Genomic DNA, 56,953 nt, shown 5'->3' on the forward strand with positions numbered 1-56,953 from the left:
GCGTATTCGAGCCGTGCACTCTGAGGAGTTGCCCGCCCTCCAGGACATCGAGCGAGCCGCAGGGCAGTGCTTCCACGACGTCGGTATGCCGGAGACCGCCGACGACGAGCCGCCCTCGCGAACTGCGCCAGATCAGGGAAGTCGAGGCGGCACACGGCTTGGACCGCTGGCCGCGTGTGTGCATGCGCAGGGCGTTGCGTCCGAAGCCGGCGGCCGGATGATCCGCAGCGGGGGCGGCAGCTCCACTGCCCGCAAGGCCGAAGCCTCTCCAGTGAGCACCAACTGCCCTTCTCCCTGACCTGGTTGCCGATGAACCGGCCCGCCGGGCGCGCCGCCGATCCGGTTGGCTGTCCGCAGGAGTACGTGCCGGCGTATGACCGGCGTAGGCAGCCACGGGAACCACGAATGCGATGTTCAAACGTCTGATGTTTGTGTACGGTGTGTTCATGAAACGCATCAACGCACCGCGCCGGACTGCGAGTCTGTCCGCCCAGCTCGTCGACAGCCTTCGTTCCCACATCGCGTCGGGAGGCTGGCCGGTCGGTACGAGGATTCCGTCGGAGCAGGCCCTCATCGAGGAGCTCGGAGTCGGGCGCAGCACGCTGCGGGAGGCGATCGGTGCCCTCGTACATCTTGGGCTGCTGGAGCCCCGGGCCGGGGACGGCACGTATGTCCGATCGTCCAGCGAGCTCCAGTCCGTCATGGTGCGTCGGGCGAGCTCCGCTCAGCGGAACAAGGTGCTGGAGCTGCGGTCCGTGCTGGAGGAGTACGCCTCGGGAGCGGCAGCCCTGCGCCGCGACGAGGAGCAGTTGCAGGAGATGCGGGAGCTGCTGGCGGATGCCGACGCGGCGGCTGCCGGGGAGGACGGGGCCGCAGCGACGAGCGTCGACGCACTGTTCCACCGTGCCGTGGTCCGGGCGGCCGGAAACGAGCTGCTGATCGAGGTGTACGACTACCTCGGTACGGCACTCACGTCCTCTCTGGGCGGTCTGGGCTGGGATGCCGAGCACGCAGAGGATCATGCCCGTCTGCACCGGCGGCTGGTCGACGCGATCGAGGCCCAGCAGGCGGGTGACGCGCGTGAAGCCGCGGCTGCGATCGTCCGGCTCACCCGCGACCACGATGCCGGCACGCCAAGTGCGGGAGAGGAGCGGTGAGTACACGGCCCGACGCGACGTCCCGTAGACGCTCCTCCCACAGCGCCCCCGCCATTGGCCGCTCCGTGGCCGGCCCTTCGCGGTCTGCCGTGTCGGTCGGTCTCATCATCGCGATCTGCCTCGTGGCTGCGAATCTGCGCATTACCCTGACCGGTGTCGGCGCCCTGCTGCCGGAGATCGAGCGGGGCAGCGGCCTGACCTCGATCTGGGGCGGGCTCCTGAGTGCCCTCCCGTTGCTGACCTTCGCGGTGACATCTCCGGTGGTCGGCCGGGCTTCCCACCGGCTGGGCAGCGCCCGCCTGTTGGTGACGGCCCTCGTCGTGCTGGCCATCGGCACGGTGGTCCGTTCCCTTCCGTCCGTGATCTGCCTGTTCGCCGGAACGGTGATCCTTTCCGCTGCCATCGCGTTCGGGAACGTGCTGCTGCCCGCGCTGATCAGGCGGAGTGTGCCCGCCGACCGCATCCAGAGCATCAGTGCGCTCTACGTGACGGTCATGGGTCTCATGGCGGCGGTCTCCTCCGGAATCTCCACGCCCTTGGCCCGCAGCCTGCCGGGCTCCTGGCGTACGGCGCTGGCCTGGGGGGTTTTCTTCACGTTCGCGGCGTTGCTGACCTGGCTGCCGCGGATGCGGGGCGACAAGCCGCAGGCGGCGCCCGGCAGTTCGCACAGTCCTGTGCCCTGGAGGTCTCCGCTCGCCTGGCAGGTCACCATCTTCATGGGTCTGCAATCCCTGGCCTTCTACACGGCCGTCACGTGGTTGCCCAGCATCCTCATGGGCCATGGCACCAGCGGCACCAGCGCCGGCTGGATGCTGTTCTACTACCAGGTGGTGTCTCTGGCGGCCAGCAGTCTGCTGCCTCTGCTCACACGAGGGCGGCACGACCAGCGTTGGCCGGCGGCGGGGGCCTCGCTGCTCGTGGCGGCTGGCTTTGCCGTGCTGGCCATCGATCCAGGTCTGGCCGTCCTGGCGTGCACCCTGCTCGGCATCGGTGGCGGCGCGTGCCTGGTCCTGGCACTGACGTTCCAGAGTCAGCGCGTCGGCAGCTCCGGCGAGGCCGCCGCGCTGGCGGGCATGGCGCAATCCATCGGCTACCTCGTGGCAGCGGCGGGGCCCCTGCTCCTCGGCATCCTGCATGACGCCACGCAGAGCTGGACCATTCCGCTGACCGTTCTGGCTGTCCTGGGGGTCACCACGGCGATCGCCGGGCACGGTGCGGGACAGGACCGCCAGATAGGACGACCGGCGATCCGCCCGGTCGGCAGCGAAGTACAGCGTCGCCCACACGAATAGTTCCTCCAGTGCGGAACAGGCCCGGTTGTCTCCCGCTCTGTACTCGTTCGCCCAGGAGGTGTTCGTCAACAGTGGAGCCGAAACACCGGACACCGGACACCGGGGTGCGGGGTGCGAGGCGCTGGGAGCCGGTGCCGGGACTGCGACCAGGCGTCCGGGTGCTGCGGTCCGGCCGCTGGCAGTGCCTGGGGCCAGAGTGACTCGCATGACACCGTTGCTTCCCACCGACATCGAGCGGGCCCTACGCAGTAACTGGAGTGCCTAGATCGCACGTCGCACGTTGGATGGCGGTGGATGGCAGTCGGCCCTGGCGGCGCTACCAAAGTTCCGCGCTGCTGTGTGCCAAGCATGTGGGGTTGCGCGCAGTTCGTGGCTCGGCTGGCGTGCCGCTGATCGGGCCAACACCAGCTGAAACAAGCAGAGTTGAGGAGGCTCTGCGCGAGCGGGCCGCCGATACTGGGACAGGCGGCGACGGTCTTGACAGTGGGCGTGGCCGACGTCAGGGCGCCAGGTTGCGATCGCGGCGAACAGGTAGGCGCAGCCACGGGTGGGACCCATCAAGGAGGAGTCCTGTCCGTCTGCCTTCCAGTGCTCGGTTCCGGCGCTCCCGTGCGGTCGGACGGCCGGCATGTCGTGCTGCCGTAGTCCGGATTCCGCGCGGGCCTCCGAACCGTTCGGGCCAGGTGCCGGGGCATCGGCTGCTCCCCTGGACGCTGGCGCTACCCGAGACGGAGGACCGTCTCAAGTGGGCTGATGCCATCCGATAGGTGAGGTCATGCCAAGCCCGGGCCTATCAGGGCGGCCACATCCCCCCCCGCATCGTCCGACGGACTTCGGTACCTGGGGCGAGCGCGAGGAGGACTGCCCGGAACCAAGCAGTGCCAACGTAACTACTGTGCTTTCAGAAGCGGTTGGCTGTCGCGACGAGACCGTGGAACGAAGCTCGGGCAGAGCGTCGAGGGTACCTGCTGGTTCGTCCAACGTTGCCTTCCGCCGCTCTCCCGCGCACCGTCGCTCCTGCCCGGTTGTGTGATGTGATACGGGGTGATGGGCCGTTGGGGCCGCAGGAACGCGGGATGAGGGCGGCGAACGGAGAAGGGGGAGAGGGTGACCATCGAGCCGGGCGCTTCACCGGCGGTCTCCAGTTCCCAAGGGCTGTGGATTCGTGCGCTGGTCCGCGAGTCGGAACGAGCCCGACGTCTGCTGACAGCCGGGGACTGGCAACCTGCCGCCGCGGACAACGAAGCGATGGCCAAGATCTTTGCCCGGCTGGCTGCCCCGCTCCCCGCACGCGGGTCCGGCAATGCACGGACGCGGGCTGAGGATCGGGACCGGCGGCTCCAACGGATCTGGCGCAGCGCTGTTCACCATCTCGACGCCGGAGCGGTCAGCTCGCCGGCTGCCGCACTTCTGGCAGCTGTCGCTCGCGCCTTCCTCCCGTGGTACGCCACTCCGAACCCGCGAGCCGCTGCGGCGGCAGCGCACTACCCGACTCCCGACGGCACAAGGGACGGTTCGCCGCTTCCGCAGACCGAGGCGGGCGAAGCCCTCCTCCCCGATCTGATCGCGCTGTTCGCCGCGCTGGCGGCCCCGACTCCGTCCGGAACCAGTGCACGCACGCCCGCAGCCGCCTCTTGGCAGATCCAGCACGAAGGTCGGTTCCGGCACTTCACGAGACCCGGCCGCGGCGTGTGGACGGCCGAGACCTTCCGCTGCCCCGGCTGCGCGAACGCGGACGGCCCCTGGACGGTGGCCTGCGACTGGCATCAAGTGACCCTCGGTTGCCTGTGCGGCCTGGTGACCGACCGGCACGGGCTCACGTTCTCGGAGGTCTTCCTCGCCGTGCGAGACACCTGAGTTGTCGCAGCCGCTCCACCGCTGGGCAGCTCGATCGTTCCCCGGGGCTGGTTGTGCTGGTCAGGAGGGAGCGGGGTACGGGACGTGTGGCTCAGGTGGCACGGCGGTTGCCGTCCACGTCACATGGAAGGTCGGTGCCGGGATGGTTGGCCGTGAAGTCGCGCTCCGCCTGATGCTGGACGTCGGTGATGGCGGTGGGCGCCACATCGATGACGCCGCCGAAGGGCCGGTCGACGTCGCGGATGATGAGCAGGGCTGTGGTCATCAGCGCGGTGATGACGATGAGCGTGATGAGCTGGCCGCGGTTGTTCTTCCTTGGCAGGCAGACTCCCAGGGCGGCGACCGTGATGACGAGGGTGGCGAGCAGGAACCAGAAGATGGTGCTGGGGATGCTGGAGCTTGCCTGGGTGAGCCGTTCGTCGCGCTCGTCGGAGCGCTTGTTGTCGGCGGCCACCAACATGCCGAAGACCGGCTGGCCGACCACGTTCTTGAACGATTTACGCAGGTCGGTCGACCACACGCTGGGCGCCGTCGAGCCGTTGCCATCCGACATCGCCGGCCACTCCTGGGCGACCACGGCGCGGGCGTAGCAGGCGGCGTCGGCTTGGACGACGGCTTGTTCGGCCTTGGGGGCGTAGTCGGCCGTCTCGACGAGCTGGTCCAGAGCACGGGCTTCGCCCCGGGCGGCGTTCTCGGCTCTCCCGTAGGAGCCGTTGGCGGTGACCAGGACGAAGGACAGCAGCAGGATTGTCATCGTCAACAGCGGGCCGACGAGGTCCTTCACCGCCATGCCCTCGGTGTCGTCGACGTTCAGCAGACGTGGTCGGAGCCAGCGGTTCGCGGCGAGGCCGGCGAGCAGGGCGAGTACGGCGACCACGATGACGAGGACCACGAGGGCCACCTCCAGGAGCGCGGGAGACCCGGTGGATGGGCCGGGGCACCTGATCTCTTCCGTACCAGCGTGTTGCTCGGAGAAACGGAACGTTCCCTCGCCCTCGCACGAGGGACATTTCATCCGCCACTCAGACCAGGTGCCACCGGGGTAGGGGCAGACCCGGGGAGGAGTTGGCCTGGTCTTTGTCTGCCCGGTTGGGCGTTCCGTGGCCGTCAGCGGGTGTCCGCGCGATGGCCGGGGGAACGGGCTCGGCCGCCGGGGTGCAGCAGGCCCGCCAGAGCTCTGGTGATCGCGTCGAGTAGGAGGTGACTGGTCGGCGAGGTACGTCAAGTGACGACTGTGCCCATGTGTCGTGCGGCCTGGGCCCTGCACTGTGGGGGTACGCCATCCGAACGTGGTCAGCGGCTGCCTCGGGAGCGCACGGGAGACGTGTGAGCCGGTTGCGGACGAGGACCGCATCAATCCCGGCCTGGTCGAAGTGGGAAGGCACCCAGACCGTGCTGTGGGGCGCAGAGGTCCGTGAGCGGTTCGATGCGCCCGAACTCCACCTCGCCCGGTAGATCAAGGACGGCACCGTCACCGGCGCCGACAACGGCGAGTAGGAGAAGGCGACCCCAGGGGCACGGCGCCGGTGATGCCCGGATGCGGGAAATGGCCGCCGGAGCACTCAAAGACGTTCACTTCCAGGACAGCGCCACCGCGCCTGCAGCTTCGAAGAGCCCCGCTTCACCGACGTGGAACACCTCGGCCTGTAGAGCCCGAGTGCCGAGTGTCGGGAGACCGAACCGCCCACCGCGTCGTGTCCGGATTTCCGCAGCTCGCGGATGATGTCTGCCCGATGACGGGGATAACTGGGATGACCGGGCTGAGGCGGACCGCGCGGTCGCCGCTCCCACGATCCGGTCCGGATTGGGGATGCCGTACACGGCCTCGTGCTGTCGGCGGCATCCGGGCACGAGCGCGAAGTCGACCAGCGCGCGGAGGGGTTCGTCCGTGCACGGCGGTGCTTCGCGCAACTCGAGCAGCGGGTCGCCCCGCGCGGTCATGTCGACAAGGGGTAGCCGAGGGTGTCGGTGCGCTTCGGCGAAGGCGATTCCGCAGCCGAGGGGCGGCCGTGCCCAGCCCAGCCCGGCCCCGCCTGCCGGTGCTCCGCTGCCGCGGGCCGCACCCCGCAGTGGCCTGCGGCCGCTGCGGCCCGAGGTACGAGGACGCCCTGCGATGGCCTCGCACCGGCCGCGCCCGCTGGATGCCGCTCCTGCGCTGTGCTGATACCCACCCGGTATCGGGGTCGCGGAACGGGTCTTGGACAGCCGCGGCGGCCGGGCGGTGGAATCGGGACGGGACAGACGTGCGACTGCCGTGAGGCCCCGCACTGTCCGCCCCCTTTGATTCCCGTTGGACTTGACAATGGTAGGAACGATGAACATTGCCTATTGGATCCTCGCGGGCCTGCTCGCCCTCTTCTACCTCTACGCGGGTGCGATGAAGGTCTCGCGGACCCGCGAGCAGTTGCGCCCGATGATGGCCTGGGTGGACCGCCTAGCGATGCCGGCCGTCCGCAGCATCGGCGCGGTCGAATTCCTCGGCGCCCTCGGGCTGGTCCTGCCCCCGCTGACGGGTGTCGCCCCCGCACTGGCCCTGGCCGCCGCCCTCGGCTTGGCAACGCTGCAGATCGGCGCGATCCTCGTTCACCTCAACACGGACCGCCGGATCGGCATCAACATTCCGCTGCTCATCGGCGCGGCCGGGACTGTCTGGCTCGCGACGACATGGCTGTGATTCCGACGAGGCAGGCAGCCCCTCGGCCTTGAGGCGTGTCCCACCGGTCGGGTGTCCCAGCCCGGCCGACCGGGGACGCGGGTACGACCGTGACACGTGCTGCCGCCCGGTCCGAGGGCTCGAAGTGAAACCGCTGGGCGCCCAGGGGAGTCGGCCACGGTTGAGGGGCGGGCACTCGACGCTGGTTCGTCGTCGCGTGTGCATCCACCTGTACGGTTCGTACCGCCTGCGGATCCGGTGGGAGATTCGCCAGGTCATCCACGAGTACATCGCCCGGGGAGTCGCCGACGTGGGTGCACGCACTCGGGCGGAATCCCCGAACCGCTTCCGCCCCCGACCGCGTGGACCGAGACCCGCTGCCGACCTCGCGGTCGGTCGGGGGTGCGCTCCGGACGATGGTCGCCTTGTCGTAAGGGTCCACCGAGCGAACTTCCTGACGGCCGGTCATGATCTCGTCACCGCGCCGCGTTCGACGGCGGGTGTGCCGTGTCGATCACCACCACGCGTGGACCAAGGGGGCCACCACCCACCACGCGAAGGCCGAGGGTCCGGTGGCTCATCACGCGCAGCCAAGGCCCGGTCAGCTGGTGCACCCCGGTCTGCCGGGCGGCCCGGGTGTCTCCAATTCGGCTGGACGGGACGTCCCAAACCGTAGCTCAGGGGCTGGGACGGCGACGGGACGACCTGCCCGGTCCTCGGCCGTGACCGGGCTGCATACGGCTGTGCGGGGCGCCGGCCGACCACCGGCGACCAACCCTTGGCGCCAACGCCAGGTCGCCTGCTGAACAGCGGCGCGTCACGGCCGAGCGGGAACACCACACAGGAGAAAAACGGGAGTTGTCATGTCACGTCTGCGTTTCGTGGGGACCGCGTCCGCCGCCTTGGCCGTAGTGGCGGGAGCGATGCTCTTTGCGGCGCCGTTGGCCAGTGCCGCGTCCAACTGCCCTGCCTGGACCGACACCAACGGAAACGGCATCGGCCAGGAGCAGCGCCAGGAGGGCTCCGTGGCCGCTCGTCAGCCTGCGGATGTTCTTCTCGAGGGTGCGCTCCAGTCCCTCGTTCCGGGCGCCGGTGGCGGGGTCCGTTGTGCACGACTGGGAGTGCGGGTCGTTGATGTGGTCCGACTTCGCCTTCACATCGAGCGACGCCTTGAGGATGTAGAGCGATCCGCCGTCGTCGCGCACCTCGACTTTGCCGGGCGCGATCCACATCCGGCCGGAGGAGCAGAGTGTGCCGTCCGCACCGGACTGGATCCGCTGCCGGTACTTTGACCCCGTCGCCAAGTCAGGTTGCGGGATCTTCGCTTCGGTGCGCCTCATCTGCTCATCTGGAGGTCTGGCTCCAGCATGGCCTTGCCGGCGTTGCTCTGTCCGAGGGCGGGATCGACGATCGGGTCCGACTCCGACGTCGCCCGCGCCCACGCACCCGCCCGTACGCGACCGCCCGCCACGCGCCAGGCCCGGCGCGTCGTCACGGCAGGTGCCACCATCCGCGACAAGGCCGCCGTGGTCTTGGCCCTCAACAGGGCCGCCCAGGGCGTCGGCGTCGAAGCCAGTCCCCTGGCCAAGGCGGCATCGGGTGGCCACGGCGGCGGCTTGGCCGAGATCGCGCAGGGGGCATGCCGGCAGCCGACCTCGCCGGGGCGCTCGCGGCGCCGCCTGGCCTTGTCGCGGCCCGGCGGTAGGACTGCCGCCCCGTTCGGCCTGTGTCCACTCGGCCGTGCTGGGGCACAGGGACACAGGCGTCGGCCTCGAAGGCGGTGGTGGCGGTCGAGGCTCCCGTTTGTGTCAGATCACCGCGCCGACAGACGCGGCGTGCGCTGCGGCTCCGCGCGGCGGCTGCCGGTCTTCTCAAAGGCCGCGGCGAGGGCGAGCAGGCTGTTGTCGTCGTAGGCGCGGCCCGCGAAGGTCAGCCCGACCGGCATGCCGGTGTCGGTCATGGTGCCCATCGGTACGGTCACGGTCGGGATGCCGAGGTGGCGGGGGACCAGGTTGCCGTTGGCGACCCAGACGCCGTTGCGCCAGCCGAGATCGGCGGAGTCCACGGACACGTCCATGTCGGCGGGCCCCACGTCCGCGACCGCGGGGAAGACCACCGCGTCCAGGCCCAGTCCGTCCATCCACGCCTCCAGGTCGACCCGGCGCGTCTCCTCCAGCCCGCGCAGCCCCTGTTCGAGGTGCGGCATGCCGGTGAGGGACGCGTACGGGCGCTCGCGCACCATACGGGGGTAATCGCCGATCGTGTCGTCGAAACCCTCGTACCGGTCGGGCAGTTCGCCCGCCTGCTTGGGCCAGATGCGGGCGCCGTCGACCTCGGTCAGGGTGGAGAGCGCCGGGTCTCCGTTGGCCCGGAGGAAGTCGTCCCACGCCCAGGCGGACAGGTCCTCGATCTCGAAGGTGAGGTAGTCGCGGCCGACCAGCCCACGGGTGAGCAGCGAGGGCGCGCCGGGGCGGTCGGACTCGTAGTTCGACACGACCGGGAAGTCGACTTCGACGACCTCGGCGCCGGCGGCCTCCAAGTCGCGGCGGGCGGCCTCCCACAGGGCGATGACCGAAGGACGCGTCTCGATCCGCCGACCGGTCTGGCCGCCGATGCCGCCGTCGGGGTTCGTGCCCGCGTCGGGGTCGCAGTTGATGTACATCCGGGGCACCCCGACGTGCCGGTCGGCGAGCGCAGCGGCTGCCGCTTCGGCGTCGGCGGGGGCGAGGGCCGGATACGAGGCGGGCCGCACCTGCGAGGCCGTGGGCAGCGCCAGCCAGGGCTGTGCGCGCCACAGGTCACCGCGCGTGTGCGGGTCGTCGGCCACGATGACGTCGAGGAGTTCGAAGAGGTCGGCCATGGTCCGGGTGTGCGGGACGACGACGTCCATGGTCGGCACCAGTGGCCAGTTCCCGCGCACCGAGATCACCCCGCGGCTGGGCGTGTAGGCGCACAGTGCGTTGTTCGACGCTGGAGCCCGGCCGGAGGACCAGGTCTCCTCACCCAGGCCGAACGCCCCGAACGACGCCGCGATCGCGGTGCCGGAGCCGTTGGAGGACCCGGAGCCGTAGGCTCTGGTCAGCCAGTCCGGGCTGTACGGGCTCTCCGCACGCCCGTACACACCCCGCTGCATACCGCCGTTCGCCATCGGCGGCATGTTCGTCAGACCGATCAGGACGGCCCCGCCCGCGCGCAGCCGCTCTATCGCGAAGGCGTCGTGCTGGGCGACTAGGTGCTCGAAGGCGGGGGAGCCGGCAGCGGCCGTCAGCCCCTTCGCGAGGTAGCTGTCCTTCGCCGTGTAAGGGATGCCGTCAAGCGGCCCGAGCGTCGCACCGCGCGCACGGCGCGCGTCGGAGGCTTCCGCGTCCGCGCGTGCCTCCGGGTTCATCACGACCACCGCGTTGAGCGCGGTGGCCGTACCCGGCCGGTCGTACGTCTCGATCCGCGCGAGGTAGGCGTCGAGCAGACCCACGGCCGTGGTCTCACCCTTTTCCAGCGCCGTGCGCAGATCCGCGATACAGGTCTCCACAACATCGAATCCGCGTGCCATACGGCTATCTCCTGGATGGACGGATCGGGCAGGTGAAGCGCCGGCGCAGGGCAGCTTGGCCGGCGGGCACCACACCCTCAGGCTGACTAGATTTTCAGTCTAGACTAAGGGTCTAACCCGGATGCGAGGAGGACTCATGCGGACGTCGAAGGATGCGAGCGAGGCGAGGGGTGTCGAAGCCGGCACGGCCCGCCGGTCCGCGGCCCGGGTCCCGGTCGACAGGAAGCGTCAGCGCAGCGGGGACGAAGCTCGGGGGCGGGCGATGCGGGCAGCCGTCAGCGTCATCGCCGAGAAGGGCACTGCGGCCCTGCGGATGTCGGACATCGCCGAGCGAGCAGGCATGAGCACCGGCCACATCCTCTACCACTTCGGCAAGAAGGACCGGCTTCTGCTCGAAGTGCTCGCCTGGAGCCAGGAAGACCTCTGGGCCCGGTTCCAGCAGGCCGCTGACCAAGCTGCCTCACCCGCCGAGAAACTGGACCTGTTCGTCCGCTCCTACCTGCCCCGCCACCCTGGCGACGAGCGCTACGCCCTGTGGACACAGGTACTGGCCCAGCGCCACGACGAAGCGGGCCGGGCAGTGCTCACCTCGCTCCTGGACGGCTGGGACGAGCGCCTGGAAGCCATCGTGCGTGAGGGTTGGGAGGTGGGGCAGTTCGCCGATGTGGAGCTCCCCGAGTTCACCATCCGGGCCGTGGCGATGCTGAGCGGCCTCTCCGAGGACGTCATGTTCGGACGAACTCGCTGGCAGCACACCTCCGCGCACGCCTTCGCCCTGTCCGCCCTCGAACGCGAACTGCGCCCCATTGCCCAGGCGTAGCGACACAACGCCCCGACCTCACGGGGCTGCGGCGTGAAGGCTGGGCTTGTCGCCCCGTTGCCCCGACGGGTCACGGCACACGGGTTGGTTCGGCGGCGGGGTTTCGATTCCCGCGGTCTGCAGGTGTGCTGGGCTGCGGCCCGTTACGGTCGGCGCGAGCCTGTGGCCACCACGACGAGGGAAGGAGCGTACGGCGGAGGAAGCGGTGAGCGGCGGGCTGTTCGGGGTGGTGTCCTCGCGGAGCCTGGACGTGTTCTTCAAGGCGCTGGGAGTTCGGGAGAAGCAGGCGGTCCAGGAAGTGGTTGATGTGCGCTGGGAGTTCGGTCGGGATGACCCGCAGGTCACGATGAAGGATGTGTACGCGCAGCGGGCCGTTCCTCGGCGCCGTGAGCCTTTCGGTGAACTCGACAATCCAGTCGCGGAGTTCCTGCACCTCGCGCGGGCCGCCGCTTCCCGCTGCCGGATTTCTTCGATCAACGAGCCCATCGCCGCCTTCACCACCCTCCCGAGGCGAAAAGGACTTGCCCGGGCAGTAGGGCTCGGGCCGCTGCCGCGCGAGCCTGAACGCCGTTACCGTGCAGGGATGATCGGTTCTACGCTGCCCCTGCTCTTTCTCGATGTCGATGGCCCACTCATTCCATTCGGGGCAACCCGGCAACAGCTTCCAGACGGATACCCGATCTACCGGACCAGGCGCCACGTACCGGGAGCCGGCGCCAATCCGCTGATCACCAGGGTCAACCCGGCGTACGGACCCCGGCTCATGGCACTGCCGTGCCAGCTGGTGTGGGCTACCACGTGGATGTCCGACGCGAACGAATGCCTCGCCCCGTGGCTCGGCCTGCCGGAACTGCCCCTGGTGACCTGGCCCGATCCATCCGACGCAGACGACCTGGACGGCCTCCACTGGAAGACCCGTGACCTCCTGCGCTGGGCCGCCGGACGCCCCTTCGCCTGGCTCGATGACGAAATCACAGACACCGACCGGACCTGGATGGAAGCACACCACCCAGGCCAAGCCCTCCTCCATCGCGTCGATGCCCGGCACGGCATAACAGACGAAGACTTCGCCACACTTGAGCACTGGTTGCGGCTGCATCAGGACTAAGACTTGTCCCGTAACGATCTTGAGGTCAGGGCCGCGCGCTCGGTCGAGGTGCCGCCCCTTCGCTTATCCGGCGAGGGTGAGGTTGTGCAGTCGGGCGATGTCGAGCATGGCGTGATGGACGCCGTCGCCTTTGAGGCGGCAGTCGCGCAGGATCTTCCACCCCTTCATGCGCGCGAAAGTGTGCTCGACGCGGGCCCGAACCTGCTTGTGGGAGCGGTTGTGTTCCTCCTTCCAGTCCGGGAGTTCTTCGCCTTTGCGGCGGCGGTGCGGGATGACCAGTCCGGTGCCCTGGTATCCGCCGTCAGCGATCGTCATGGTGCTGCCGACGGCGGCCTTGGCGCCGGATTCTTCCCAGCCGCGGGAGTCGTGCCGGTTGCCGGGCAAATGCCGTCCGACCACGACGACCAGGCGGGTGTCCGCGTCGATGACCACCTGATGGGCCGTGGAGTAGCGGTAGTTCTTCGACCGCTCGGCCACCGTGTGATCGCGGGTGGGCACCAGGGTGCCGTCCACGATGAGCACGGTGTCCTTGCGGAACCGCTTGCGGGGCTGGAGCGCGAGCAGCGGCCCGAGGTGGTCGATGATCCGGTCCGCCGCGGACTTCGAAATGCCGAACAGTGGGGCGATCTGGCGCATCGTCAAGTTCGTTCGCCAGTACGCCGTGACGAGCAGGATGCGATCCTCCAGTGGGAGGCCCCAGGGCCGCCCACGCGGGAGCTCGGTAGCGATCTCGCGGCGCACGGCGGTCACAAGCTTGCCGAAGCAGCGCGGGCTCAGCCCGGTGAAGGGGATTATCCAGGACGGCACCGACGCCGTGATCACTGCAGTCACGTCAAGATCGTTCCACCAGCGGCCGGCCGGGATTGCCACGGGTCAAGTACGGAGCTCGAGGTGCCGGTCCAGCTGACTGCGCAGACGGGCAGAAGCACCGCGGAGAGTCCCGAGTTGTCGCACTTCTGTCGCCGCCAGTTCCATCCGTCCTGCCAGCGCGAGTACAGCGGCATAGGGTCGTGCGCCTTCGGCGAGCTTCGCCGCCACGGCATCACGGACGGCTCGCAGCACCGTGCGGTCCGCGCTCGGATGCTCCGCCAGCAGGCGAAGGAGCCTGTTGTCGTTCCAGGCGCTGTCTTGGGCCGTGCTCAGTTCCAGCAGAGTGCCGGGCGCCGTGGCGGGATTGGCGGCAAGCGCCTGCCAGACGAAGGGGTACGGGCACCGCGCGAGTCGATGCAGGACGGCGCTGTCGCTCTCGGTACGCGCCAGTTCGAGGTAGTCGGCAGGCGTGTGCACGGACATGGCCCTTCAGGATCGTCGGGGCGATCATCCTGCCATCAAGGTACGGGCGCCGTGTGCAGGGCCCTGATCTGACCGACTCGGAGATCAATTACGGGACAGCCCTTAATTGACCCATGTCCTGGGCCTGCCGACCGGAAACACCGCCGGGGTCGCGGACGCGATCGAAGCCCGGGCCAGCCGAGCCCAGTTGAGCGACGAGCAGCGCCGCGGCGCCGACCGCTACGTCAACTTGCGCACGCCAACGCCGCGTTCATGCACTACGACCAGGCTCTGGCCGCCGGCTGGCCGATTGCCACCGGCGTGATCGATGGAGCAGTACGCCACTTGATTGCCGACCGCCTCGATCCCGGCGGATCCAGGTGGGGTCCCGAAGGTGCTGAAGCCATCCTGAAACTCCGTGCCGTGGCTGCCGACGAGCACCTCGAAACGTACTGGCGGTTCCATGTCGCTCAGGGACATCGACGCCTCTACCCCACCCCCGGCCAAGACCGATACGCCCTCACCGCCTGACCGGCGAGCTCACCCGAGGAGAGCCGCACCCGTTGAGCACGAAGCAGCCGCTGGCCACGGGGCAGGCCGGGACTCAGGGCCGCCCGGAGGCGCGCACCTTCAGCGCTCCCGAGCGGGTGAGCAGCGCGGCGATCGCCATGAACACCAGCCCGTTGGTGACGATCGAGGCGATGTCCTGAGGCAGGGCGCCGTGCCGGAGGAAGAAGCGGCCCAGCTCGGACTCGTACCAATAGGTGGCGCCGATGGAGAACACCGAGCGGGCGACAATCAGGCCGATCCAAAGCGCCGCGTAGCCGCGGCCGGCCCGGGCGACGACCTGGCCGTCCGGCTCCCGGAAAACCTGGACCTGGCTGACGGCGACCAGCCCGAACAACACACCGGCCGCGAGGCCGCAGATCTCGATGGCCAGGCCGATCCCGTTGTCGAAGAAGGTGTGGACGAACACGGGGACGATGATCACCGCGACGATCAGCGGGCGGAGCAGGCGTCCGCGGCTCACCGCCTTGGTGCCGAGGTCGGCGTGCAGGGTCGTGAGCAGCACGACGACGTTGATGAGGAGAGCGCTCTGCAAGGTGGACATGGTTTCCGCCGATAGGTGAAGGGGGGTTCTTGTCCACACAGCGTCGGACCAGCGCCACGGTCCGGGCGTCGACCGAGGAGCCGAGGAGGGTGGAGCGCGGATACCTCCACCCTCCTCCACCCTCCTCCACCCGTCTCCACCTGCCGGCGGACCCCGACCCGGCTGCGGGGCAGAGGTGCATGCCAAGCTGAAACCATGGTCATTACCACCGAAGTCAAGCCGCCGCCGGCGCACCCCGTGCCACCGCGACCGATCCTGGCGCGTGCTGACCTCTGGCAGCATGTGCTGCCCCGGGGGCTCGGGTTGGCTCTGGTGCTGGTCGGCCTGCCGTTCACGGACGGGCTTGTCTGGTCCGCCACCACCTGGGCGCTGGTGGTGCTGATGAGCGGCGCCTGGGCTCTGTGGTGCGCGGCCGGATTCCGGGCGGGATCTCCGGTGCCCGAGACGTTGGCAGTGCCTATCCTCAGCGTCGCGATGATCAGCGGGAACCTACTGGTCACCCTCGAACCCGAGGCCATGCTGGCCACGGCAATCGTCGGCATGGCGGCGGTGTCGTCCGGAGCGATCCTGTCCACGCTGGTCAGCGCGGCCGTGCTGGCGGCCAACGTCCTGGCGCTGGCGATCGGCGGGATCGTGGCCGGCTTCCCCGGGCAGGCATGGGCGCGCGTCGCCGCCTGGATCGCCGCCCTGCTGGCTTGTCAGCTCGCCGGCGCGACCCGGCGCAGCATCGGGACTCAGCACGCGCAGGCGGAGCAACTGCTGCTGCAGACCCGGCGCGTTCACGAGGAGGAACAGCGGGCCGCGGCGCTGGCCGAGCGGACCCGGGTCGCTCGGGAGATCCACGACGTCTTGGCTCAGTCGCTTGGTGCCCTGGCGGTGCAGTTGGACGTGACCGACTCGCTGCTCACTGCGGATCCGCCGCGCACCGAAGAGGCGGTGGAACGGGTCCACAAAGCCCGCCGGATCGCCGTCGACGGACTGACCGAGACCCGCCGCGCGATCACAGTTCTGCGTGCGGACACGCCGCCCCTGCCGGAGGCCCTCGCCGCGCTGGTCCACGACCACCGCACCGACTCCGGCGCGCCCGCGACCTTCACACCGGTCGGCACCCCCCGCGCTCTGGAACCGGACGTCGGGCTAGCGTTGCTGAGAGTCGCCCAGGAGTCCCTGGCGAACGCCGCCAAGCACGCCCGCGGACAGGAGTTGACCGTCACTTTGGACTACGAGAAGGACCAGGTGAGGCTGACCGTGCTGTCCGGGCCCGCCGGCTCCGGTGGCGGCGAGGCCGGCCCGTGGCCCCGTGTAGCGGGGATGGACGGCGGTTACGGCCTGGCCGGCATGCGCGAGCGGTTGCTGCTGGTCGGCGGCGGCTTGACGGCCGGCCCCACCCCGCAGGGGTGGCGCGTGCAGGCGAAGGTGCCCGCATGAGTACTCGGATCGTGGTCGTCGACGATCAGCAGGTGGTCCGCGAAGGCCTCATGACGCTGATGGACATGATGCACGGCATCGACGTCGTCGCCGGGTGCGCGAACGGCGAGGAGGCCGTCGCCCAGGTCGCCGAAACGCACCCGGACGCGGTGCTGATGGACCTGAGCATGCCGGGGATGGGAGGCGTGGAGGCCACCCGCCGGATCGTGGCGGCGCACCCGGACGTGGCCGTCGTGGTGCTGACGACCATGGCGGACGATCAGCTGATTCTCGACGCCCTGCAGGCCGGCGCCCGCGCCTACCTGACCAAGGACGCCGGCAAGGCCGAGATCGTCCGCGCTATCGAGGCCGCGCTCGCCCGGCACACCACCTTGGACCCGATCGTCCAGGAGCGGCTGCTGGCCGCCGCCATGCGCGGCACCGACTATGCGACCGAACGGCGGCAGGCCAAACCGTCGCAGGACCTGCTGACCCCGCGCGAGTCCGACGTACTGCGGCTGCTCGCCCAAGGGTTGTCGAACAGCGCGATCGGCCGCCGCCTACTGGTGGGGGAGGCCACCGTCAAGACCCACATCAACCACCTGTTCGCCAAGCTCCAGGTCCGCACCCGCGCGGAAGCCGTCGCCTGGGCCCATGCCCACGGTTTCGGGCCCAGTGCGGACGGCGTGCGCTCTGGCCGGCCCGCCGGGTGAGCCGCGCTCGGGCACGTAGCTCAGCAGGGCCGCCTGGCACGACGGACCCGGATGCGACACCCGGGACATCTGGCTGGCGGTCCGTACGCGGCCGCCACCATGTGCGGAAGCGGCAATGGCGTATCTCGCTGATGTGGGCCGACGGCGGCTACAGCGGGCGTGTGGTCCACCTCGCCGCAGTGTCCTGCGTACCGCACTGACGGTGGTCAAACGCAGCGACGTTGCTTCGAGCAGGAAGGCTGAACCGCAAGGGCATGCGGGGTGACCTCGATGAGCAAGGCCGGAAGCATGGTTGTCCGTTGCGTTGGGTCTCGTGAGTACCAGCGATGCGGGCAGCCTGAAGACGCCCCACCGGGACAGACGATCTCCCTCGATGGGGGCAGGCTATCGATATCGACGGCTTCTACTGCGCGCTAGGGGAGGCCGTCAACGTACTTGGGAATGAATCTCGCTGCCGTGGATGACTGCCTCCGAGGAGGCTTTGGCGCCCCTTCTCCCGTTCACCCGGGAACCGCTGCACTCGGATGCCACTGAGGCAAAGCTGATCGCCCCTTACGACGGGCAGTCACACCGCCGATCGCCAGGTCCTTCTTGAGATCTTTGCCGACCGTGACGTCAGCATCCTCATGCGGTGAAGTGGCTGTTTTCGATCCCAAATGAGTGTACTTCGTCTGGGTGGGGAGGCTCGGGGTGCGAGGTTGGTGGGAGCGCGTTCTTGTGGCCAGGAGGTTCGTGCGTCGTGTCACTCTCGGTGGGTGAGGACGGCATCCATGTGGGTCTGCGCCCACTGCCTGAGATCGCGTGTCAGTTGGTGAAGTGAGTGGCCGAGGTCGGTCAGTTCGTAGGTGAAGGTGACGGAGACCGTGGGGGTCACGGTGCGGGTGAGCAGGCCGTCGCGTTCCAGGGCGCGCAGGGTCTGGGTCAGCATCTTCTGGCTGACGCCGGTCAGCAGCCAGGCCAGTTCGGAGTAGCGCAGCGCCTTCGGGGTGTGCGGCGCGCCGGGAGTTCGGGTGTGTCGCAGCCCAGTGCGCACAGGATCAGGACGACCCACTTGTCCGAGCTCCGGTCGAGGAGCTGATGGCTGGGGCACACCGCGAGGAATGCGTTGTACTCGGCCTTGGCCTGGGCTTTTCCGTCCGCTTTCGTCGTCGCCAGCGGGGCCACCCGTTCCCACAAGTCATCAGACACAAGGTCAGCAGGCACTCCACCAACCCTGCCCCTACATCACCCAACTGCCAAGCCCCACAGCAGACTTCACTCTGAAACCATCAGTAAGTGACGTTCCAGGGCTCGCAACCTGATCAAGAGGGCCCGTGCACGGGAGTTGTGGACACCAGATCCCGTTGATCTGGCTGGGAGAGGACGTTGCGCCTCGCGGGACATCCGCTGGCGGAGTGCCTGGACGGTGAGCCTCGAAGTCACGGGGGTTCCCTTTCGAGCCTCACCGTCCACACCAGATGCGTCAGGTGATCAGGCCGGCGCTGATCAGCCAGATGTGTTCGCAGGTCGAAGATGCCTTCTGCAACTCCTCCCGGGACTCTTGCGAGGCGTGGTAGAAAGTCCGCTCGATCATCCAGCACAGGGCGCGCGCCATCGCCGACGCTTGTTCCGGTTCGCTGCCCGCCTGAATGCCGGCTCGTTCCAAGACAGCAGTGATGGCTGTGATGAACAAGTCGGCTGTGTGGCTCCACAGCTCGCCGATCTCCGACACGGTCAACGACAGGTCGATCGCCGTGCGCATGACCAGACCGTGCTTGTTCCACAGCTCGACCGTGCGCCGCATGGCTGCTGCGATCGCCTGGCGTGGCTCGTCGGTCTGCGCGGTGGCCCGGGACCGCTCCCACAGGTGCTCAACGGTCCGGGCCACGAGCGCCGTGACCACTTCTTGCTTGGACCCGAAGTAGAAGTACAGGGCGCCACGTGTGATGCCGGCGCCCTGCGCAATGTCGCCAACGGTCATGGCGTCATAGCCCTGTTGCGCCAGCAGAGCTTCGCACGTGTCGAGGATGGCCCGCTCCCGGACGTCACCCTTGCGTTCGGTGGTGCGTCGGCTCCGCGCGGGGTGGTGGCCGGGCATCAGAGCTGAGCGCCCTCGGCGAAGTCGGTGCTACGGGAGAGCGTCTCCCACGCGCTGATGTCCTTGTCCACGGCCGTGCGCGCGGCCGTGACCAGTCGCAGCGCGTCCGAGCCCAGGACGAGGTGGGCCGGGGGCTGGTCGACCGACGCGATGTGCACGACGGCGGTCCCGGCCTGGGCCGGATTGCCCAGCTGGTTCCCGCTGGCCTGGTGCCGCGCTTCACGGATGGGGGTGAACAGCTCGTCGTAGTCGTCGATGGACCGCGCGGTGCGTGTCATGGACCGTCCGGCCCAGTCGGTGCGGAAGGACCCGGGCTCGATCGCCGTCACATGGATCCCGAACTGCGCGACCTCCTTGCCGAGTGCCTCGAGGATGCCTTCCAGGGCGAACTTGCTGCCACAGTAGGCGGACATGCCGGGCACGGCCATCAGCCCGCCCATGGAGGTGACGGCCATCAGGTGTCCGCGGCGGCGTCGGCGCATGTGGGGCAGGGCCGCCCGCAGCGTGGCCACTGCCCCGAATACGTTCACCTCGAACTGCCGCCGCACGTCGGCCAGCGGCGTCTCCTCGAAGGTGCCCTCCAGGCCATAGCCCGCGTTGGCGACGACGACATCCAGGGGACCGACGCTCTGCTCCACCTCGGTGATCACACTCGAGACGGCGGCATCGTCGGTCACATCCAGGATGCGGCCGTGAGCGTACCCGGGGTTGAGCCCTTCGAAGGCCCGCAGGTCCTCCTTGGAGCGGACCGTACCGACGACGGTGTGCCCGGCGGTCAGGGCGGCTTGGGCAAAGGCACGTCCAAGGCCCGTGCTGACGCCGGTGATGAGCCACTTCTGCTGCTGCACTGCTCCTCCAGAGAGGTCTCGTGAAGAGCTGGACTGCCCCTCATTCGAAAAGTCTACACAGTGTCGATTTTTATCATCGTGATGCCGATTCTGTCGCCCCCCAACGGCAGACCGCCAACGTCGGCCCGATGCGTCTCGAGGCGAAGCCGCAGCCCCTTCGATCGCGCAAGCGACCGCGGCCGGGACGCGATTGCCGCCGGGGCTGAGGTTCATCGCGTGACGAGTCCGTCGGGAACTGCGCCGCGGTCGCACTTGGAAACCAGCGGGTTCGAGGGATCGGGACGGTGCTCAGGCGAGAACCCGCTGGGGGTGTGGTGGTCCTGGAGGGGACACCGCGCAGGTGCGCCTTCGCCGTCTGGGACAAGATGAGACCTCCGATCTTGAGGGGGCGTTGAAATGGGTTACGACCTGCAAGCAGTGATCGCTGAAGGAGAGGCGCTACGTGGTGCGGCGCGGGACCTGCCTGCCGCCCGGCTGGCGTCGATCGGACAGGGCCTGTCGCTGATGCCGATGACAGCCGCCGTGTTCGATTCCGTCGCTGACGGCAGCGGCGTAGGCGCATTGGGCTTCTGGCGGTTGCCAGAAGGGTTCGAGAAAGTCCTCGCTGCCTGGTCAGCCGGTGGGCCAGTGGCCTACGTGGAAGCTGAGTACTTCGGCGGCGTGGGCGAACAGCGGGCTGCCGTGTGGGATGGCGGCACCATCGTGCTGGGCCCGCTCCACGTGGAGGAGGGCCAGCCCTTCCCGCCAGCGGGCAGTCCGATCTCTCAGGCGCTGCGGCGGCTCGGCGTAGTGGCAAGCGCCGGCGAGGACGAGTTCTCAGCTGTGGGGTTGGACCGGCACCGACACGGCGAGGCGTGGATTGACTGATGCGCGACTTCCGAATTCCAACGCTCCAGGGGAAGTTCCGGGCTCAGTTCGCGGAAGCTGCTCGTAAGTGCGAGAACCTCGTGCGTTCGCTGCTTCGCCCGGTGCAGGTGGCTCCCCTGCGAACCTGCAGGGATGCGACACTTCGGAACTCCCTGCGTCCATGAGCACGCTTGCATCAGATGCCCCGTCCTATGACCAGATCCCGAGCAGAGGCCCCGCCTGGGAGAGATCCACGCGAACCTGCTCGACCGGCTCCAGGAAGCCAAGGAACAAGGCTGGCTCGGCGAGGTCACCGCGATCGAGGCCGACCTCGCCGCCGCCGAGCAGAAGCTCGACGCCATGCGAAACCTCGCAGCCCGGCACACCACAGTCCACCTCGGTATGCCCGACTTCCGCACCAGCGCCGGCCGACTCACCGGCAGCTCTGACAGCGGCTGACAGCCGTCCGACCACGGGCCCTTCGCCCCTGGCTGGCCTGGTCTCAGGCGCGAGGCGGCAGGACCTCGATGATTTCGGCGATGCCGGCGGCCGGTTGGGCCTCGTGCATGGTGATCACGTCACCAGGCTTCAGATGCTGCCATTGCTCGGGGTGCAGGGGAGCCAGACGAACGTCGGCGGTCTCTCCAGGGCCAAGCTGCGGCTCGAACTCCACCCAGAGCCGCGCGATGTTCAGATCTTGCTGTCCGTCTGCGGTGCGTTGACCGATGTCCCACAGCGGTCTGAGCTGGCCGTCCCCTGAGAAGGCACTCTGGCGTCCGCCCTCGTCGGCTCGCAGAAGGGTCAAGGTGGCACGGATCGTGCCGTGTTCGGCTTCCCAGCCCCGCCACTCGCACCAACGGCGGCTGCGGTCGAGCATCATCTGCCGGGCAGCCTCGGAGAGCATCTCCCAGAAGGTGATGGATACCGGATGGACATCCGCGATCTCGATGAGCACATCGAGCGCCATCTCCCACTCTTGGAGCTCGATCTCCTTGCGGACATCTCCAACCGTCTGGCCGTTCTCAACCCAGCGGTCTGACCGCCCGCCCCGTGATCGTCGGCGGTCCAGCCGAGCAGCCTCCCCCGGGACCGAGCCCCCGTAGGGACGTTCCGGGCTTGCGGGCCAAGAGGCAGGCGTGGGGTCTGTTCACGAGTCCGCCGGGCTCCTGTTCCAGTCTCGCGGTGACGACGAGTCCGGCCTGGTCCAGCAGGTCGACTATGCGGTCCAGGGGCAGGAGGTACGACTCGTAGGACACCGGACGGCCATAGCCGTGGGTCGGCTGCAGCCGCTCATTGCCGACATAGTCTCCCCAGAGCAGGTAGCCGCCGGGCGCGAGCGTGCGGTGGAACTCGGCGAACACATCCGGCAGCCACTCCGTGGGCGTGTGATGGGTGGAGTACCAGGCCAGGATGCCGCCGAGCTCGTCGTCCCTCATCTGCAGCGCGGTCATCGAGCCCTCAGTGAACCGCAAGTTCGGATAGGCGTGCCGGGCCAGCCCGACCATCTTCGGCGACAGATCGACGCCAAAGACGGACACCCCCAGCCCTGCCAGGTGCTCCGTCACCCGTCCGGGGCCGCACCCCAGGTCCGCGACCGGCCCCAGACCGGCGGTCCGCACCAGTTCGGCAAACCCCGCCAGCATCGCGCGTGACAGCGGGTCCATCTCCGCTGGCGGCGGGACGCGTTCGACGTAGTCAGCGGCGACCGTGTCGTACGACTCACGGACGGCGGTCAGAAAGGAAGGCTCAGCCATGCGGGCGACCCTAGACCAGGCAACTGACAGACCATGGAACGACCTTCAGCTGACCTGCGCGACAATCCGCCGCTGCCGACACCCAGCAGTCACACCACGCCTGTGATCGTTTGAGGTCACGGCACTACGCACTGTCCGGCGGACCATGTGATTACTAGGATCCAGGGGAGTCTGTTCTCTGCTGGTCAGTGCCGGGGGACGGAAGTCGCGGTAGTAATGAGCAGTTCGGATCCGGTGTTTCCGCGGCGGACGGCGAACGGGGGGCCTGTGGGGAGTCGACGGTTGCATGGGTGTCACGGGGTGGCGGTGGCTCTGCTTCTCGCGGTGTCCGCTGCCATGCTTCTGGGCAGGTCCTGGACCGCCTGCGACGTGGGAGTGAACAACGCGGCCAACAGCGGTTTCCTGCTGTGGCTTTTCATCCCGGGCCTCTGGACGGTCCTGCTTCTGGTCTGGGTCGCGGTGGGAGCCCTTCTCGGGAACCGTCCCCTCCTCCATGCCTTTGCCCTCTCGGTAACGCTCCTCGGGGTTGTCTGGTGCGTCATCTCGATCTTCTGGGAGGGCGCCGCCACTCCTCCGTGCCCCGGCGGCGTGCCCCCGTGGTGGCCGGGCTTCATTCCCGCCCCGGGATTCTGAGAGGCCGGCCCCGGTAGTTCACGGCCGGAGCCAAAGGCGGACTGCTGCTGCGGTGACGGTGCCGTGGAAGACATAGGCTCGCTTGTCGTAACGGGTCGCGACAGCGCGGGTGTTCTTGAGGCGGTTGATGGTCCAACTCGACCTCGTTGCGGCGCCGGTAGCGGTCGGGACAGCACCTGGATTCTCGTCCACCTCTCCAGTCACGTTGAGGCCACGGACAACGCTCGCCATCAACCTCCTGTAGCAGGCCAGCACAGTACCTCCTGACTGAGGGGTGTGATCCGGTCACCGCTACCGGCCCCCTGGCAACGATGACCGTCAGCTGCCTTTTCCTGATCTCACCGCGCTCCGCTTGGGAAGTGCGGCCGATCTTTCACGCCGAGGCGTGTGCGCTGTGGCCGTCGCGGATGTGTGAAGTTCCGTGTTTGGTCACGCGTTGCATTTCGCCACTTGTAGCGAGTGTTCCGGGGCCATGGTGTAGGTGTCCGGCCGAACCAGTGCCGGACTCTCGTACCAACCGGCACTCCCTGTAGTCGTGTTGATGCTGTGAACTGGGCGTTTTCATGTCTTCTCGCACCATCACCCGCATCGCCGCCCGTGGCCTCGCTGCCACCGGCCTCGCCGCCGCGGCCGCCATTCCTGCCTCCGCCGCAGCAAAGCCACCGGTACCCCGCTCACCGATCGTGCTCGGCGCGATCCAGTACGACAGCCCCGGGCGCGAAGACGGCTCGCAGCGCAGCCTCAACGCGGAGTGGGTCACCGTCACCAACACCGGCCGCGGCGCCGTCAACTTGAAGGGCTGGACCCTCACTGGCCCGTCCCGCCACACCTACACGTTCCACAACCTGCGCCTCCGCCCACCAGTTGGTGCGGGTCCACACCGGGATCGGCCGCGAGACCGGACGCGACGTGTACCAGGACCCCCGCGACTACGTGTGGAACAGCACCGGCGACACCGCCACCCTGCGCGACACCACCAGCACATCGTCGCCGCGAAGTCCTGGGGACGCCGCTGACCGCTTCAGCGATGATTTGAGCTGTGGAGGCCGGAACCCCGCGGGGGCCTTATGTGTTTGATCAAGGGGAACGGGGGTGGGTCGGTGGGCCGGGCTGTGAACGGTCAGCGATTTCGGCTCTGGCCGCAGTTCCGTGAATCCCCAGGTCGGCGGAGTGAGCGAGGGATCGTTTCGGCTGAGTATGTCCCGGCATGGCAAGCAAGACGGTCGAGGCTGTGCTGTTTCCCGGGATCGATGTGCGAGTGGAGTGCGTCAGCGATTCCTCCGACGTCCTGGTGGTGGAGGCGGCATCCACCGTTCGACCCGGCCGGTGGCCAGACTGCCGGGAACAGGCAAGGCGCGTACGCATGTACCAACGCGACCTGAATGAAAGGCCATTGGGATCTCGCCAGGTCGTGTTCCGGCTGCAGGTCCGCCGGTTCTTCTGTGACATGAAGAGCTGTTCCCGCAAGATGTTCGTCGAACAGGTGCCGGGCCTGTCCGAGCCGCATCGCCGCTCCAGCGCCGGGCTGGCAGGCTGGCTCCGGTCGTTCGCGATCGAGCTCGGCGGCCGTCCTGCCGCGCGGCTGTGCCGCCGCCTGCGGCTGGCCGCCGCGGGCGGGACCCGGCTGCTCGGGCTGTTGACGGCGCCGACGGTGCCGGCCCGTGCGCCGCGGGTGCGGGGGGGCCTATGGGTTTCGTCAAGGGAATTGGGCTGCGTTTCGGTGAGTGGCAAGGCAGCATGGCGTGATGCCTGACCTGCTGTGGGATGACGTCAAGAGCTTCTTTGCTCCCGAGTTGATGGGGTCGCTGCCGGACGTCCGCGTCCCGGATACCTCGGTGGAGGACTGGCAGGCGGTGCTTGATCTCGTTCGGTCGCAGGGGTGGTCGTGCGAGTACTCGGAGGACGGTGCTGTGGTCCGGCTGCCGAGGGCTGCGGAGATGCTGGCCCGGGGTGAGGGTGCCGATGCGTTGCTGAGGGTCTGGCCGGTTCCTGGATTCCTGGTGATCTTTCGGGCGTATGAGGCTGGCTCGATCGACTTCGACGTTGATCTTCGGGAGTTGCAGGGTCAGCACGGCGTGGATGTGCTGTGCCGTCTGCTGCGGGCAATCGGGCGTCGGCTCGGCAAGCCGGTGTTGCTGAGCCCGGAGTCTGATCCGCTCCACCCGGTTCTCGGCTTCGGCGTCGAGGCCGACCGTGTGGTGCTGCTGGGTGGCCCGCAGGTCATGTGACCGCGGCTGGCTGCGGCTCGTAGAAGGTGCCGTCGCGAAGCATTGCGAAGAGGACGTCGGCTCGTCGTCTGGCGAGGCAGAGGAGGGCTTGGGTGTGGTGCTTGCCCTGCTTGATCTTCTTGTCGTAGTAGGCCCTGGAGGCGGGGTCGGCCAGGGCGGCGAACGCGGAGAGGAAGAACGCCCTTTTGAGCTGCTTGTTTCCGCGGCGGGAGGGTTGTTCTCCGCGGATCGAGGAGCCCGAGCTGCGGGTGGCGGGAGCAAGGCCGGCGTAGGAGGCGAGGTGGGCGGCGCTCGGGAATGCGCTGCCGTCGCCGACGTCGATGAGGATCCTGGCTCCGGTCCTGACGCCGATCCCCGGCATGGACGTCAGGACTTTGGAGAGAGGGTGGGTCTCCAGCAGCTCCTCGATCCTGGTGGCCAGGAGTTTGCGCTGGTAGAGGACGGCGCTGAGGGAAGTGGCGAGGCTGGGCACGATGAGGGCGGCTGCGTCGGTGCCGGGAACGACCACGGTCTGCTCGTCCATAGCGGTGAAGATGTCCTCGACCAGGCGCTCGGCCATCCGCGGGGCCTTCGGACGTATGAGGGTGGTCAGCCGTCGGCGGCCGGCCTTGCGGATCTGGGCTGGGGCTCCGAACCGTTCCAGCAGCATCAGGACGGCTGGGTGCTGGATGCGCGGGCCCACAACTCGCTCCAGGTGCGGGTGAATCTGGGTCAGCAGCCCGCGGAGCCGGTTCGCGATCCGGGTGGCCTCACCCGCTAGGTCGTCGTCGAAGCCCACGATCATCTCCAGCTCGGCGATGGTCTCGTCTTCGAGCTCGATGGCGCGAAGGGTGTGCGGCATCGCCCGGGCCGCGTCCGCGATTATGAACGCGTCCCTCGCATCGGTCTTGGCCTCGCCGGGATAGAGATCGGCGATCCGCCGCATCGTCAGCCCGGGCAGGTAGGCGACCTTGCAGCCCGCGTCGCGGGCCACGGCCAGTGGCAGGGCGCCGATCGAGGCGGGCTGGTCGACCACGACGAGTACAGTGTCGTGCTTCGCGATCAGCTTGGCGAACACCTCGCGGAGCTTGGGTTCGCTGTTGGGCAGCCGCTTGTCGAGGGCTTTCTTCCCGGCCGGGGTCAGCGCGGTGGCGTGGTGTTCGCCCTTGCCGACGTCCAGGCCGAGGAAGGCGCCGATGTCACTGGTGTCGATCACGTGCACTCTCCGGTCGTACGTCCCCGGCCCTACCTGCGGCACCAGCTGCCGGCATCCACATTACGAAGAGCCTCCCAACTTCCCGAAGGAGTCGGTGGTCATGCCCCTAATCAGCGGTCTGCCAGTGCCTCCGGGAGCGGTGACACCACCCCCCAGATCATGCGAGCTACAGGGGGGAACAGTCATGCCGTCCAAGAGGCCGGGCACCCCATTGCGGGGCTGATCAACAAGGTAATGGGGGGGGTGGACGAGTTCGCCTTCCGTAGGGCTGCACCTACGGCAATGTGCTGGTCGACGTCGAGGCCGGCCAGGTCGTGGACGTGCTGCCCGACCGCACCTGCGAGACGTTCGCGGCCTGGCTCACCGAGCATCCCGGTGCGGAGATCATCTGCAGGGACCGGGCCACCGCCTACACCGTGGCGGTCAGGGAAGCCGCCCCTCATGCCCTGGAAGTCGCTGATCGCCGGCACCTGTTGTGGAACCTGTCCGCCGCGGTGGAGAAGACCTGCCACCAGCACCGCGACTGCCTGCGCAAACGCGCCGAGGAGGAGACGGTGACCGGGGTGCCGGAGCCACCCCCGATGCTGTTACCGCCCGCGGAGCTGCCCCGCACCCAGATCATCGAGCGCACCCGTCACGCTACAAGGACATCCACCGCCTGCTGGAGGAGCGCTGGACGATCAGCGCCATTGCGCGCCGTCTGAACCTCGATCGCAAGACCGTGCGCCGCTTTCGCGACACCGGCCTCGATGAGCTGTTGACCTCCGCCCGCGAGCGTCGCTCCAACGGCGTGCTGGAGCCGTTCAAGGCGTACCTCAACGCGCGCTTCATCGAAGCCCAGGGCCAGGTCGGCGGCACCCGACTCTTCCTGGAGATCCCGGCTCGCGGCTACCTCGGCAGCCGCCAGGTCGTCCGCAGACACCTCGCCGCCCTTCGTGCGCGGGCACCGCCGAACCGGTCCGGGCCGACATTCCAAGTCCTCGCAAAACACCTCGTGGATCATGCGGCCCCGGGAGACGCTGACCGAAAGCCAGGACAAGCGACTCCCTCAACTCGGGCTCGCCTGACCGGACATCACCCGGGCCTGCGACCTCGCCCGAGCGTTCGCCGACATGGTCCGCCACCAGCGCGGACACCTGCTGCCGAAGTGGATCCGGGCGGCCGAGCAGGACGCACCGAAACCCATGAAAGGCTTCGCCGGCTTCCTCCGCCAGGACCTCGACGCAGTGACTGCTGGTCTGACCCTGCCATGGAGCTCCGGGGTCGGCGAAGGACACGTAAACCGGGTGGAGACGCTAAGCGAGCTATGTACGGCCGAGCCTCGTTCCGACTCCTCCGGACGCGCGTTCTCACCCGGCCATGATCTTCCTTATCAGAGCACCGCTTTCAGGCAACGGCCGCGACACTATGACAGTGGACACGAATGACGAGACCTGCGATCAACAGTTGCCCCTACCTCCAAGACCGCTTCTGCCAGACATAGCTGCAGCACGCAGTCGCGGGCCGGCTGACGTTGTCGAGGCTCATTGGCAGTCTCTACGACTCAGCTGGCAGTGGATCCATGCAGTACATCAGATCCGCAGGCCCGGGAGCCCCTATCCGGGCATCGTTCGGCTGTTGGAAGCTGCCGCCGCTCAACCACGACTCCGGCGGCTGTATCCGTTCACCAGCCACTTCGCCCTGTTCTTCAGCAGCTCCACCAGCTACCCCTGGACTGTGCAGGCCGGATCGATCGAGCCCTTGCACAACGGCCGGTTCACGGTACGCCGACGCAGTCCTTCCGTCGTGATCGGCGAAGTCGAGACCGCCGAAGAGGCTGTGGCCCTGCTGCTTGAACTCCTGCCAGCCGTCCCCGAGCCCGTCATCACTGCCTCCGCGGACGAGCACGCGTGACGGTGTGTGGCCACGCCCGTCGATATCAGCACCCCGCAGCCTCTACTCAAGATCATTTACGATGAAGCGGCCTGAGCCGTTTTCAAGGATCGCCATCAAACCGCCCGCCGATGCCCCACCAAACGTCGCACCCCAACAACCCGCCAACTGGAACCCCAGACGTCAGACGGACAACCCCTGAACCCGTCTCAGCCCACAAAACCCAACCGACCAGCACAAATGCGGATCGCCCCTCACGACACCGTGAGTGGTCCGGGCGGGGGCTCCTGCGGCAGACGGGCAGAGGGGCGTACGGTCGAGAAGCACTCGGGGAGTTCGCACGGTGGACTGGACTTCTGCCTCCTGGCAGAGGCAGGAAGCAGGCGCGATCGCTGGAAGGCGACCGCACCCAGCATGGGCCAAGACCTCGCCCCTGGGCCGGTGCCAATCGGGACCAGGTCGACGCCGTCCGCCGGGAGAGCGGGCTCGGGGTCGGGCACCATCCAGTCGTACTCGCCATGCGTTGGGGCGAGTGGCTCAGGTGCTCGGCGGTGGTGAAGGGGGTGTGAGTGGGAAGTTGACTGGAGACCCCGACGGGCAGTTGACGGCCAGACAGTTCCTGCCTGTTGTGGGACGGCCTCCGCCAGGTCACGGACTGCGCGGCGGCGGCCGTCAGCGCGAGGAGGTGGGCTCCCCTCCGCACACTCCTCGCGTCACCCGTCCTCAGCGGTGCCCGGGGCCGGGGGAGAGGAGCATCGGCTCGACTGCTGCTCCGTCGGCCCGCAGCGGTAGAACACGACAACGGCTCCGGCCTGGTGAGGTGCCGGGCCGTGAGTGATGTCTAGCCGATGCCGGTTCGGGCATGCCGGGTCATCTTGAGGGTGGGCAGGTGAGGGCGATCCAGAGGACGAGTGACAACAGGCTCGTCGTGGCTCCGAGAAGTCTGCCCCAAGGGAACTCGGGGGCAGGCGCGCGGAGTTGCTGCTGTTGGGCTGCGTCCTGGGGCTTGGCCGACGGCACGGTGGGGCGGAAGGGCGGAACCTCCCGTGGCTGGGGCTGCGCGACGGAAGTATCGTCCGCAAGTCGGGGGGAGGGGCGTCGGCCATCGGGTGCTACGGGCGGTTCGCCCGCGTGGGCGCCGTTGCGCGCAGGGCGGGGGAGGGAGTGCTGGGCCAGGCCGGCCAGGAACCGACCGTAGGCCTCTTTGCGCCGTCCGCCCGGAGAAGTGCGCCCGGCCTCCCAGGAGCGAACCGTTGCGGGAGTCACTGCGAAGGCGTCGGCGACCTGCCGTGTGGTCAGCCCCCACTGCTCGCGCAGTCGCCGGCGCTCAGCCGGAGCGGGAAGGTCGTGCGTTGTGCCGCGTCGGGAGCGACGGGCGGCGGGGACGGCGAGACGCGAAGTCATCTGATGGTCTGTCATGCAAGTAGGACAAGCTGCCCCGGAGGCTGTGTTGCCCGGCGGGCGGAGTTCACCCGGTTGGCAGTGGCTCAGGCAGGCACGGCGTGCCGGAGACATCGCTGATGTGCCGTCATCGGAGGTCGTCGCGCGTAGGCGGCGGTGATCGATGAGGGGAGCGCGCTCGGCACGACGTGTGCGTTGCGCGACGTGCCCCGGTGCGCGGGTCACCTCGCACCAGGGCGCGTCGTCGCCGGTACGGGGCTTCAGACGATGCCGGTGATCGTCACCTTTACCGCGGCACCGTGGCCGGCGGTGGCGCCGTCCGCCTGGAGATGGGCCAGGATCGCGGAGCGCGTTGCGCGGGTGACGTCGCATGCCCGGTGGCCGGCGAGCGTGACGATCCGTACCTCGATCTCCCACGAGCCGGTTTCTCCAGTGCGGTTGAGCCGCACTCCGGCACCCGGCAGGCCGGCCCGGCGAGGATCCTGGAACGCGGAGCGCAGCCGGCCCGCGATGCCGGGGGTGAGGAAGGCGACGCCGGGCACGTCGCGCACGACCTGAGCGAGGGTGTCGCCGAGGGCGGTCGGGGTCACTGGAGGAAGCCCTTCTCGCTGTCGTCCGGTTCGTCGGCGAAGCCGATGACGCGGACGTCGATGCCGGTGATCTCCAGGCCGAGCCTGCGGTCGGCCGACTCTCCCACGTTCCTGCGGACCTCGTCGGCCAGCGCCGGGAGGCTGGGGGCGGTTATGGGTGCGAGGATGTGGAGGCTGACCGCGACCCGGCCGGGCACGTCCGGCTCAGGAGTGATGCGGCACGAACCGGAGCGGACGCCGGGCACGCGTTCCGCCGCGGCACGCAGGACGCGGGCGGCGGCCGATTCCATGACCCACATGTCTTCGTCCGGAGTGCCCAGGGGGAGCGGGTGTCCGGGGCGCAGCTCCAGGCGGACGACGTCCATCACGCGCTCGGTCAGCGACGCGGGGTCGTAGCCGGACACGTCCTCGGTGTCGTCGCGCAACCGGCGCACAGTTGTCTCGAGCTGCTCCAGCTCGGCAATGGCGGCGGTGCAATCGGGGCAGGCCGCCGTGTGTGAGTCGGCCGCGCCCTCTTCCCAGTCCGTCCAGACCTGGGACAGCAGACGCCCGCACGGCAGGCGCTCGTCGTCCGGTCCGTGCGGAGGGGGTGCGTCGGGCGGATGGATGCGTGTGGTCATCGCCAGGCCCCCAAGGCGTCGGTGAGTTGTCGGCGGGCACGGAAGACGCGGGCGCGGACGGCCTGTTCACTGATGCCGACCGTCTCCGCGATGAACGCGTAGGGCTGTTCGTCCAATTCTCTCAGCACCCAGCATGCGCGCTGCTCGGCCGACAGATCGGCGAGCGCGTGGTGAAGGTCCTCGATTGCGGCACGGCCCTCCGTGATCCGGTCGGGCGCGACACTGTGTTCCGGAGCCGAGATCCGGGACGCGGCCTCCAACTGCGACTGCGGTTTACGGGCGCGCAGGATGTTGAGGCACCGATTGGTGACGATGCGGTAGAGCCAGGTGCCGAAGGACGACTGACCGCGGAACTCCGGAAGCTTGCGCCAAGCGCTGATGAAGGCTTCCTGCACCGCGTCCTCCGCCTCGGCTCGGTCCTCCACCAGCCGGGTGGCCAGCCGGACCAGCGCCGGGGCGTGACGGCGGACCAGCACGGCGAAGGCCTCCTCGTCGCCCTCGCCCGCGCGCACCGCCAGCAGGGCGTCGTCCGGCCCGGCACCCACATCAGGCGCCCAGGTCGGTGTGCGGTTCCCCGCCACAGGCAACTCCCCTCGTCACGATCGCTCTGTTGGTTGGACAACCCGACCGGTCCTTCTGTGACGCACGGGTTCGCGATGCCGTGCGCGCACCCGCAGCCCGGGGCGGTCACACCCAGGTCACAGCACGTTCCCTCATGTGCCCGCAGATGCCCCGCCAACGCACCGGCAAGGGCGTCACCGAGGGCACGACGCTGCCGTACGTGCCGAGAATTTCTCGAAAAGGTCCGTCACAAACGGTGCTCGGCGTTGTCTGACCCAGTGAAAGCATCTCGGCGCCTCTCCGGAGGCGCCCCGGAGACGGGACGAACGCCATGACCACTCAGCAGCTGATCCCCTCGGCGAAGAACACCTCCGCCCCCAAGCAGAGTGCGACGAGCACCGGCACCACCGATGTGTCCCTCGGCAAGGCGGGTGTGGACGAGCCGGCCGCCACGCGCGGCAAGACGTCCATCGCCGATGTCGTCGTCGTCAAGGTGGCGGGCATCGCCGCGCGGGAGATCCCCGGCGTCCACGACATGGGAGGCGGTCTTTCCCGCACGATCGGCGCGGTCCGCGACCGTGTTCCCGGCGGTCGTCCGAACGTCGGCCGGGGCGTGAAGGTCGAGGTGGGTGAGCGACAGACCGCCATCGACCTGGACCTGGTCGTGGAATACGGGGTCTCCATCACGGACGTGGCGTCCGACGTACGCGAGAACGTCATCGCGGCCGTCGAGCGGATCACCGGCCTTGAAGTGGTCGAGGTCAACATCGCCATCAACGACGTGCACCTGCCCGAGGACGACAGTCACGATGCCTCCGTCGAGTCCCGGGTCGAGTAGCCGGATCCGTCGTCGGAGCTCCGGTAGGACGGTCGGGCCCGGTGCGGGCCCTGGGCAGGAGGCAGGGGAGAGATGAGCAGAGCCTTCATCGGAATGGTCGCGGGGATCGCCCTGGCGTTCGCCGGGTACTTCGGGGGCTTCGTCGCCTTCGTGCTGGTCGCAGCCCTCGGCGCGGCCGGATACGCCGCCGGAGCCTGGCTCGACGGCGGCGGGGACCCGCGTGAGCTGCGGGACGTGTTCGAGCGGAGCCGTCGATGACGGCGGCCGCCGGACGCGGGTCGACCACCATCGCGGACAAGGCCGTGCGCAAGATCGCCGAGGGTGCGGCGCGAGAAGCGCTGCCCGATTCGATGGTCAGCAGGCCGAGGGGCTCCGCGACGGTCCAGGGGCGCCGGGCGACCGTGGCCGTGCGGGCCGCCCTGCCCTACCCCGCTCCACTGTCCGACACGGCCCGGCAGATCCAGCGACACGTGGCCGAACGCACCCGGCAGCTCACCGGGCTGGAAATCCCACTGCCCCGGCTGGCCGTCACCGGGCTCGAATCCCACCAGGTGGCTTCCGTACCGCCGGCCAACGAGCCGCAGGGCGCAGGGGCGGCGCAGCGCCGCTGGTGGTCTGCCCGCCGTGTCCCGACGGCCCTCCTGATCCTCGCGGTCGCGACGGGGTGTGCGGCAGTGACCGCCGACGTCATCCGCGTGCACACCACCGGACATGCCGCCGCGCCTTGGCGGGCATACGCCGTGAACTGGCTGGCGGGACACCGGTCCGGCGACCTGGGTACGACCGTCGGCGCGCTCGTCGTCGCCGCCGTCGGCGTATGGCTCCTTGTGCTCGCACTCACCCCGGGGTGCCGTCGTCAGCTGACCCTCCTCACCGCGGGCGGCCCCCGGGAGAGCGTCGCCATCGACCGATCCGCCATGGCCGCACTCGTCAAAGACGCCGTCGGTTCCGTTGACGGAGTCGAAGCGGTACGGGTCAGGGCGGGCCGTCGGCGGTTCACCGTGCGAACCCGACTTGCCTTCGGAGAGCGGGAGACCGCGCTCCGCCAGGCGACCGAGGCCGCCGAACGGACCCTCAACGCCTGCCTTCTGCGCCGGGCCCCCCGGTGCAGGGTCTTCGTGACTCCGGCACCGACCTGGGCGTCCCCTCAACAAGCCGCTGACGACGAGCCGTTCGCCGAGAAGGGCCCCACCGCATGACCGCGCCCCGTACGGCAGTCAACCGCACCGTCCTCGCCGCAGCTGGATTCGCCATGCTGACGGGCGGCGCCTGGCTTGCCACCGCCCAGGACTCGATCGCCGACCGGCTCCCCGCCGGGTGGGCCACCGGCGCCTCCGGAACCGTGCTGCTCAACCGCCGGAGTCTGGCGGAGCTTCGTGATCACACCTGGTGGGTTCCCACCGTCACCACGGCCTCGGCACTCGCCACCGTTCTGCTTGCCTGGTGGCTTCTCGCACAGATCCGTCACCGCCGCCCTCCCCGGCTGCCCTTGGCCGCTGCCGGGGGTCACCTGCGCACCCGCGCTCTCGAAGAGGTACTCGTCGAGAGCGCGGTGGCGCTCGACGGCATCAGCCGGTGCCACGCCCGCGTACACGCGCGCCGGCGGCGTCTGTGCCTGAGCCTGCATGTGTGGCTGGCCCCCGACACCACCCCGGACCAAGTGGTCCAGCAGCTCACCGCCCTCACCCGCGAGGCCGGCCGTGCGGCCGCGCCCTATGAGATCGACACACGCCTGCGCATGAGCCACGTCACCCACCGGGCACACCATGTCCGATAGCGCCCACTCCCTTCCCTCCGCAAGCGGGGACACCAACTCTCATACCGCGTACGGCAGTTGGTGGCCGGCGCTACGCCGTACGCCGGTGGCCATGTGGAACGACGACATCACCGACTACGCGGCAGCCCTGACCTACTACGCCATCCTGGCCGTCCTGCCGACCCTGCTCGTGACGGCCCTGGCGTTCGGGCTCATCAGCCCACCGGCCGCCGAGCAGTTCATCGCCGGGATCACTCACTATGCTCCGGGCCAGTCCGGCACCGAGCTCCACGGCCTGCTGGCCCGCACGGCGCAAGAACAGTCCGCCGCCTGGACGCTGGTCGCCGCGGGCCTCACCAGCGCGGTCTGGTCCTCGTGCAGCTACCTCGCGGTCTTCCGCCGCGCCCTGCACGCCATGCACCGCATCCCCGACAGGCGCTCGCCCTGGCGCAAGGCCCACCGCATCGTCGCCACCGCGCTGGTCCTGCTCGCCCTCCTCGGGATCTGCGCACTCGTCCTCATCCTCAGCGGACCCGTCGCCCAGGACGTCGGCCACCTGCTGCACGTCGACAGCGAAGTGCCGCTCGTATGGAGCCTGGTCCGCTGGCCGCTCCTGCTGACCCTGGTCGCCCTGCTCGTGGTCGTGGTCTTCCACACCGGGCCGCCGTCCGCCCACCGACGCCGCAACAGCCTGCCCGGTGGAATGCTGGCGGCAGCCCTGTGGTTGACCGTCTCCGCCGGATTCGCGCTGTACACGTCCGTCCTGGGCACCTACAGCCGCCTCTACGGCTCCCTCGCCGGGATCGTCGTCTTCCTGATCTGGCTCTGGCTGTCCAACCTCGCGCTGCTCACCGGCGCGCAGTTCACCGCCGAGCTTCAAAGGGAAGACCTTACGAAACACTCCGCCCGCGCTCACGCAGCAATTCCCTCAACTTCGCAATTCCGAGGAGAGTGACCTGGAAAGGTACTCCTGCCGGATCACGCCTGCCGTCGCGCGAGACCCTGAAGGGATGGCTCCAGACGGGCAGCGCGGCCAATGCCAGACGATGAGCGTCCCTGGCGATCAGCCCCACCCGACACGGCCGGCTACTGAACTCCCCAGGCCGACAAGCCATTTGGCTTCGAGGCACGCACCCAGATAACGGCCCGCCTGGTCCGACACCCAACACCCCCGGCTCCGCCCGTGGACGATATACCTGATGGCACAGGCTTTGGGTGCTAGTACGACAGCTGTAGATCGTGATCATGGTTGAGCTGCTGCTTGTCGCTGGTAGTGGCTGTCGCGAGCTCGGGCTTGGTGGCATCCTCGGGCTTGGTGGCATCGTCGCCAGTGGGACCAGCGGAGGCGGTGCGCTGCAGCGTGGGCGGGCCGCACGATCAGAGTGTTGAACAGGTGCGCGATCCCTTTGCTGGTCAAGGGGATCAGTCCATCTGGTGCGGGCCGGTGAGTGCGATCGTCTGCGGTCGCGACGGCGAGGAAGGCATGCGCGAGGATGACCCAGCGGTGCCAGGACGTCCACCGGCGTACTTGGTGTTCGTCCAGTCCGGTCAGTTCCTTTCCGGTCTGGAAGGTCTCCTCGACTGTCCACCTGCGCCCGGCTACCCGTACGAGCATGGTCAGTGGCACGGCATTGGGTGAATAGCAGCGATAGAAGGCGAGTTCGCGGCTCGCCGGTTGCGGCGGACCAGGAGTTGGTGGTGTCCGGGGCGGTCGCCGGCGATGTGGACCACGGCCCAGTCGTAGAAGCGGTGGCCCTTCGCGCCGGTCCCAGCAGAGAGCTTCTGCCAGGCCCGTTTGGGCATCCCCTTGACCAGCGCGGTCGCCCGCAGCTTTCCTCCCTTCGTGGCGATCTGGTGGTCGCGGGCGACCGCAAGGACGTAGCCGACCTCGCACTGTTCCAGCGCGGTGCGAAGGGTCGGGTTGCCGCCGTAGACCTCGTCGCCGGCGACCCATCGCGCCGGGACGCCGGAGTCCAGGGTGCGGGCGATCATCTGTGCGGCCAGAGCGGGCTTGGTGGCGAAGCCGACATCGGCGGGGATGCCGGCTGACGCGCACCGCTGGCGGTCCTCGGTTCAGGAGCGCGGGATGTAGAGCTCCCGGTCGATGGCGGCCTGTCCGGCCTGCGCGGAGTAGACGAGGTAGACCGCGACCTGGGCGTTCCCGGCCTACCGCGACCCCGCTCCGAGGCGTTCGCGCAGTGGTGCGACCACCTGGCCCGCACCCTGTGCCGGCCGCAGGATCCGAACCTGATCGGCTACTTCCTCGTCGACGCGCCGGCGAGGGCACGGCACCCGGCCGGCGCCGGCTACCCGCCCGGCGAGCTCGGGGAGGCCTACTACCGGGTGTCGGCTGAGGCCATCCGCCGTCACGACCCGAATCACCTGATCTTCGGTGACCGCTACGGGACGCGGGCCGGGATCCCGGAACCGGTGCTCGACGCGGCCGCCGCCCACGTGGACGTGCTGAGCCTGCAGAGCTTCCCGGCCGTCGACTAAACGGCAATCGACGCCGTCGCCGACCGGTTCGACGTGTGGCACGAACGCACGGGGCTGCCGATCCTCCTCGCTGACACGGGCAACTGGTGCCCGACGGCCATGAGCCCTGCACGCTCCGGATCCGCGCGCGACCAGGCCGAACGCGGCCGGGGCTACCGAATGATCGCCGACACGTTCGCAGCCCACCCGTGGTGCCTCGGCTGGCACTGGTGCAGTTGCTGGAGAACCCGCACTGCGGCTTCGGGCTCAAAGACCCGTGGGACGAGCCGTACACCGACCTGGTGGCCATCGCCCAGGAGACCAACCAACGCTGGAGAGACGCGATCGCACCTGCGGCGCTCGAATGATCCCGCTGCCCCATGGCACGATCTGCTGCGATCCGCTCGACTCGCGCGATGTAGCAGCGGGCAAGGGCCGGGAAGCCCAGCAAGGCGCCAAGGCCTATTTTGGCTATCGGCGGGACCAGATGAGGATGGCGGCAAGGTGGAGTGCGGCCTGGTAGGCGATGGCGAGTTGTCGGTGCGCATGGCTAGGCCGCCGCGCCACTGTTTCAAGCGGCCGATGCACCGCTCAACGGCGTTCCGTTCTTTGTAGGCCTCGGTGTCGAAGCCGGGCGGACGGCCTCCGCGTGAGCCACGTCGTAACCGGTTGCGGATCTGGTCCACCGGCTGCGGGATGACCGCACGGATGTGGCGTTCGCACAGGTGGCAGCGGATCGCGCGGGCGGAGTACGCGCGATCCGCGATCACCGTGTCCGGCCGGGTCCGCAGTCGCCCGGGGCCCGTGCAGGGAACGCGGATCGCGGCCATGACGGTTGTGAATGCGGGTGTGTCGCCGGCCTGCCCGGCGGTCACGACGAGGGCGAGCGGGCGGGCCCGGGCGTCACTGGCGAGGTGGATCTTGGCGCTCAGGCCCTCGCGTGAGCCGACTCTCAGCTCGGCCATCACCGGGGTGACGGTCTCGACGTCGCGGGTCCACAGTGAGTACTCGCTCTGCATCGCGGTGATCGCGTGCACCGCGTGCGCCCGGCGCGGCAGCTCGCCGTCGACCTCGGACAGGCCCAGGTGGCGGACCCTGCCCGCCGTGACCAGCTCGGCCATCGCCCCGACGGTCTCCTCGACGCCCAGCCGTAGCGGCGAGGCGTCGCGGGAGCGCAGCATGGAGTCGCGGGCACCGCGGATGTGGCGTGCCCGGTCGCCGGCGCTGGGGTCGATGCTGAACTTGGTGGCCAGCTGGCCGGGTTCCCGGCGGCCGTGGATGGCCCGGCCCACCAGCACCTCGTCGTGCCCGGTGCCATAGGAGTCGGCGGTGTCCAGGAATGTGATGCCCAGCTCCAGGGCCCGGTTGATGGTGGCCGTTTACCAGACAGCCGGTTCCACGCCTACTTGCGAGGCATGTCAGCGGCCCACTCAGTGAACCGTTGGAGCTGGTGGCGCGACCACGTCGCGCAACTCGGTGGCGGCCTGCACCATGAGTTGAGCAAGGGTGGTGTCCGGCTCGGCCAGCCAGCGGGGCATGGCGCGCCGGTGAATCGCCAGTACGACATCGATGAAGAAGCGTGCTTTTCCGGGCTCGACGCCGCGGCGCTCGAGCGCTGGTGTCAGCGCGTCGGCGATGGCGGAGAGCTTGATCAGATCGCGCTCGGCCAGTGCCGGGTTGGCGGCGATCACCCTTCCCCGGCGCAGCAGGAACTCGCGTGGCCGGAAGATCTCCTCGGCGGATCCCAGCGCGGTCAACAGCGCCTCGATCGGCGCGAGGCCCGGGTCGGCTGCCTCGACCTGGGCGACGAGGTACGTCTCGAGTTCGTTGCCGGCGAAGAGGACTTCCCGCTTGTCGGGGAAGTAGCGATAGAAGGAGCGCTCCTTGAGACCGGCGGCGCCCGCGATCTGCGCAACCGAGGTGCCCTCGAACCCCTGCGTCTCAAAGAGCTCGAGCGCCGCGCGTTCGAGCCGGCCCTGTGCGTCAGATTCCCATCGCGGCATGCCCACCAGGGTACGACAACAGGAGCTGTCATCAGGCTGGTACGGTCGATGACAACAGATGCTGTCATCACTCGGGAGAACGTCATGAAGGCTCTGCAATTCGACCGGTTCGGCTCCCCGGACGTGATCGTGCTCCGCGACGTCTCGCAGCCAGAGCCGGGACCCGGCCAGATCAGGATCGCTGTGCGGGCGTGCGGCCTGACACCGGCCGACTGGCACGTCGTCGACGGTCTCCTCGCCGACCGTCTGCCGCCGCTGCCGCGCGGGCTCGGCCTCGAGGTCGCGGGCATCGTCGACGCGCTCGGCGAAAACGTCACCGGCGTCCAGATCGGTGACCGCGTTTTCGGTCCGGCCGCTTTCGACGGCCCGACGGCCGGCGCCGCCGAGTACGCGCTGATGCCGGCCTGGGCACACATTCCCGAGGACGTCACCGTCGAGCAGGCCGCAGCGCTGCCGATGGCGGCCGAGACGGCATGGCGCGCGCTCGACGACCTCGGCGTCCAGCCGGGTGAGCTGCTGCTCGTCCACGGCGCGGGCACTACCGTGGGCGAGGCGGCGGTGCGGTTCGCGCTGCACCGGGGTATCCGGGTGATCGCCACAGCCGGGCCGACACGGGCGGCCGCCCTGGAAGAGATCGGCGCCCAGGTGACCACCTACGGCGAGGGCGTGGCCGAACGCGTCAGCTCACTGACCTCGGGCGCCGTGGACCGCGCTCTGGACGCCACGCCGACCGGGGGCCGGATCGACCGCGCCGACCAGCCCAGTCCTGCCGGCGGCTCGCTTCCGACCTTGATCGAGCTGACCGGGGATCCCGACCGTGTCCTCACCGTCTCGGACTTCGCCGCCGCAGCCGAACTGGGCGTCCGGATCACCACCGAAATCCGCTACGACCAGATGAATGAGTTCGCCAGGCTCGCCGGCGAAGGCATCCTGGTGGTACCGGTCGCCCGCACCTACCCCCTCGACCAGATCCAGGAAGCGGCCAAGCTCAGCCAATCCCGCCGCCCCGGCGGCAAACTCATGCTCGTCCTGTGATCACCTTGCTGGCTTGGTCCGTTGGTGGCCAAGGCAACTACTGGAGATGAATAGGTACTGCCTGGCCTGGGGCACACGAGAGCGGTCATGCTGTGAACGCCGGAACACTTCTGTCTCTGCAGAGCAGGGCATGTCGTAGCCGCCGCCCGTCCGGTCTCAAGCCGCCTGGAGTCGGACGAGTTCTCGTGTCAGTGCGTCCTCGTTCAGGTAGGTGGCGCCGAGCAGGGTGACGTGCTTCCAGAAGAGCGTTCCGTCGGGGGCGATCAGGAAGACAGCCCGCCGCAGTCCGACCCCGGGGGCGGTGATGCCGAAGGCGCGCGCTACGGAGCGTTCCGTGTCGGCCAGCAAGGGCATGGCGAGCTGGTGTCTGCGGGCGAATGACTCGTGGCTGTCCAGGTTCTGCGGACTGATGGTCCACACGTCGGCACCGCAGTCGGCGAACGTCTCCAGGCCGCTGGAGTATGAGCACAGTTGGCGGGTGCAGACCGGCGTGTCGTCGCCCGGGTAGAAGGCGTGTACCAGGGGACGGCCGCGTTCCGCGCACAGCCGGTACTCGCCGCGCTCGAAGTGTCCCTGGGTCAGGATGCCTCCGGGCAGAGAGAAATCGGGCACGAACTGTCCCTGCTGTGGAATCGCGCCCACAACCGCGCCTCCTTTTTTCACCTGCGTCATCAATGGGAATGGGGGCGGGCCGCGATGCGGCCCGCCCCTGCTCACGACTGCTCAACTTCCCTCATGTTGGGGCTACTTGGGCATGAGGACGGTGTCGATGATGTAGACGGTGGCGTTGGCGGTGGGCACGTTGCCGCAGACCACGTTGGCGCTGTCGTTGACCTTGTACTCGGTGCCCGAGCCGGCCGTGGTGACCTTGCACTTCTCTGAGCGCGATCGATCGAAAGCACTTCGGGATCAGCTGCGCGTTCGTGCAACTCGACCTCGCAGGAGTCTGCGTCAATCTCGACAAACTTGCGAGAGCGCCCCGATCCTGCTTCGGCTTCCCCCGCCTGGCAGTGTCACCGAGCAGGATGTGCAGAGTCAGGGCACCGAAGGGCTGCGTCTCCGGGCTGAATGACCCAGGGATAACAGCAAGCATGTGCCCACCTACGCTGACAAGTGCGGTGTGCAGTGCGGAGCGTGGGGGATGTTCACAACATTGTCGACTCGTTCCAACTGTCCGATGATGTGCCCGATCCGTGCTTCTCCAGAGACAGCGCCGAAGCCTGCAGCTGTAATATGGAGTACCTGAATGACCCTGATCTGCCTGATCTCAAAATTGCGCCCTAAATGAAATGTCATGCCGGATTATAAAAGAGTCTGGCGCGAGGTTTTTATTGCAGACTAGAATCTTCGTCAGTGCGAGTCAAAATACCAGTGACACTATATCGAGACGGTTCCCTTCTCGTCTGAGGAAGTTGAACTTCGGTGAGTGAACCGTCGTAAATCATCCACAATCCGAAACAGGAGTCTTCCTCGTCACGTACGAGTACCTGGACCGAGCGCGGGTCTGGCCACGGCAGCGACTCGAGGTGGGAAAGCAAGCCGCGCCAATTATGTCGAATGAACTGGATAATCCACGCGTAGCACTCTCCAGGTGACGACACACCCCCACCGAACATTGCGTCGTCAATACGGGTGAAGCACTGATGCCACTCACGAGTCTCGTCGGGGCGCGTCAGAGACTCCATCACCCGTTCCGCATCTCGGGCCAACACGATCACTTCAGCATATCTACTCACACGCTTAGTATTGCAGCCCGTTACGCTGTCTCGGCACAATCGAGAATGGCGTCAGATCCCCCCTCGGAGGTCGGCCCCTTGAAGAATGCGTTCAGTCAGCGCTCATGGCCGCCGCGAGGCAGACGCCAACCGGGCGAGCCCCATCCTTCACCGTCGAAGCTGGCTTAAGGCGTCCACAGCAGGTATGCCCGGCGGGGCGTCGTCGACTCGGTCAGCAGTGACTTCACGCCACCAGGCACACCGAGCGGTGCGAAGGCCCAGTCGAGCGCATCAGCTTCGACATCGAACATCCACGCAATCAAGCTCGTCTGCTCAGGGAGAAGGGTCCTTCGGGGGACCACGATGATCTCGCGGACCCGGTCGAGGGCAGCCCCGCTGCAGCCCCTTCGCGGCCGGGCGGAGCGCGTCCTCGTTCATCGGCAGAGGCAGGCGGCGGGCTGCGTTGGAAACGATTACCCCGGCGACGGTCACGTACTCGCCTGGGAGCGAACCGAACCGGTCGGCGAGCGGGTCGGTCTTTGCGCACTTGCCCCGCAGCTTGCCCAGGAGCCGCTTTCCCTGGTCGCTCTTCGCGCTCCCAGGTCAATGTGGTATCAGGGGGAGCCTCTCCCGGGTCGCCCGGTAGCCGTCTGTCGGTACCGCTCAGGATGGCGACAGTTGACCCCGAGTCCGCGCACAACCGAGCGGCTCTCTCGGTTCGCCTCTTCCGTATCTCGAAGTCGTGGCTGTTGAGAAGTTCGGGAAGTCCCCTTCCCAGTAGAGTCGCGGTCCCCCTCCACGGTGATGAAGTGCATCCGGCAGGTCTGGCGGAACCTTTCGTAGTCCTGAGACTTCTGGTCCGCGGCGAAGGTGGCGACCTCAATGAAGACCGGGCCGATACGAACGTCACCGGGCCCCCGGCTGGCCTTCGCAGGCTCCAGCTCGACCGGGAGCCCGCGAGCCACTTCCATCAGGGCGAGTCGAGCCTGCGTCTGAGCGTGAAGAAACCGAGACGGAGTTACGTCGGCAGGCATCGCGCGTGACCGAGTCAAGGCCTGGCATACCCGCTCTCTCCAGGCAGTCGGAGTCGAACTCGGGGGAGGGGGTCGGCCGTGGACGTCTCCGACCCTTTGCTGGACGTCACCAGAGTTCCTGGTCTCACCCCATGTGCCTGTTCATGAGGCGCTGCGTGTTCCTACCGAGGATCTTGAGGATGTCGTCCTCGGCGAGACCGCGCTGCACGGGGGCTTCGGTGACCCGTGGCATCCCGGCAGGGCCCTCCAGGCCGGGGAAGTCGAACATTGGGTCCTCGTCGTCCAGGCTTTCGCAGCAGGGCGGGGTGACGTCGGTCATGACCTCGCGGACGAAGTCCGAGCCGAGCCCGACGGGGTCGATGCCGGCGACCGTGATCACGTGCTCGATGTGGTCGACGATTTGGTCGGCGCTCACCTTCCTCTGGTCGTCGGTGAGGTTGCGGTGGTGGTCGCGCAGCGCGCGGGCGTTGGAGTTGGTGGCGATCAGCGGGCGGGTGGCGAGCTCCAGGACGTGGGCGACGCCGCTCGCGCCGAGGTGGGAGATGTCGCAGAGCAGGCCCAGGCGTTCCATCTCGCGCAGGGCCTCGAGTGGCAGGCGCTCCGCGGTGGCAGCCATCCACGGCGCCGAGCTGGCGGACCACTGCTCCCGCATGACTGCCGATGACTCCATCGCGGTCACGTCGCGGTCAGCGGCCTCGTAGGAGCCGACGCCGACCCCGACGTTCAGCACTGACTGTGCGTCCCCACGGACCTTCGATGCCGTGCCCCTGGAGGCTCTCTTCCTAGATGTCAGCGAAGTTGCGGAACTGGTCGGCGACGCGTTTGCCGACGCGCTCTGACTTTTACTGGGCGAGGTCCCTGGGGCAAGCAGAGTCCGTTACCGCGCTGGTCGCCCAACATCGCACGGAACGCCAAGAATTCAGAGAAAGTTGTTATGGCGCGGGGGGCCTGTCGGCTGATGTGTACAGCATGTCCAGGAGTTGTCTGTGGTGTGTATGGGAGTGCTGCTGGAAGACGCCGGTGGTCAGGCCAGGGCGGCCGGGTGGGGGGCCGGGCAGGGTGGCTGCTGCGCTGGGAGGCTGTCCCAGCGCGCCAGCCAGTCGGCTGAGGGCAGTCAATCTGCCGTGGTCGGTGCCGCCGTAGCCCGGGCCGGCGAGGTCTTCGGCGGTGAGAGTGACAACCGCCGGGTGGTGGTGCAGCCAGGCGGTCTGACGGGCTGAGGCGTGGCCGGGGAAATGGGGGTCGGTCAGGGCGTGGGTGAGTCGGGCGTCCATGGAGGGCAGTGTCATCAGGATGTCCCGGTAGACCAGGTAGGCGGGAATGGTGCCTACGCGTCCGTCTTCGCGGCACAGATGCTGGATCAGGTTGGTGATCCGGTCGCCGGGATCGCGATGGAGGTAGAAGATCGCCGGCTGTCCGGTCGCGGTCCAGTGGCGCAGCAGTCCGCCGTCGACGCGAGTGAGGTCCAGTTCGGGGGTGTACCAGGCGTTTCGGCCGGGGAGCATGCTGATCAGGTGGGCGTCGTCCTGGCGGGCCAGGCGTTCTTCGACAGCCGTGTCGAGCGGTGTGTGAGCGGTGACGGGCTGACCGAGGCGTTTCCACCACACGCGCCACAGGGCCAGGACTGCCTGGTGGTAGGCGTTCTGGAGCCGGATAGTGGTGGTGGGGTCGTGATGGTGGTCCTGCAGAAGCTGTACGGCTTCTTGTTGGCCGTAGGCGGCTTCGAGGAGGGGAAAGACTTCGCCGGGGCGGGCGGGAGCGGGTGACTCGGCGGGTGCGTTCTGGGTGCCGCGGGGGGTGTATCCCAGTGCGGTGATGGCTGGGTGCAGCAGTTCGATACCGCTGCCGGGCGGGGAGACGACGACCAGTTGCTGCATGAGGTTGGTGGGGTTCCTGACGTGGGCAGCTTGGGCCCGGGCGGATCGACGTCGATACGTCAGGCCGGGGCCGGGGCCGGTCGGGGTCCGGGAAGAGCGCCGGCTGGCTGTGTGGCGAGTAGCAGGTCTTCGTACCGGTGGTGGGCGCGCAGCGTGGTGCGGTGTTCCAGCAGGGCAGCGGCTCGCCGGCCTTGGCCGGATTCCGCCAGGGCGCGGGCAAGGGTGTCTTGGACGATCTCCCGTTCCACCCTCACGCCTCCCAGCCGGTCCAGCGCATGGTCCAGTGGCTCCAGCAGGGTTACCGCCTGGGTGTGTTCTCCGGTGCACACGGCCGCCAGAGCTCGTACCACGGGAGCCAGTACCTCCCGGAACACCTCTCGTTCGTCGCGTTCGGCGGTTGCCGCGAGGCGCTGCATGTCCTCCACTGCGCCTTCACAGGCCAGGGCAAGGGCCAGATTGAAGGTGTGCAGAGTGTCGGCCATACCTTTCGGTGAGGCCAGCAATTCACGCACGTGGTCCAGCTCTGATAGACGGGCCGGGCTCTGTCCGGCCAGCAAAAGCCGCCAGTTCGCGGCCGCGCGCATGCCCACATCCGACTGCTGCAGAGCTTCGTCGGCACGCCGACGCGCCTGGGAGAAGTCGCCGCTGGCGATGCACTGCAGCGCGGCATGCCAGTTCAGGTGCCGCATCTGCAGAGCTTCGGGATTGGCCGCCAGCCATCCGTCCATCCGTGCCACCGACTCACCGCCTACCCCCAGATCGTGATCGGCGTGCGCGCGGGCATGGACCGCCACACCTGCACGCGGGAAGAGTGCCAGGGCGTGTTCGGACAGTGCGATGGCCTCATCCGGGCGGCCTTGCTCGGCACGCACCCACGACAGCCACGAAGCCCACGCCCACGACTGTGAGTCCATCAGCTGGTACTGCTGTTCCACAAGTGTCTCGCCTGCCCGCTGCAGAGAGGCATCCCCGCTGGCGTGGAACACTCCCAGCAGCAGACCGGCCACCTCATCGCCGGGGTAGTCGGCGAAATGCCGCACCAAGTGCTCAGCAGCCAGACGATGCTGGCGCAGCGAGGTCAAGAAGATGCCGTAGACAAGACTGGCCGCACGCCCGTTCTCCGCTTTCGCGGCCTCGAACGCGACAGCCATCTCCGCCTTCAGCTCCTCCTCTCCCAACGTGTCCGCTTCCGCACAAGCGAGAAGCGCCCGCGGCACACCTGCATCCGGCCGGTCTGCCACCCACTGCCGCAGCAAGGGAAGGTGACGACCGCTCAGGGCCGCGAACTCCAGCACTGCCTCACTCGGCAGCACCACCTCGGCCACCGCCTTCACCCACCGCAGCCGCAGCAGATGATGCCGCTGTTCCCACAGTGGTTGCGCGGCAGGCTCAGTGGCAGCTGTCCCACATTGGCCACGGCCGTACCGGCGGACGCGGCCGTCGCTCCCCGAGCCTGCGCGTTCCCCACGTTCGTGCAGCTGTTGCCGAATACCGCGTTACCGATCCCGATGACGCCCGCCTGCGCAGCACCAGCCGGTACCAGCGCCGCACCGACCGCTGCACCCACCACAGCGGCCCGCGCACCCACCCTGCTCACCGAAAACCGCTCCTCCGTCACAGCACTCCTCCCAAACCACATCCGCAAGAAACCCACCGAGCAGCAAGTTCCCATCTCAGGACTCTCAACGACACGACGAAGCGGAAGGCACGCCGCCACCAACACGACACCGCCGGGGCACCCGGGAGAACGCATCCCCGTCGGTGCGGCCCGACTCCCCGGAATGCCCCCATCAACCGCTCAGCCTCGCCAACTATCGCGCTCGACCGCCAGCTGAAGCACTGAGTCACACCTCCTCCTCGGAGCGCGCAGCATGCCCGCCGTACAGTGCTACGGGCAATCGGAGGTCCGGTTCTACTGCGGGGCCGGCCCGGCCGCCGTGCGACGGGAGCGCCGGTGGATCACGTCGAGTAGATGCCAGGAGGCGCTGGCCGGTATAAGGGACAGCCCGGTCATGCTGAGCTGCTCTGCTGTGCCGTCCGCGGCTCAGCTCCGGGGCAACGAGGCCATCGAAGTTGCCCATTGCGGTGGCGTCATCGCACAGGCCGGTGGGGTCGGTGTCGACGGGGGCGAGAGTGCCGTTACTTCGGACGGTCCAGGCCACCAGAGGGTCCACGATGAACGTGCCGTCTGGTTTCCTGAACCGAGCACTCCACCCACCCTCAGGGATGGGGGGGGGACAACAGGGGGCCTGCCTTCCGAGAGCCTGGTGAAGGTGCGGCCGTTGTTCGCCGGGACAATTCGGCCGCTGCGCTCATCAACGATGGCGCTTGGCCCTCGTCGCCCAGGCAATGACAGGCTTGCTCCTGTAGACCGTGCGGCACCCTATCGCTCACGGCGGCTGACGCCGGTGGGCGACGGTCTGCCGTGCCGGCATGGCCGGTTCTGGATCACACCCCGGCCACACGACGCAGCGACACTGGAACGGATCAACAGTCATGCGCGGAGGCTACGAGGTGAGTGTTCGAGCCAGCCGACCGGGCCCGTGATCACGTTTCAACGGAACGACGCTGTCACCATCTGCGACCGGTCCCCAAGATCTGTGCCAGAACCCAAAACTCGTGAACATCAGCCAACCGTGGATCGGGGCGCCTCCCAAACCCGTGAACAACGGGCTTCGCAACGGGGATCTGGATCGAATTCTGTGAGCGATCTCGTCATTCCTCGTCGAGGTAGGTCGGCGGCGACCACAGCGGGGGAAGTTCCTGACCGGGTTCACCGGTGACGCGTAGTGGGCAGCGGTCGTGCCACCAGCGGCCGTCCTTCAGGACAGCTGCATCCGGGTTCCGCATCGGTGCCGTCGCGGCTCTGAACCGCTCGTCCCAACGGGAGAGGACGGGCTGCCACCGCATCTGCTCCTGCTCACTCAACAGTGGCCACATCTCGTGCAGTTGATCTCGGTGGTGCAGCCTGTGCTGCCACTCGAAAGCCCATTGCAGGTCGAAGCCTGCCTCGATGCGCTTCACGGTCAGTCGCCAGTGTGACAGCACGACGGTCAACGGCATGTCGTTGTCTTCCACAGAACCCCCTTCAGGGGAACCGTAATGCACAGGTCACCGGCACGGAGCGACTGCCGCCAGGTGTGATGGGCGGGCGGCCGCGAGGAGGACAGGCGCGGTGTCGTTGGGACGCAGCGTCCGACCCCGGTATCCAGGTTCTGCTAGAGGTGGAAGGCGTCGGTCACCTGGATGGCCTGGGGTGCCCCGATCCGGGATCCGTCGGCATAGGCGCCGGCGCGGTTGCGACAGGTGATATTGATGCCCGGATGGTCTTGCAGCCAGGTGGCCAGCGTCTCGGCGACGCGGCCCGGCAGCAGATCAACCTCGCGGCGGATCGGCAGGACACGCTGCCTCCTCAGGCAGCCCTGCGTCGGAGGGCTTTCGGGTGTCGGCGGCACGGCTTCAGTTCTCGGCGAGTCCTGGGGCGTCGGTGTGTGGGTGGCAGGGGGTCCGGGTGTCAGCGGGGTGCCAGGCGGTGCAGGATGTCGGTGACGACGACGGAGTCGATGTAGGCGTCGACCGTGACGATGGTGTCGCCTTGCGGGTCGAAGTGGCAGACCCAGACGTAGAAGGGGTCGTACGGTACGCCGTCGAGAGCGACGCCCACTCCCTGCATCTCCACCACGGACACCGGCCCGTCGCCGTGCAGGGCTTTGATGTGGAACCGCAGTCCTCCGGAGAGCAGGGGCAGGACCTGGCCGATCGTGGCCGGAATCAACTCCGCCCTGCTGCGGTACTGCCCGGCGAGCGGATGCTGGCCGTGCATGGTCCACTGCACGTCGTCCGCGATGTGCGCAAAGAACTCCTTGACGGTGTCGACGTTCTCCAGCAGGGCGAACAGTTCCCGTCGGGATGCGCTGACTTCTTGTGAAGCGGCCATGGATCTCTCTCCGGGTGCGTCGAGGGATGGGTTGTCTCACCGGCTGCCGGGGGTGGGCGGGCTGCGGCAGAGGACCGGTGATCACCCGCCCGGTGCGACGATGCGCGGCGAGGGAGTCAGGCCGGTGACCCTGCCGGAAACCGTGTTAGCGAGGGAGAGTTACCCCCTGATCTGTGGCAGACACTCTCCCCTCCGGTTGACCGGCCTGGTCGATGCTACGACCTCGAACTCGCTGACCTCGGTCATATGCCCTGGCGTCCATGAACGCTCACGTGGTCAACCTGACGCCACGGGTGTGCTGATCGAAGCTTCATAGACGACCTCTCAGCACCGGAGGCCTTCTGGCGGGAGCTGCCAAGGGAACCATCGTGATTGAGCGAACCGTTCTGCACCGGTTGATCGCTGACGGGACCTCCGGCATCGTCCCCTACCAGCGCCGCTACAACGAACTCGGCCTCACTCACCGTGGTCAGCCGATCGGGCAGACCTACGGATTCCCCGTCCCGATGAGTGGCGCTGGCGCACTCACCGCGGCGCTCGCCAGGCGCCTGGAAGGGCGCGGCGGAAAGGTGCGCTGCGGCCAGGAGGTGACAAGCCGGCTCCTCACCTGTACCTCACCGCCTGCGCGGTTCTCGGAATCCCGCCACACACCGCCCTGGCTGCCGGGGACTCACCTGCCGGGATCCGCGCCACCCGGACCGCAGGCCTCGCGTACTCGGTGTCGGTGACTCGACCCAGTGCCGCGAAGCCGACGCATGGATCCCCCAGCTCGCCGCACCCAGGGCCCTGTGGCACTGGATCAGCACCACCAGCCATTGAGGCGCCCGCCAGCACGCCAAGCTCCCGGAGTGCTGACCTCACGACGATGGCCCTGAGGCCGGGCGGAGGTCACCCACAAAAGCCTGGTGGCTGTGCCGTATCAGTGCCCCCCGTGGCCGTTCGGATCGGTTCAGCCGCCGAGGAACGGCATCTCCGTGCGGAACCGTTTGGCAGCCGACGGCGCCAGCCGCTCACCGTTCGCCAGCAGCTGCCCGCTCTTGCCGACCGCGACCGAGAGCACCTTGCCGGGCACTCGCCGAGCTCGACGCCGGAGCGGTGCGCCTCAGGGGCCTTGGCCGGCAGCCGCCGCCAGGCGGGCGAGGTCAGTACGGTGGCCCGGGGTCGTGCCCGGGGCGGCCGCGTCTCGAGGTCGGGCGTTGGCGGACGCCGGGGGCCCGGCGGCGCCAGTGCCATCGACGCTGGAGACTCTGTTCTGGTATCCGGTTCCGGGGCCAGCGCTGTGTCGCTGTAGGCGTGTGAGGTTGTGGTCCCGGCCTGTGGCCCGTTGCGAAAAGCGGTGTAGGAATGCGCTTCGGCAACCCCGTTCCAGCTCAGGGAGGCGGTGGTATTCGCCGTGCAGGTCACTGTGAGGCTGGTGGGAACCCGTAGCGATCCGGGAGTGCCGTCCGCCGACTGGTCCAGGCCCCAGAGGGCCGCGGCATCTTCGGAAGCGGCCGGGCCGAGTCGGGGGCTCCCTGTTTCGGCAGTGAAGACGTGCACTTGGGGTGGACGGCAACTCCACCCTGCCGCAAGCCGCAGCGACGATCGTGCCTGCATCTGTCCCCGAGTGGGCGGGGTGGAATTCACTGTTGTGGAGGCCCACTCGGCCTCCACAACAGTGGTGTGGGGGACCGGTGTCAGGGGCGGACGCCGCAGACCGCGAGAAGGCAGAGGTTGAAGCCCTGGGTGTTGCTCGGTCCGGAATTGCTACCGGTGGCACTGCCGCCGACCGAGCACCGCGAGAGCAGGCACAGGTTGCCGCCCTGGACTCCCCGGTAGGCCCAGGCCATGTTGGGCATCGCCTCGAGCGTCTGGCCGGTCTTTATGGACTCCGCCTGGGACGAGACGGACATGCGCCCCGAGGGCTCTGCGGCTGAGGCGACAGCCGCGGTCGACATCAGCAGGGCGCCGGCGACGGCCGTCGCTGCACTCCAACGTGTTGCTGTGGTGCGGAACTTCATGTGTGCTCCAGTGGTTTCGGTACGGCCGGACTCTGACGCGGCTTGTTCGTCGCCGTTTGCCGCTCGGATTGGCAACTGACTCAAAACCACCGGCTTTTGGCTTGTGTGCGTCCGTGAAGTACCAGACTCGGCTAGCCGTGAATATGTCGTGCGTCACACCACCAATCCGGTGGTTCTGTGACCCCGAATGACCCATGTGACAGCCCGTTGGGGGCGATTGGGGTCATCCGACGCAAGCGCAACGCATGCGCGGGCGTTGATGCTCCTGTTCGCAATCGCGATGCCGACTGACTGGCTTCCCATGGCCTTCTACCGAAGTGAGAACCCGTGACCGACGCACCGCACGACGGGCCCCCGCTCCGCACGCTTCCGCTGACGGCGGCTCAGCGCGGCCTCTGGTTCGCCCAGCGGATGGACGAGGCGAACCCGTCGTACAACGTGGCCCAGTACGCGGACGTCCAGGGCCCATTCGACCCGGAGCTCCTGCGGGCGGCGGTGCGCAGGGTCGCGGACGAAAGCGAAGCGATGCGGCTGACCTTCGGTGAGCGGGACGGGCTCCCGGTTCAGCTGGTTCACGCGAGCGCCGGCATCGATATCGCGCTGGTGGATCTGTCGGCCTGCGACGACCCGCATGCCGAGGCGCTGCGAAGGATGCGCGACCGTTTGGCGCGGCCGGCCGACATCGTCGGCGGCCCGTCGGTGCACATGACGCTCTACCGCCTGGCCGAGGAACGGCACCTGTTCCACCAGCAGGTGCACCACCTCGCGCTCGACGGATACGGCGCCGTACTCGCCCTTGCTCGGATCGCCGAGGTGTACACCGGTTCGCCGACTCCGGAGGCCGCCAGGCAGGGGCTCCGGCCGGAGCCCGCGCTGGGGGCGCTCATAGCGGAGGAGGAGGCGTACCGCGCCTCCGCACGGCATGGAGCGGACCGAGACTTCTGGGCGGACTACCTGGCCGAAGCCCCCACCCCCCTCGGACTGACCGAGCAGCGGCGCCCTCCAGGGCACGGCACGTTGCGCGTCCGCCGGGAGTTCGCGGTCCACGACGCCGAACGGCTTCGGGCCGCGGCCAAGCGGGCAGGTGTCGGGTGGCCCACCCTGTTCATGACTGCCATGGCCGTGTACGTACACCGCAGTCGGGGGCTCGGGGAGGTCGTACTGGGGCTGCCCGTGACCGGACGGCGTACGCCGTTGGCCCGTGCGACGCCGAGCATGCTCAGCAGCATCCTGCCGATGCGACTGCGCATATCGTCGTCCGACCGGGTCGCCGACATCGCCAAGCAGGCGTCGTCCGAGGCCCGCAAGGTCTTGGCGCATCAGCGCTATCCGTCGGAGAGTCTGCGCCACGATCTCGGCCTCACGGGTACGGACGTTCCGCTGACCGGGCCCTCGGTCAACGTGCTCGCGTTCGACGACCGGCTCGACTTCGGCCCATGCCGGGCGACGCTGCACAACCTGTCCATCGGGCCGGTGGAGGACATGGCCCTGGCCGTGCACGCCTCGTACGCGGACGGTGGCATTCATGTCGATCTGCTCGGCAACCCCGAACTCTACACGCCTCAGCAGCTGACCGAACATCACGAGCGTTTGTGCCATCTGATCGAGGCCCTTGCCGACGCCCCGGAGCGAAAGATCGGCAGCCTGCACCTGGTCGACCACGACGAAAGGCTGCACGTCCTTGGCCTGGGCTCCGCGGCACCGGCCCACCGGGCCGCGGAGCAGGAGCCTGCCACCGTCCCGGAGCAACTCGCCGTACAGGCACGGAACACTCCCTCGAGGACCGCCGTGGTCTGCGGCGGCTCCCGGCTCACCTTCGGGGACCTCGCCACTCAGGTCGACACCCTCGCCCGCGTCCTGGCCGCCAGGGGCGCCGGGCCCGGCAGCCGCGTGGCCGTCGCGCTGCCCCGGTCCACGGACCTGGTGGTGGCCATGCTCGCGGTGCTGCGCACCGGCGCGGCCTACCTGCCGCTCGACGCCTCCTATCCGCCCGACCGCCTCGCCTTCATGATCGAGGACTCGCGGCCGATCGCGCTGGTGGCCACGGCGGAGACCGCCGGTGCCATCGACCCGCGGGGCGTGCTCCCGGTGGTGGATCCGGCCCTGGCGGCCTTGGAGCCGGCGGTGGCCGAACCGGCCTGGCCCGGGACCCGGGACGCGGCGTACGTCATCTACACGTCCGGTTCCACGGGAAGGCCGAAGGGCGTCATCGTGGAGCACCGCTCGTTGAGCAACCTCCTCGAACACCACCGGCAGGAAGTCCAAGCGCAGGCCGAGCGGGCCCTAGGGCGGCCCCTGAGGGTCGCGCTGACGGCGGCCACCTCCTTCGACGCCTCTTGGGACCCGGTCCTCTGGATGGTCGCGGGCCACGAACTGCACATCGCCGAAGACGAGATCCGTCGCGACCCGCAAGCGCTGGTGGAATTCCTCGTCGAGCAGCGCATCGACGCCATCGAGACCACGCCCACGTACCTGCGGCAGCTGCTCACGGCCGGACTGCTCACCGACCCGCACCACCGGCCCCTGGTGATCGCCCTCGGCGGCGAAGCCGTCGACGACGCCCTGTGGCGGGAACTCGGCGCCCAGTCGGGCCTGTTGGCCTTCAACTTCTACGGACCCACCGAGACCACCGTCGACTCGGTGACGGCGCGGATCACCGGCGACACCCCGATTCTCGGCCGTCCGGTCGCCGGCCTGACGGCCTATGTTCTCGACCCCTCGCTGCACCCGCTGCCGGTGGGCGCGACCGGAGAGCTGTATCTGTCGGGCGCGGGCGTGGCACGCGGCTACAGCGGACGCCCGGGGCTCACCTCGGAACGGTTCCTGCCGGACCCGTTCGGCCCGCCCGGAGGCCGGATGTACCGCACCGGAGACCTCGCCCGCTGGAACGCGAGCGGCAGCCTGGAGTTCCTGGGCCGCGGCGACCGCCAGATCAAGGTGCGCGGCCACCGGGTGGAGACCGGCGAGATCGAGTCGGCGTTGCAGAGCCTGCCCGGCATCACGCAGGCGGCGGTCACCCTGACCGGTTCCTCGACCGACGAAGAGCGGCTCGCCGCCCATCTGGTGACCGACGGCCCCGACGGTAGCGTCGACCTCGCGCAGACGCGACAGGCTCTCGCCGGCCTGGTGCCCGACTACATGGTGCCGAGCGCCTGGGCCGTCGTTGCCCAACTACCGCTGACCCCCAACGGCAAACTCGACGCCGGGCGCCTGCCGCAAGCCCTCGCCATCGCGGACCTGGGCGGCGAGCCGCGCACCCCCGACGAGGAAATGATGTGCACGGTCTTCGCCGGATGCCTGGGGGTGCCGCGAGCCGGACGGGACGACAACTTCTTCCGGCTGGGCGGACATTCGCTCATGGCGACCCGGCTGATGAGCCGGATACGCGACGCCTTCGGCGTCGATGTGCCGATCAGTGCTCTCTTCGAGTCGCCGACTCCGGCGGGTCTCGTCGCCGCGCTCGCGACCGCTCCGCCCGCCCGGGCGCGGCTGCGGGCTGCCTCCGCACGTCCCGAACGGCTGCCCCTGTCCTTCGGACAGCAGCGGCTCTGGCTCCTCGAAGAGCTCGGCGAAGCCGGCGCGACCTATCATCTGCCCGTCGCGCTCAGGCTCTCCGGCCCGCTGGACCGCGCCGCGCTCGTCGACGCCCTTGCCGACCTGACGGCGCGCCACGAAAGCCTGCGCACACTCATCGCGGTCGATGGCGAAGGCCCCTACCAGCGGATCCTCGCTCCGGAAGCTGCCCGCCCGACCCTCGCGGTGATGCCACAAGCCGCCGCACCCGTCCAAGCCGACGCCACGCCGTTCGCTCTGGACCGTGAACTGCCGCTGCGCGCACAGCTGTTCCCCGCCGCCGATCCGGATGAACACCTGCTCCTGTTGACGCTGCACCACATCGCCGCGGACGGCTGGTCGATGGGCCCGCTGATGCGCGACCTGGCCACCGCCTACGCGGCGCGCTCGACCGGCGAGCCCCCGCGATGGGAGCCCCTGCCCGCGCAGTACGCCGACTACGCCCTGTGGCAGCGCGACCTGCTCGGCGACCCGGCGGACGGCGACAGCCTCGCAGGACGCCACCTCGCCCGCTGGGCCCAGCTCCTCGAAGGACTCCCGGAAGAGGTGACCTTCCCCGCCGACCGATCACGCCCCCTGCGGGCCACCGGCCGGGGCGGAGCCGTTCCCGTCCGACTCGACGCGGCCACGCACCGCGGGCTGGTACGGCTGGCCGGCGACTGCGAGGCCAGCACCTTCATGGTGCTCCACGCGGCGCTGGCCGCCCTGATGGCACGGTTGGGCGCCGGTGACGACATCGCGATCGGCACGCCCACGGCGGGGCGATCCGACGAAGCCCTCGCCGACATGGTGGGCTTCTTCGTCAACACCCTGGTACTGAGGGCCGACACGTCCGGCGCGCCCAGCCTGCGCGAACTGGTCGAGCGGGTACGGCGCGCCGACCTCGCCGCGTACGCGCTTCAGGACATCCCCTTCGAGCGCGTCGTGGAGGAGACGGCACCGGCGCGCTCCCTCACCCGCCACCCCCTGTTCCAGGTCATGCTCAGCCTCAACAACACCCCGCCGCCGCGCCCCGCACTGGCGGGACTCGACGTGCGCCACGACGCGTCCATAGGCCGGACCGGGGCCAAGTTCGACCTCTCCTGGGACCTGACCGAGCAGCACGACGCTGACGGCGCCCCGGCCGGCATCGCCGGCGAGCTGGAGTACAACGAAGACCTCTTCGACCGCGGTACGGCCGAACGGTTCGCCGAGCACTTCACGCGCCTGCTGCGGGCCGCCCTAGCCGCCCCCGACCGACCCGCCGCCGACATCGGGTTCCTCACGGCCGGCCAGCACGACGCGGCACTGGACGAGATGACCCGAGGGTCCCTGAGTGCCCCGACAGTACGGTCGCCCGCCCAGGATGATGAGGCGCCGGGTGGCGACTGGACCGTGGTGGACCTGCTCGCGACCCGCGCCGCGACTCAACCGGGTCGCACCGCCGTGGTCGCCTCCGACGGCCGCCTCAGCTTCGGGGAACTGCTCGCCCGGAGCGAACAACTGGCGTGCCGGATAAGGGACTTGGGAATCGGCGGCGGTGACCGGGTCGCGGTGGCGCTGCCCCGCACATCCCTGCACATCGTGGCCCTGTTCGGGGTACTGCGCGCGGGAGCCGTGTACGTCCCGCTCGACCCCTCGCACCCCCGTAGCCGCAACCAGCTGATCCTCGACACGGCTGGCCCCCGCCTCCTGCTGACCACGGCCGGCCTTCAGGACGGGCTGTCATCGGCACCGGAGCGTCTGCTCCTCGACGACCCGGCGGTATGGCGGCCGGCCGGCGGAGCGCCGCCGAAGGCGCCGCGCACCCCGGACGCGGCCTACGTCCTCTACACCTCGGGCTCCACCGGCCGCCCCAAGGGCGTGGTCGTCGAGCACCGGTCACTGGCGAACCTCTACACCAGTCACCGCGAGAAGATGATGGAGCCCGCCGAGTACGGGAACAACGGCCTGCCGCTGCGCGTCGCCCTCACCGCGGCCATGACCTTCGACGCATCCTGGGATCCGCTCCTGTGGATGCTCGCCGGACACGAGCTGCACCTCGTGGACGACGCCACCCGCCGTGATCCCGAGGCGCTCACCGCTCTCGTCCACACCAGTGCGATCGACGTCGTCGAGACCACCCCCTCCTTCCTCGAACAGCTCCGCGCCTGCGGCCTGTTCGCACCCGGCCGGCCCCGCCCCCGGGTCCTCGCACTCGGTGGCGAGGCCGTGAACGCGTCACTGTGGCAGGAACTGGCGAAGCTCCAGGGCGTCGCCGTGTGGAACCTGTACGGACCCACCGAGGCCACCGTCGACAGCGTGATGAGCCGCATCACCGCCGGCACCCACCCCCAACTGGGCCAAGCCGTCACCGGCACCCGCGCCCGCGTCCTCGACGCGCGGCTGAGCCCGGTCGCGCCCGGAGCCACGGGGGAGCTCTACCTCTCCGGTGCCGGCCTGGCACGTGGGTACGAGAACCACCCCCGCGCCACGGCGGATCGGTTCCTGCCCGATCCGTACGGATTCCCCGGCACTCGGATGTACCGCACGGGCGACCTCGTGCGACGCAGGGAGGGCCGCCTCGAATACGTGGGGCGCGCCGACGGACAGGTCAAGGTCCGCGGCTTCCGGGTGGAGACCGGTGAGATCGCGACGCTGCTCACCGCGCACCCCGATGTGGCGCACGCGGCGGTCGCCGTCCAGCCCGACGCGCGGGGTGAGGGCCGGCTCGTGAGCTGGGCCGTCCCGAGCGAAGGACAGGAGCTGTCCATCCGCGCCCTGCGGGCCTACCTGGCCGACCGGCTGCCGGTCTACATGGTGCCGGCAGCGGTCGTACCCGTGGCCGCGCTGCCGCTCACCGCGCACGGAAAGGTCGACTTCGCCGCGCTGCCCAACGCGGCCGACGCCCACCGCGACGCGGAAGGCGACAATCCGGCCGACACCGATCCGCCCCGGTCCGCTCCGGAGGAGATCCTGTGCGCCCTGTTCGCCGACAGCCTGGGTCACGAACGCGTCGGCCGGCACGACGACTTCTTCGAGCTGGGAGGCCACTCGCTGCTCGCCACCCGCCTCGTCGGCCGGATCCGGTCGGCCTTCGGCGTCGAACTGCCGGTCCGTACCCTCTTCGAGTCCACCACGCCCGCGGCCCTCGCCGAGCGGCTGGACGATGCGGGCGCGGCACGCC

At 68.8% G+C, this 56,953-nt stretch carries 48 protein-coding genes and 10 pseudogenes (1 of these 58 cut by a window edge); 26 read left to right on the plus strand and 32 right to left on the minus strand.

The annotated features are described in order from the left end of the window. The 4 genes and pseudogenes from ACFYZA_RS36265 to ACFYZA_RS36280 all read left to right on the plus strand — a co-directional run. Window positions 1-115: pseudogene (locus ACFYZA_RS36265) on the plus strand (GNAT family N-acetyltransferase); the annotation flags it as partial. A gap of 331 nt (window positions 116-446) precedes the next feature. Next, the gene (locus ACFYZA_RS36270) at window positions 447-1,157 is read left to right on the plus strand and encodes a FadR/GntR family transcriptional regulator (RefSeq protein ID WP_388494667.1); all 711 of its coding nucleotides are present in this window, start codon (window positions 447-449) and stop codon (window positions 1,155-1,157) included. 89 nt (window positions 1,158-1,246) lie between these two features. Beyond that, window positions 1,247-2,449, plus strand: coding sequence for a CynX/NimT family MFS transporter (locus ACFYZA_RS36275; protein WP_388494668.1), 1,203 nt, complete (start codon window positions 1,247-1,249; stop codon window positions 2,447-2,449). A 1,107-nt stretch (window positions 2,450-3,556) separates the two neighbouring features. Beyond that, a complete protein-coding gene (locus tag ACFYZA_RS36280; RefSeq protein ID WP_388494669.1) occupies window positions 3,557-4,306 on the plus strand; it encodes a hypothetical protein in 750 nt (249 codons plus the stop codon). A 91-nt stretch (window positions 4,307-4,397) separates the two neighbouring features. Here the strand turns inward: ACFYZA_RS36280 and ACFYZA_RS36285 are convergent, their stop codons facing one another. Beyond that, complete coding sequence (locus tag ACFYZA_RS36285) at window positions 4,398-5,198, minus strand: hypothetical protein (RefSeq protein WP_388494670.1); 801 nt, start codon at window positions 5,196-5,198, stop codon at window positions 4,398-4,400. A 1,422-nt stretch (window positions 5,199-6,620) separates the two neighbouring features. Between ACFYZA_RS36285 and ACFYZA_RS36290 the strand changes: the two genes are divergently transcribed. Then, a complete protein-coding gene (locus ACFYZA_RS36290; RefSeq protein WP_388494671.1) occupies window positions 6,621-6,980 on the plus strand; it encodes a DoxX family protein in 360 nt (119 codons plus the stop codon). Window positions 6,981-7,825: 845 nt separating this feature from the next. Here the strand turns inward: ACFYZA_RS36290 and ACFYZA_RS36295 are convergent. The 3 genes from ACFYZA_RS36295 to ACFYZA_RS36305 form a co-directional block, all read right to left on the minus strand. Further along, window positions 7,826-8,299 carry a hypothetical protein gene (locus ACFYZA_RS36295; RefSeq protein WP_388494672.1) on the minus strand — a complete coding sequence of 158 codons (474 nt, stop codon included), beginning with the start codon at window positions 8,297-8,299 and terminating at the stop codon, window positions 7,826-7,828. After that, on the minus strand, window positions 8,296-8,547 hold the full coding sequence (locus tag ACFYZA_RS36300; protein ID WP_388494673.1) for a hypothetical protein: 252 nt from the start codon (window positions 8,545-8,547) through the stop codon (window positions 8,296-8,298). Before ACFYZA_RS36300 ends, ACFYZA_RS36295 begins: the two co-directional genes overlap by 4 nt. A gap of 225 nt (window positions 8,548-8,772) precedes the next feature. Beyond that, complete coding sequence (locus ACFYZA_RS36305) at window positions 8,773-10,509, minus strand: amidase (RefSeq protein WP_388494674.1); 1,737 nt, start codon at window positions 10,507-10,509, stop codon at window positions 8,773-8,775. A 136-nt stretch (window positions 10,510-10,645) separates the two neighbouring features. On the opposite strand from ACFYZA_RS36305, the gene ACFYZA_RS36310 reads away from it, so the two are divergent. Beyond that, window positions 10,646-11,329: a TetR/AcrR family transcriptional regulator gene (locus tag ACFYZA_RS36310; protein WP_388494675.1), complete on the plus strand. Its 684-nt coding sequence runs from the start codon at window positions 10,646-10,648 to the stop codon at window positions 11,327-11,329. A gap of 583 nt (window positions 11,330-11,912) precedes the next feature. Beyond that, on the plus strand, window positions 11,913-12,437 hold the full coding sequence (locus tag ACFYZA_RS36315; protein ID WP_388494778.1) for an HAD domain-containing protein: 525 nt from the start codon (window positions 11,913-11,915) through the stop codon (window positions 12,435-12,437). Between the two features lie 63 nt (window positions 12,438-12,500). Here the strand turns inward: ACFYZA_RS36315 and ACFYZA_RS36320 are convergent, their stop codons facing one another. Next, on the minus strand, window positions 12,501-13,268 hold the full coding sequence (locus ACFYZA_RS36320) for a transposase (protein WP_388494676.1): 768 nt from the start codon (window positions 13,266-13,268) through the stop codon (window positions 12,501-12,503). A 42-nt stretch (window positions 13,269-13,310) separates the two neighbouring features. Next, a complete protein-coding gene (locus ACFYZA_RS36325; protein WP_388494677.1) occupies window positions 13,311-13,730 on the minus strand; it encodes a hypothetical protein in 420 nt (139 codons plus the stop codon). A gap of 252 nt (window positions 13,731-13,982) precedes the next feature. Here ACFYZA_RS36325 and ACFYZA_RS36330 point away from each other — a divergent pair. Next, window positions 13,983-14,240 (plus strand): annotated as a pseudogene (locus ACFYZA_RS36330) (ISKra4 family transposase); the annotation flags it as partial. A 73-nt stretch (window positions 14,241-14,313) separates the two neighbouring features. Here ACFYZA_RS36330 and ACFYZA_RS36335 read toward each other — a convergent pair. Beyond that, window positions 14,314-14,820, minus strand: a complete 507-nt coding sequence (locus ACFYZA_RS36335; RefSeq protein WP_388494678.1) for a hypothetical protein — start codon at window positions 14,818-14,820, stop codon at window positions 14,314-14,316. 195 nt (window positions 14,821-15,015) lie between these two features. On the opposite strand from ACFYZA_RS36335, the gene ACFYZA_RS36340 reads away from it, so the two are divergent. Further along, complete coding sequence (locus ACFYZA_RS36340; protein WP_388494679.1) at window positions 15,016-16,248, plus strand: sensor histidine kinase; 1,233 nt, start codon at window positions 15,016-15,018, stop codon at window positions 16,246-16,248. Then, window positions 16,245-16,940, plus strand: coding sequence for a response regulator (locus tag ACFYZA_RS36345; protein ID WP_382600319.1), 696 nt, complete (start codon window positions 16,245-16,247; stop codon window positions 16,938-16,940). The genes ACFYZA_RS36340 and ACFYZA_RS36345 overlap by 4 nt, the downstream gene beginning before the upstream one ends. 742 nt (window positions 16,941-17,682) lie before the next feature. Here ACFYZA_RS36345 and ACFYZA_RS36350 read toward each other — a convergent pair. The 3 genes and pseudogenes from ACFYZA_RS36350 to ACFYZA_RS36360 all read right to left on the minus strand — a co-directional run bounded on the left by ACFYZA_RS36350 (window position 17,683) and on the right by ACFYZA_RS36360 (window position 19,865). Further along, window positions 17,683-18,095, minus strand: a pseudogene (locus tag ACFYZA_RS36350) (winged helix-turn-helix transcriptional regulator). Between the two features lie 307 nt (window positions 18,096-18,402). Beyond that, on the minus strand, window positions 18,403-19,017 hold the full coding sequence (locus ACFYZA_RS36355) for a TetR/AcrR family transcriptional regulator (protein WP_382600317.1): 615 nt from the start codon (window positions 19,015-19,017) through the stop codon (window positions 18,403-18,405). Beyond that, on the minus strand, window positions 19,017-19,865 hold the full coding sequence (locus tag ACFYZA_RS36360) for an oxidoreductase (protein ID WP_382600315.1): 849 nt from the start codon (window positions 19,863-19,865) through the stop codon (window positions 19,017-19,019). The genes ACFYZA_RS36355 and ACFYZA_RS36360 overlap by 1 nt, the downstream gene beginning before the upstream one ends. 396 nt (window positions 19,866-20,261) lie before the next feature. On the opposite strand from ACFYZA_RS36360, the gene ACFYZA_RS36365 reads away from it, so the two are divergent. Next, window positions 20,262-20,732 carry a hypothetical protein gene (locus ACFYZA_RS36365; RefSeq protein WP_388494680.1) on the plus strand — a complete coding sequence of 157 codons (471 nt, stop codon included), beginning with the start codon at window positions 20,262-20,264 and terminating at the stop codon, window positions 20,730-20,732. A gap of 189 nt (window positions 20,733-20,921) precedes the next feature. Here ACFYZA_RS36365 and ACFYZA_RS36370 read toward each other — a convergent pair whose 3' ends face one another. Genes ACFYZA_RS36370 through ACFYZA_RS36380 form a run of 3 tightly spaced genes read right to left on the minus strand, consistent with a single transcriptional unit; the run spans window position 20,922 to window position 22,465 of the window. Further along, window positions 20,922-21,185 (minus strand): hypothetical protein, encoded by a 264-nt coding sequence (locus ACFYZA_RS36370; RefSeq protein ID WP_388494681.1) that lies wholly within the window; start codon window positions 21,183-21,185, stop codon window positions 20,922-20,924. A gap of 28 nt (window positions 21,186-21,213) precedes the next feature. Continuing rightward, a complete protein-coding gene (locus ACFYZA_RS36375) occupies window positions 21,214-21,678 on the minus strand; it encodes a hypothetical protein (RefSeq protein WP_388494682.1) in 465 nt (154 codons plus the stop codon). 55 nt (window positions 21,679-21,733) lie between these two features. Then, window positions 21,734-22,465, minus strand: coding sequence for a class I SAM-dependent methyltransferase (locus ACFYZA_RS36380; protein ID WP_388494683.1), 732 nt, complete (start codon window positions 22,463-22,465; stop codon window positions 21,734-21,736). Window positions 22,466-22,771: 306 nt separating this feature from the next. Here ACFYZA_RS36380 and ACFYZA_RS36385 point away from each other — a divergent pair, with 306 nt between their 5' ends. Beyond that, a complete protein-coding gene (locus ACFYZA_RS36385; protein ID WP_388494684.1) occupies window positions 22,772-23,098 on the plus strand; it encodes a hypothetical protein in 327 nt (108 codons plus the stop codon). A gap of 18 nt (window positions 23,099-23,116) precedes the next feature. Here the strand turns inward: ACFYZA_RS36385 and ACFYZA_RS36390 are convergent. Further along, window positions 23,117-23,261 (minus strand): annotated as a pseudogene (locus tag ACFYZA_RS36390) (IS5/IS1182 family transposase); the annotation flags it as partial. A gap of 400 nt (window positions 23,262-23,661) precedes the next feature. Between ACFYZA_RS36390 and ACFYZA_RS36395 the strand changes: the two are divergent. From ACFYZA_RS36395 to ACFYZA_RS36405, 3 genes are all read left to right on the plus strand, one after another. Next, window positions 23,662-24,114, plus strand: a complete 453-nt coding sequence (locus tag ACFYZA_RS36395; RefSeq protein WP_388494685.1) for a lamin tail domain-containing protein — start codon at window positions 23,662-23,664, stop codon at window positions 24,112-24,114. Window positions 24,115-24,305: 191 nt separating this feature from the next. After that, window positions 24,306-24,851 (plus strand): hypothetical protein, encoded by a 546-nt coding sequence (locus tag ACFYZA_RS36400; protein ID WP_388494686.1) that lies wholly within the window; start codon window positions 24,306-24,308, stop codon window positions 24,849-24,851. Beyond that, the gene (locus tag ACFYZA_RS36405) at window positions 24,844-25,326 is read left to right on the plus strand and encodes a hypothetical protein (protein ID WP_345554478.1); all 483 of its coding nucleotides are present in this window, start codon (window positions 24,844-24,846) and stop codon (window positions 25,324-25,326) included. Before ACFYZA_RS36400 ends, ACFYZA_RS36405 begins: the two co-directional genes overlap by 8 nt. Here the strand turns inward: ACFYZA_RS36405 and ACFYZA_RS36410 are convergent. After that, window positions 25,319-26,521: an IS110 family transposase gene (locus ACFYZA_RS36410; protein WP_388494687.1), complete on the minus strand. Its 1,203-nt coding sequence runs from the start codon at window positions 26,519-26,521 to the stop codon at window positions 25,319-25,321. The two genes, ACFYZA_RS36405 and ACFYZA_RS36410, sit on opposite strands and share 8 nt — an antisense overlap. Window positions 26,522-26,805: 284 nt before the next feature. Between ACFYZA_RS36410 and ACFYZA_RS36415 the strand changes: the two genes are divergently transcribed. Then, complete coding sequence (locus tag ACFYZA_RS36415) at window positions 26,806-27,225, plus strand: transposase (RefSeq protein WP_388494688.1); 420 nt, start codon at window positions 26,806-26,808, stop codon at window positions 27,223-27,225. A 703-nt stretch (window positions 27,226-27,928) separates the two neighbouring features. Further along, the gene (locus tag ACFYZA_RS36420) at window positions 27,929-28,414 is read left to right on the plus strand and encodes a DUF6193 family natural product biosynthesis protein (protein ID WP_388494779.1); all 486 of its coding nucleotides are present in this window, start codon (window positions 27,929-27,931) and stop codon (window positions 28,412-28,414) included. 1,640 nt (window positions 28,415-30,054) lie between these two features. Here ACFYZA_RS36420 and ACFYZA_RS36425 read toward each other — a convergent pair. From ACFYZA_RS36425 to ACFYZA_RS36435, 3 genes are read right to left on the minus strand one after another with little or no spacing between them, the layout of a single operon-like run. Beyond that, on the minus strand, window positions 30,055-30,384 hold the full coding sequence (locus tag ACFYZA_RS36425) for an Asp23/Gls24 family envelope stress response protein (protein ID WP_388494689.1): 330 nt from the start codon (window positions 30,382-30,384) through the stop codon (window positions 30,055-30,057). After that, window positions 30,381-31,004, minus strand: a complete 624-nt coding sequence (locus ACFYZA_RS36430) for an Asp23/Gls24 family envelope stress response protein (protein ID WP_388494690.1) — start codon at window positions 31,002-31,004, stop codon at window positions 30,381-30,383. The genes ACFYZA_RS36425 and ACFYZA_RS36430 overlap by 4 nt, the downstream gene beginning before the upstream one ends. Continuing rightward, window positions 31,001-31,591, minus strand: a complete 591-nt coding sequence (locus ACFYZA_RS36435; protein WP_382600307.1) for an RNA polymerase sigma factor — start codon at window positions 31,589-31,591, stop codon at window positions 31,001-31,003. Before ACFYZA_RS36435 ends, ACFYZA_RS36430 begins: the two co-directional genes overlap by 4 nt. Window positions 31,592-31,896: 305 nt before the next feature. Here ACFYZA_RS36435 and ACFYZA_RS36440 point away from each other — a divergent pair, with 305 nt between their 5' ends. From ACFYZA_RS36440 to ACFYZA_RS36460, 5 genes are all read left to right on the plus strand, one after another. Next, window positions 31,897-32,403 (plus strand): Asp23/Gls24 family envelope stress response protein, encoded by a 507-nt coding sequence (locus ACFYZA_RS36440; protein ID WP_382600305.1) that lies wholly within the window; start codon window positions 31,897-31,899, stop codon window positions 32,401-32,403. Between the two features lie 72 nt (window positions 32,404-32,475). Continuing rightward, window positions 32,476-32,661: a hypothetical protein gene (locus ACFYZA_RS36445; RefSeq protein WP_382600304.1), complete on the plus strand. Its 186-nt coding sequence runs from the start codon at window positions 32,476-32,478 to the stop codon at window positions 32,659-32,661. Next, window positions 32,658-33,602: a DUF6286 domain-containing protein gene (locus ACFYZA_RS36450; protein WP_388494691.1), complete on the plus strand. Its 945-nt coding sequence runs from the start codon at window positions 32,658-32,660 to the stop codon at window positions 33,600-33,602. The genes ACFYZA_RS36445 and ACFYZA_RS36450 overlap by 4 nt, the downstream gene beginning before the upstream one ends. Then, window positions 33,599-34,180 carry a hypothetical protein gene (locus tag ACFYZA_RS36455; protein ID WP_388494692.1) on the plus strand — a complete coding sequence of 194 codons (582 nt, stop codon included), beginning with the start codon at window positions 33,599-33,601 and terminating at the stop codon, window positions 34,178-34,180. The genes ACFYZA_RS36450 and ACFYZA_RS36455 overlap by 4 nt, the downstream gene beginning before the upstream one ends. After that, window positions 34,170-35,114, plus strand: a complete 945-nt coding sequence (locus tag ACFYZA_RS36460; protein ID WP_388494693.1) for a YihY/virulence factor BrkB family protein — start codon at window positions 34,170-34,172, stop codon at window positions 35,112-35,114. Before ACFYZA_RS36455 ends, ACFYZA_RS36460 begins: the two co-directional genes overlap by 11 nt. 288 nt (window positions 35,115-35,402) lie before the next feature. On the opposite strand, the pseudogene ACFYZA_RS36465 reads toward ACFYZA_RS36460, so the two are convergent. After that, a pseudogene (locus ACFYZA_RS36465) lies at window positions 35,403-36,319 on the minus strand (IS701 family transposase); the annotation flags it as partial. A 183-nt stretch (window positions 36,320-36,502) separates the two neighbouring features. Here ACFYZA_RS36465 and ACFYZA_RS36470 point away from each other — a divergent pair. Continuing rightward, window positions 36,503-36,655: a hypothetical protein gene (locus tag ACFYZA_RS36470; RefSeq protein WP_388494694.1), complete on the plus strand. Its 153-nt coding sequence runs from the start codon at window positions 36,503-36,505 to the stop codon at window positions 36,653-36,655. Window positions 36,656-36,846: 191 nt separating this feature from the next. Beyond that, complete coding sequence (locus ACFYZA_RS36475) at window positions 36,847-37,002, plus strand: hypothetical protein (RefSeq protein ID WP_388494695.1); 156 nt, start codon at window positions 36,847-36,849, stop codon at window positions 37,000-37,002. A 103-nt stretch (window positions 37,003-37,105) separates the two neighbouring features. Here ACFYZA_RS36475 and ACFYZA_RS36480 read toward each other — a convergent pair. The 3 genes and pseudogenes from ACFYZA_RS36480 to ACFYZA_RS36490 form a co-directional block, all read right to left on the minus strand. Continuing rightward, a pseudogene (locus tag ACFYZA_RS36480) lies at window positions 37,106-37,578 on the minus strand (IS5 family transposase); the annotation flags it as partial. Further along, window positions 37,579-38,010, minus strand: a pseudogene (locus tag ACFYZA_RS36485) (aldo/keto reductase); the annotation flags it as partial. It abuts the pseudogene before it with no gap. Between the two features lie 54 nt (window positions 38,011-38,064). After that, a complete protein-coding gene (locus ACFYZA_RS36490; RefSeq protein WP_388494696.1) occupies window positions 38,065-38,637 on the minus strand; it encodes a TetR/AcrR family transcriptional regulator in 573 nt (190 codons plus the stop codon). Window positions 38,638-38,721: 84 nt separating this feature from the next. On the opposite strand from ACFYZA_RS36490, the gene ACFYZA_RS36495 reads away from it, so the two are divergent. Then, complete coding sequence (locus ACFYZA_RS36495) at window positions 38,722-39,672, plus strand: NADP-dependent oxidoreductase (RefSeq protein WP_388494697.1); 951 nt, start codon at window positions 38,722-38,724, stop codon at window positions 39,670-39,672. Between the two features lie 156 nt (window positions 39,673-39,828). Here ACFYZA_RS36495 and ACFYZA_RS36500 read toward each other — a convergent pair whose 3' ends face one another. The 10 genes and pseudogenes from ACFYZA_RS36500 to ACFYZA_RS36545 form a co-directional block, all read right to left on the minus strand. Then, entirely contained in the window at window positions 39,829-40,314 is a 486-nt protein-coding gene (locus tag ACFYZA_RS36500; protein ID WP_388494698.1) for a peroxiredoxin, read from the minus strand. Window positions 40,315-40,416: 102 nt separating this feature from the next. Then, window positions 40,417-40,551, minus strand: a pseudogene (locus ACFYZA_RS36505) (fasciclin domain-containing protein); the annotation flags it as partial. A gap of 1,994 nt (window positions 40,552-42,545) precedes the next feature. Continuing rightward, a pseudogene (locus ACFYZA_RS36510) lies at window positions 42,546-43,031 on the minus strand (dipeptidase); the annotation flags it as partial. 322 nt (window positions 43,032-43,353) lie between these two features. After that, a complete protein-coding gene (locus ACFYZA_RS36515; protein WP_388494699.1) occupies window positions 43,354-44,298 on the minus strand; it encodes a hypothetical protein in 945 nt (314 codons plus the stop codon). Between the two features lie 59 nt (window positions 44,299-44,357). Further along, window positions 44,358-45,623, minus strand: coding sequence for a hypothetical protein (locus ACFYZA_RS36520; RefSeq protein ID WP_388494700.1), 1,266 nt, complete (start codon window positions 45,621-45,623; stop codon window positions 44,358-44,360). Window positions 45,624-47,013: 1,390 nt separating this feature from the next. Continuing rightward, window positions 47,014-47,376 (minus strand): hypothetical protein, encoded by a 363-nt coding sequence (locus ACFYZA_RS36525; protein WP_388494701.1) that lies wholly within the window; start codon window positions 47,374-47,376, stop codon window positions 47,014-47,016. 143 nt (window positions 47,377-47,519) lie between these two features. Further along, window positions 47,520-47,678, minus strand: a pseudogene (locus tag ACFYZA_RS36530) (ISL3 family transposase); the annotation flags it as partial. Window positions 47,679-47,812: 134 nt separating this feature from the next. Next, window positions 47,813-48,235: a nuclear transport factor 2 family protein gene (locus ACFYZA_RS36535; RefSeq protein WP_388494702.1), complete on the minus strand. Its 423-nt coding sequence runs from the start codon at window positions 48,233-48,235 to the stop codon at window positions 47,813-47,815. A 949-nt stretch (window positions 48,236-49,184) separates the two neighbouring features. Continuing rightward, complete coding sequence (locus ACFYZA_RS36540; protein WP_388494703.1) at window positions 49,185-49,307, minus strand: hypothetical protein; 123 nt, start codon at window positions 49,305-49,307, stop codon at window positions 49,185-49,187. Window positions 49,308-49,911: 604 nt separating this feature from the next. Then, window positions 49,912-50,127: a hypothetical protein gene (locus ACFYZA_RS36545; protein ID WP_388494704.1), complete on the minus strand. Its 216-nt coding sequence runs from the start codon at window positions 50,125-50,127 to the stop codon at window positions 49,912-49,914. A 435-nt stretch (window positions 50,128-50,562) separates the two neighbouring features. Here ACFYZA_RS36545 and ACFYZA_RS36550 point away from each other — a divergent pair, with 435 nt between their 5' ends. Next, window positions 50,563-56,953, plus strand: the 5' portion of a protein-coding gene (locus tag ACFYZA_RS36550; RefSeq protein WP_388494705.1) for an amino acid adenylation domain-containing protein. Its footprint extends 4,028 nt past the window's final position; 6,391 of the gene's 10,419 nt are visible here — the first part of the coding sequence; its start codon is at window positions 50,563-50,565; its stop codon lies beyond the right edge, outside the window.

This window comes from Streptomyces sp. NPDC001828 (assembly GCF_042892175.1).
In the GTDB taxonomy this organism is placed as follows: domain Bacteria; phylum Actinomycetota; class Actinomycetes; order Streptomycetales; family Streptomycetaceae; genus Streptomyces.

Coding starts and splice junctions, on each gene's coding strand:
- ACFYZA_RS36270 (WP_388494667.1), top strand. CDS start 447: ATGAAACGCATCAACGCACCGCGCCGGACTGCGAGTCTGTCCGCCCAG.
- ACFYZA_RS36290 (WP_388494671.1), top strand. CDS start 6,621: ATGAACATTGCCTATTGGATCCTCGCGGGCCTGCTCGCCCTCTTCTAC.
- ACFYZA_RS36295 (WP_388494672.1), bottom strand. CDS start 8,299: ATGAGGCGCACCGAAGCGAAGATCCCGCAACCTGACTTGGCGACGGGG.
- ACFYZA_RS36305 (WP_388494674.1), bottom strand. CDS start 10,509: ATGGCACGCGGATTCGATGTTGTGGAGACCTGTATCGCGGATCTGCGC.
- ACFYZA_RS36310 (WP_388494675.1), top strand. CDS start 10,646: ATGCGGACGTCGAAGGATGCGAGCGAGGCGAGGGGTGTCGAAGCCGGC.
- ACFYZA_RS36315 (WP_388494778.1), top strand. CDS start 11,913: ATGATCGGTTCTACGCTGCCCCTGCTCTTTCTCGATGTCGATGGCCCA.
- ACFYZA_RS36325 (WP_388494677.1), bottom strand. CDS start 13,730: ATGTCCGTGCACACGCCTGCCGACTACCTCGAACTGGCGCGTACCGAG.
- ACFYZA_RS36335 (WP_388494678.1), bottom strand. CDS start 14,820: ATGTCCACCTTGCAGAGCGCTCTCCTCATCAACGTCGTCGTGCTGCTC.
- ACFYZA_RS36340 (WP_388494679.1), top strand. CDS start 15,016: ATGGTCATTACCACCGAAGTCAAGCCGCCGCCGGCGCACCCCGTGCCA.
- ACFYZA_RS36345 (WP_382600319.1), top strand. CDS start 16,245: ATGAGTACTCGGATCGTGGTCGTCGACGATCAGCAGGTGGTCCGCGAA.
- ACFYZA_RS36355 (WP_382600317.1), bottom strand. CDS start 19,017: ATGCCCGGCCACCACCCCGCGCGGAGCCGACGCACCACCGAACGCAAG.
- ACFYZA_RS36365 (WP_388494680.1), top strand. CDS start 20,262: ATGGGTTACGACCTGCAAGCAGTGATCGCTGAAGGAGAGGCGCTACGT.
- ACFYZA_RS36375 (WP_388494682.1), bottom strand. CDS start 21,678: ATGGCGCTCGATGTGCTCATCGAGATCGCGGATGTCCATCCGGTATCC.
- ACFYZA_RS36380 (WP_388494683.1), bottom strand. CDS start 22,465: ATGGCTGAGCCTTCCTTTCTGACCGCCGTCCGTGAGTCGTACGACACG.
- ACFYZA_RS36395 (WP_388494685.1), top strand. CDS start 23,662: ATGTCTTCTCGCACCATCACCCGCATCGCCGCCCGTGGCCTCGCTGCC.
- ACFYZA_RS36400 (WP_388494686.1), top strand. CDS start 24,306: ATGGCAAGCAAGACGGTCGAGGCTGTGCTGTTTCCCGGGATCGATGTG.
- ACFYZA_RS36405 (WP_345554478.1), top strand. CDS start 24,844: ATGCCTGACCTGCTGTGGGATGACGTCAAGAGCTTCTTTGCTCCCGAG.
- ACFYZA_RS36420 (WP_388494779.1), top strand. CDS start 27,929: ATGACAGTGGACACGAATGACGAGACCTGCGATCAACAGTTGCCCCTA.
- ACFYZA_RS36430 (WP_388494690.1), bottom strand. CDS start 31,004: ATGACCACACGCATCCATCCGCCCGACGCACCCCCTCCGCACGGACCG.
- ACFYZA_RS36440 (WP_382600305.1), top strand. CDS start 31,897: ATGACCACTCAGCAGCTGATCCCCTCGGCGAAGAACACCTCCGCCCCC.
- ACFYZA_RS36445 (WP_382600304.1), top strand. CDS start 32,476: ATGAGCAGAGCCTTCATCGGAATGGTCGCGGGGATCGCCCTGGCGTTC.
- ACFYZA_RS36450 (WP_388494691.1), top strand. CDS start 32,658: ATGACGGCGGCCGCCGGACGCGGGTCGACCACCATCGCGGACAAGGCC.
- ACFYZA_RS36455 (WP_388494692.1), top strand. CDS start 33,599: ATGACCGCGCCCCGTACGGCAGTCAACCGCACCGTCCTCGCCGCAGCT.
- ACFYZA_RS36460 (WP_388494693.1), top strand. CDS start 34,170: ATGTCCGATAGCGCCCACTCCCTTCCCTCCGCAAGCGGGGACACCAAC.
- ACFYZA_RS36490 (WP_388494696.1), bottom strand. CDS start 38,637: ATGCCGCGATGGGAATCTGACGCACAGGGCCGGCTCGAACGCGCGGCG.
- ACFYZA_RS36495 (WP_388494697.1), top strand. CDS start 38,722: ATGAAGGCTCTGCAATTCGACCGGTTCGGCTCCCCGGACGTGATCGTG.
- ACFYZA_RS36515 (WP_388494699.1), bottom strand. CDS start 44,298: ATGCAGCAACTGGTCGTCGTCTCCCCGCCCGGCAGCGGTATCGAACTG.
- ACFYZA_RS36535 (WP_388494702.1), bottom strand. CDS start 48,235: ATGGCCGCTTCACAAGAAGTCAGCGCATCCCGACGGGAACTGTTCGCC.
- ACFYZA_RS36545 (WP_388494704.1), bottom strand. CDS start 50,127: ATGTCCGTCTCGTCCCAGGCGGAGTCCATAAAGACCGGCCAGACGCTC.